This window comes from Sphingomonas kaistensis (assembly GCF_036884275.1).
Classification (GTDB): domain Bacteria; phylum Pseudomonadota; class Alphaproteobacteria; order Sphingomonadales; family Sphingomonadaceae; genus Sphingomicrobium; species Sphingomicrobium kaistense_A.
This window is the reverse complement of sequence record NZ_CP145607.1, coordinates 1,821,911-1,877,897: the sequence shown is the minus strand read 5'-3', so window position 1 is coordinate 1,877,897 and position 55,987 is coordinate 1,821,911. Positions and strand designations below refer to the sequence as shown.

The 55,987-nt window shown below is 66.0% G+C and carries 54 protein-coding genes, 1 tRNA gene and 1 pseudogene (2 of these 56 cut by a window edge); 23 read left to right on the top strand and 33 right to left on the bottom strand.

The genetic code is table 11. The features are described 5' to 3' along the window. Positions 1-324 carry the 5' portion of a DUF1465 family protein gene (locus V6R86_RS09105; RefSeq protein WP_338503926.1) on the bottom strand. 165 nt of this gene lie to the left of the window's left edge, so only the first 324 of its 489 coding nucleotides appear in the window; it begins with the start codon at positions 322-324; its stop codon lies off the left edge, out of view. 94 nt (positions 325-418) lie between these two features. Beyond that, positions 419-613: a YdcH family protein gene (locus V6R86_RS09100; RefSeq protein ID WP_338503924.1), complete on the bottom strand. Its 195-nt coding sequence runs from the start codon at positions 611-613 to the stop codon at positions 419-421. 156 nt (positions 614-769) lie between these two features. Here V6R86_RS09100 and V6R86_RS09095 point away from each other — a divergent pair, with 156 nt between their 5' ends. Next, entirely contained in the window at positions 770-934 is a 165-nt protein-coding gene (locus V6R86_RS09095) for a YdcH family protein (RefSeq protein ID WP_338503922.1), read from the top strand. 86 nt (positions 935-1,020) lie between these two features. Here V6R86_RS09095 and dksA read toward each other — a convergent pair whose 3' ends face one another. After that, on the bottom strand, positions 1,021-1,482 hold the full coding sequence (dksA, locus tag V6R86_RS09090; protein WP_338503920.1) for an RNA polymerase-binding protein DksA: 462 nt from the start codon (positions 1,480-1,482) through the stop codon (positions 1,021-1,023). Between the two features lie 303 nt (positions 1,483-1,785). Between dksA and surE the strand changes: the two genes are divergently transcribed. Genes surE through V6R86_RS09075 form a run of 3 tightly spaced genes read left to right on the top strand, consistent with a single transcriptional unit; the run spans position 1,786 to position 4,546 of the window. Continuing rightward, positions 1,786-2,556, top strand: a complete 771-nt coding sequence (surE, locus tag V6R86_RS09085) for a 5'/3'-nucleotidase SurE (protein WP_338503919.1) — start codon at positions 1,786-1,788, stop codon at positions 2,554-2,556. Further along, positions 2,553-2,891, top strand: a complete 339-nt coding sequence (locus V6R86_RS09080; protein ID WP_338503917.1) for a hypothetical protein — start codon at positions 2,553-2,555, stop codon at positions 2,889-2,891. Before surE ends, V6R86_RS09080 begins: the two co-directional genes overlap by 4 nt. After that, a complete protein-coding gene (locus tag V6R86_RS09075) occupies positions 2,888-4,546 on the top strand; it encodes an ABC transporter ATP-binding protein (protein ID WP_338503915.1) in 1,659 nt (552 codons plus the stop codon). The genes V6R86_RS09080 and V6R86_RS09075 overlap by 4 nt, the downstream gene beginning before the upstream one ends. On the opposite strand, the gene asnB is transcribed toward V6R86_RS09075, so the two are convergent. Beyond that, a complete protein-coding gene (asnB, locus tag V6R86_RS09070; RefSeq protein ID WP_338503913.1) occupies positions 4,543-6,513 on the bottom strand; it encodes an asparagine synthase (glutamine-hydrolyzing) in 1,971 nt (656 codons plus the stop codon). The two genes, V6R86_RS09075 and asnB, sit on opposite strands and share 4 nt — an antisense overlap. A gap of 104 nt (positions 6,514-6,617) precedes the next feature. Between asnB and V6R86_RS09065 the strand changes: the two genes are divergently transcribed. The 8 genes from V6R86_RS09065 (at position 6,618) to V6R86_RS09030 (ending at position 14,644) form a co-directional block, all read left to right on the top strand. Beyond that, positions 6,618-7,934: a UDP-glucose/GDP-mannose dehydrogenase family protein gene (locus tag V6R86_RS09065; protein WP_338503911.1), complete on the top strand. Its 1,317-nt coding sequence runs from the start codon at positions 6,618-6,620 to the stop codon at positions 7,932-7,934. 9 nt (positions 7,935-7,943) lie between these two features. Next, positions 7,944-8,939 carry an SDR family NAD(P)-dependent oxidoreductase gene (locus V6R86_RS09060; protein ID WP_338503909.1) on the top strand — a complete coding sequence of 332 codons (996 nt, stop codon included), beginning with the start codon at positions 7,944-7,946 and terminating at the stop codon, positions 8,937-8,939. Further along, on the top strand, positions 8,936-9,448 hold the full coding sequence (locus tag V6R86_RS09055) for an FdtA/QdtA family cupin domain-containing protein (protein WP_338505459.1): 513 nt from the start codon (positions 8,936-8,938) through the stop codon (positions 9,446-9,448). Before V6R86_RS09060 ends, V6R86_RS09055 begins: the two co-directional genes overlap by 4 nt. Beyond that, positions 9,445-10,548 (top strand): DegT/DnrJ/EryC1/StrS family aminotransferase, encoded by a 1,104-nt coding sequence (locus V6R86_RS09050; protein ID WP_338503907.1) that lies wholly within the window; start codon positions 9,445-9,447, stop codon positions 10,546-10,548. The genes V6R86_RS09055 and V6R86_RS09050 overlap by 4 nt, the downstream gene beginning before the upstream one ends. Next, a complete protein-coding gene (locus V6R86_RS09045; protein WP_338503905.1) occupies positions 10,545-11,012 on the top strand; it encodes an N-acetyltransferase in 468 nt (155 codons plus the stop codon). Before V6R86_RS09050 ends, V6R86_RS09045 begins: the two co-directional genes overlap by 4 nt. Next, the gene (locus V6R86_RS09040) at positions 11,009-12,484 is read left to right on the top strand and encodes an oligosaccharide flippase family protein (RefSeq protein ID WP_338503904.1); all 1,476 of its coding nucleotides are present in this window, start codon (positions 11,009-11,011) and stop codon (positions 12,482-12,484) included. The genes V6R86_RS09045 and V6R86_RS09040 overlap by 4 nt, the downstream gene beginning before the upstream one ends. A 17-nt stretch (positions 12,485-12,501) precedes the next feature. Continuing rightward, positions 12,502-13,485 (top strand): glycosyltransferase, encoded by a 984-nt coding sequence (locus V6R86_RS09035; protein ID WP_338503903.1) that lies wholly within the window; start codon positions 12,502-12,504, stop codon positions 13,483-13,485. A 157-nt stretch (positions 13,486-13,642) separates the two neighbouring features. Next, complete coding sequence (locus tag V6R86_RS09030) at positions 13,643-14,644, top strand: glycosyltransferase (protein ID WP_338503902.1); 1,002 nt, start codon at positions 13,643-13,645, stop codon at positions 14,642-14,644. Here V6R86_RS09030 and V6R86_RS09025 read toward each other — a convergent pair. Genes V6R86_RS09025 through V6R86_RS09015 form a run of 3 tightly spaced genes read right to left on the bottom strand, consistent with a single transcriptional unit; the run spans position 14,619 to position 17,691 of the window. Continuing rightward, positions 14,619-15,566: a glycosyltransferase family 2 protein gene (locus V6R86_RS09025; protein ID WP_338503901.1), complete on the bottom strand. Its 948-nt coding sequence runs from the start codon at positions 15,564-15,566 to the stop codon at positions 14,619-14,621. The two genes, V6R86_RS09030 and V6R86_RS09025, sit on opposite strands and share 26 nt — an antisense overlap. Before the next feature lie 24 nt (positions 15,567-15,590). Further along, complete coding sequence (locus tag V6R86_RS09020) at positions 15,591-16,643, bottom strand: glycosyltransferase (protein WP_338503898.1); 1,053 nt, start codon at positions 16,641-16,643, stop codon at positions 15,591-15,593. Between the two features lie 55 nt (positions 16,644-16,698). Beyond that, positions 16,699-17,691 carry a UDP-glucuronic acid decarboxylase family protein gene (locus V6R86_RS09015; protein ID WP_338503896.1) on the bottom strand — a complete coding sequence of 331 codons (993 nt, stop codon included), beginning with the start codon at positions 17,689-17,691 and terminating at the stop codon, positions 16,699-16,701. A gap of 58 nt (positions 17,692-17,749) precedes the next feature. Here V6R86_RS09015 and V6R86_RS09010 point away from each other — a divergent pair, with 58 nt between their 5' ends. Then, complete coding sequence (locus tag V6R86_RS09010) at positions 17,750-18,988, top strand: glycosyltransferase (protein WP_338503894.1); 1,239 nt, start codon at positions 17,750-17,752, stop codon at positions 18,986-18,988. Here the strand turns inward: V6R86_RS09010 and V6R86_RS09005 are convergent. Genes V6R86_RS09005 through rfbA form a run of 5 tightly spaced genes read right to left on the bottom strand, consistent with a single transcriptional unit; the run spans position 18,957 to position 23,367 of the window. After that, complete coding sequence (locus V6R86_RS09005) at positions 18,957-20,021, bottom strand: glycosyltransferase family 4 protein (protein WP_338503893.1); 1,065 nt, start codon at positions 20,019-20,021, stop codon at positions 18,957-18,959. The two genes, V6R86_RS09010 and V6R86_RS09005, sit on opposite strands and share 32 nt — an antisense overlap. Continuing rightward, complete coding sequence (gene rfbD, locus V6R86_RS09000) at positions 20,021-20,896, bottom strand: dTDP-4-dehydrorhamnose reductase (RefSeq protein ID WP_338503891.1); 876 nt, start codon at positions 20,894-20,896, stop codon at positions 20,021-20,023. The genes V6R86_RS09005 and rfbD overlap by 1 nt, the downstream gene beginning before the upstream one ends. Next, the gene (rfbB, locus tag V6R86_RS08995) at positions 20,896-21,948 is read right to left on the bottom strand and encodes a dTDP-glucose 4,6-dehydratase (protein ID WP_338503889.1); all 1,053 of its coding nucleotides are present in this window, start codon (positions 21,946-21,948) and stop codon (positions 20,896-20,898) included. Before rfbB ends, rfbD begins: the two co-directional genes overlap by 1 nt. Continuing rightward, positions 21,945-22,496, bottom strand: coding sequence for a dTDP-4-dehydrorhamnose 3,5-epimerase (gene rfbC / locus V6R86_RS08990; RefSeq protein WP_338503887.1), 552 nt, complete (start codon positions 22,494-22,496; stop codon positions 21,945-21,947). Before rfbC ends, rfbB begins: the two co-directional genes overlap by 4 nt. Further along, entirely contained in the window at positions 22,489-23,367 is an 879-nt protein-coding gene (gene rfbA / locus V6R86_RS08985; RefSeq protein WP_338503885.1) for a glucose-1-phosphate thymidylyltransferase RfbA, read from the bottom strand. Before rfbA ends, rfbC begins: the two co-directional genes overlap by 8 nt. 162 nt (positions 23,368-23,529) lie before the next feature. Here rfbA and V6R86_RS08980 point away from each other — a divergent pair. Continuing rightward, a pseudogene (locus V6R86_RS08980) lies at positions 23,530-24,588 on the top strand (EpsG family protein). 4 nt (positions 24,589-24,592) lie between these two features. On the opposite strand, the gene glmS reads toward V6R86_RS08980, so the two are convergent. From glmS to phaR, 5 genes are all read right to left on the bottom strand, one after another. After that, the gene (glmS, locus tag V6R86_RS08975; RefSeq protein WP_338503882.1) at positions 24,593-26,416 is read right to left on the bottom strand and encodes a glutamine--fructose-6-phosphate transaminase (isomerizing); all 1,824 of its coding nucleotides are present in this window, start codon (positions 26,414-26,416) and stop codon (positions 24,593-24,595) included. A gap of 5 nt (positions 26,417-26,421) precedes the next feature. Then, on the bottom strand, positions 26,422-27,774 hold the full coding sequence (glmU, locus tag V6R86_RS08970) for a bifunctional UDP-N-acetylglucosamine diphosphorylase/glucosamine-1-phosphate N-acetyltransferase GlmU (RefSeq protein WP_338503879.1): 1,353 nt from the start codon (positions 27,772-27,774) through the stop codon (positions 26,422-26,424). Between the two features lie 82 nt (positions 27,775-27,856). Then, positions 27,857-28,618, bottom strand: coding sequence for a hypothetical protein (locus V6R86_RS08965; protein WP_338503877.1), 762 nt, complete (start codon positions 28,616-28,618; stop codon positions 27,857-27,859). 310 nt (positions 28,619-28,928) lie between these two features. Beyond that, on the bottom strand, positions 28,929-29,357 hold the full coding sequence (locus tag V6R86_RS08960; RefSeq protein WP_338503875.1) for a hypothetical protein: 429 nt from the start codon (positions 29,355-29,357) through the stop codon (positions 28,929-28,931). Positions 29,358-29,362: 5 nt separating this feature from the next. Next, positions 29,363-29,899, bottom strand: coding sequence for a polyhydroxyalkanoate synthesis repressor PhaR (gene phaR / locus V6R86_RS08955; RefSeq protein WP_338503873.1), 537 nt, complete (start codon positions 29,897-29,899; stop codon positions 29,363-29,365). Between the two features lie 79 nt (positions 29,900-29,978). On the opposite strand from phaR, the gene V6R86_RS08950 reads away from it, so the two are divergent. From V6R86_RS08950 to V6R86_RS08935, 4 genes are all read left to right on the top strand, one after another. Next, positions 29,979-30,947, top strand: a complete 969-nt coding sequence (locus V6R86_RS08950; RefSeq protein WP_338503871.1) for an alpha/beta fold hydrolase — start codon at positions 29,979-29,981, stop codon at positions 30,945-30,947. A 13-nt stretch (positions 30,948-30,960) separates the two neighbouring features. Then, positions 30,961-31,037 (top strand) — tRNA-Arg (locus V6R86_RS08945). A 107-nt stretch (positions 31,038-31,144) separates the two neighbouring features. Next, positions 31,145-31,612, top strand: a complete 468-nt coding sequence (locus V6R86_RS08940; RefSeq protein WP_338503869.1) for a PaaI family thioesterase — start codon at positions 31,145-31,147, stop codon at positions 31,610-31,612. Between the two features lie 101 nt (positions 31,613-31,713). Continuing rightward, the gene (locus V6R86_RS08935; protein WP_338503867.1) at positions 31,714-34,083 is read left to right on the top strand and encodes a TonB-dependent receptor; all 2,370 of its coding nucleotides are present in this window, start codon (positions 31,714-31,716) and stop codon (positions 34,081-34,083) included. A 78-nt stretch (positions 34,084-34,161) separates the two neighbouring features. Here the strand turns inward: V6R86_RS08935 and V6R86_RS08930 are convergent, their stop codons facing one another. The 6 genes from V6R86_RS08930 to V6R86_RS08905 are packed head-to-tail and all read right to left on the bottom strand — an operon-like array spanning position 34,162 to position 39,029. Then, the gene (locus tag V6R86_RS08930) at positions 34,162-34,692 is read right to left on the bottom strand and encodes a nuclear transport factor 2 family protein (protein WP_338503865.1); all 531 of its coding nucleotides are present in this window, start codon (positions 34,690-34,692) and stop codon (positions 34,162-34,164) included. Then, on the bottom strand, positions 34,692-35,438 hold the full coding sequence (locus tag V6R86_RS08925; RefSeq protein ID WP_338503863.1) for an SDR family oxidoreductase: 747 nt from the start codon (positions 35,436-35,438) through the stop codon (positions 34,692-34,694). The genes V6R86_RS08930 and V6R86_RS08925 overlap by 1 nt, the downstream gene beginning before the upstream one ends. Then, on the bottom strand, positions 35,435-36,313 hold the full coding sequence (locus V6R86_RS08920) for an SDR family oxidoreductase (RefSeq protein WP_338503861.1): 879 nt from the start codon (positions 36,311-36,313) through the stop codon (positions 35,435-35,437). Before V6R86_RS08920 ends, V6R86_RS08925 begins: the two co-directional genes overlap by 4 nt. A 37-nt stretch (positions 36,314-36,350) precedes the next feature. Further along, entirely contained in the window at positions 36,351-37,289 is a 939-nt protein-coding gene (locus tag V6R86_RS08915; protein WP_338503858.1) for a helix-turn-helix domain-containing protein, read from the bottom strand. Positions 37,290-37,310: 21 nt separating this feature from the next. Beyond that, the gene (locus V6R86_RS08910; RefSeq protein WP_338503856.1) at positions 37,311-38,627 is read right to left on the bottom strand and encodes an MFS transporter; all 1,317 of its coding nucleotides are present in this window, start codon (positions 38,625-38,627) and stop codon (positions 37,311-37,313) included. Positions 38,628-38,642: 15 nt separating this feature from the next. After that, positions 38,643-39,029, bottom strand: coding sequence for an SgcJ/EcaC family oxidoreductase (locus V6R86_RS08905; protein WP_338503854.1), 387 nt, complete (start codon positions 39,027-39,029; stop codon positions 38,643-38,645). Positions 39,030-39,267: 238 nt separating this feature from the next. Between V6R86_RS08905 and V6R86_RS08900 the strand changes: the two genes are divergently transcribed. Beyond that, the gene (locus V6R86_RS08900) at positions 39,268-40,770 is read left to right on the top strand and encodes a carotenoid oxygenase family protein (RefSeq protein WP_338503853.1); all 1,503 of its coding nucleotides are present in this window, start codon (positions 39,268-39,270) and stop codon (positions 40,768-40,770) included. A gap of 7 nt (positions 40,771-40,777) precedes the next feature. Here the strand turns inward: V6R86_RS08900 and V6R86_RS08895 are convergent, their stop codons facing one another. Further along, positions 40,778-42,451: a class I adenylate-forming enzyme family protein gene (locus V6R86_RS08895; RefSeq protein WP_338503851.1), complete on the bottom strand. Its 1,674-nt coding sequence runs from the start codon at positions 42,449-42,451 to the stop codon at positions 40,778-40,780. Positions 42,452-42,575: 124 nt separating this feature from the next. On the opposite strand from V6R86_RS08895, the gene V6R86_RS08890 reads away from it, so the two are divergent. Genes V6R86_RS08890 through V6R86_RS08875 form a run of 4 tightly spaced genes read left to right on the top strand, consistent with a single transcriptional unit; the run spans position 42,576 to position 46,070 of the window. Continuing rightward, positions 42,576-43,616, top strand: a complete 1,041-nt coding sequence (locus tag V6R86_RS08890; RefSeq protein ID WP_338503849.1) for a hypothetical protein — start codon at positions 42,576-42,578, stop codon at positions 43,614-43,616. After that, positions 43,613-44,758 (top strand): acetyl-CoA C-acyltransferase, encoded by a 1,146-nt coding sequence (locus V6R86_RS08885; protein WP_338503846.1) that lies wholly within the window; start codon positions 43,613-43,615, stop codon positions 44,756-44,758. Before V6R86_RS08890 ends, V6R86_RS08885 begins: the two co-directional genes overlap by 4 nt. Beyond that, positions 44,755-45,687 carry a nitronate monooxygenase gene (locus tag V6R86_RS08880; RefSeq protein ID WP_338503844.1) on the top strand — a complete coding sequence of 311 codons (933 nt, stop codon included), beginning with the start codon at positions 44,755-44,757 and terminating at the stop codon, positions 45,685-45,687. The genes V6R86_RS08885 and V6R86_RS08880 overlap by 4 nt, the downstream gene beginning before the upstream one ends. Continuing rightward, the gene (locus tag V6R86_RS08875; RefSeq protein ID WP_338503842.1) at positions 45,684-46,070 is read left to right on the top strand and encodes a nuclear transport factor 2 family protein; all 387 of its coding nucleotides are present in this window, start codon (positions 45,684-45,686) and stop codon (positions 46,068-46,070) included. The genes V6R86_RS08880 and V6R86_RS08875 overlap by 4 nt, the downstream gene beginning before the upstream one ends. Here the strand turns inward: V6R86_RS08875 and V6R86_RS08870 are convergent. The 9 genes from V6R86_RS08870 to V6R86_RS08830 all read right to left on the bottom strand — a co-directional run. Beyond that, positions 46,067-46,864: a DUF1295 domain-containing protein gene (locus tag V6R86_RS08870; protein WP_338503840.1), complete on the bottom strand. Its 798-nt coding sequence runs from the start codon at positions 46,862-46,864 to the stop codon at positions 46,067-46,069. The genes V6R86_RS08875 and V6R86_RS08870 overlap by 4 nt on opposite strands. A 26-nt stretch (positions 46,865-46,890) precedes the next feature. Next, positions 46,891-48,708, bottom strand: coding sequence for an AMP-binding protein (locus V6R86_RS08865; protein ID WP_338503839.1), 1,818 nt, complete (start codon positions 48,706-48,708; stop codon positions 46,891-46,893). Beyond that, the gene (locus V6R86_RS08860; RefSeq protein WP_338503838.1) at positions 48,705-49,130 is read right to left on the bottom strand and encodes a nuclear transport factor 2 family protein; all 426 of its coding nucleotides are present in this window, start codon (positions 49,128-49,130) and stop codon (positions 48,705-48,707) included. Before V6R86_RS08860 ends, V6R86_RS08865 begins: the two co-directional genes overlap by 4 nt. An 80-nt stretch (positions 49,131-49,210) precedes the next feature. Continuing rightward, positions 49,211-50,437 carry an acetyl-CoA acetyltransferase gene (locus V6R86_RS08855; protein ID WP_338503836.1) on the bottom strand — a complete coding sequence of 409 codons (1,227 nt, stop codon included), beginning with the start codon at positions 50,435-50,437 and terminating at the stop codon, positions 49,211-49,213. Between the two features lie 159 nt (positions 50,438-50,596). After that, positions 50,597-51,466, bottom strand: coding sequence for a transglutaminase family protein (locus V6R86_RS08850; RefSeq protein ID WP_338503834.1), 870 nt, complete (start codon positions 51,464-51,466; stop codon positions 50,597-50,599). After that, positions 51,466-52,407, bottom strand: a complete 942-nt coding sequence (locus V6R86_RS08845) for an alpha-E domain-containing protein (protein ID WP_338503831.1) — start codon at positions 52,405-52,407, stop codon at positions 51,466-51,468. Before V6R86_RS08845 ends, V6R86_RS08850 begins: the two co-directional genes overlap by 1 nt. Beyond that, the gene (locus tag V6R86_RS08840) at positions 52,385-53,866 is read right to left on the bottom strand and encodes a circularly permuted type 2 ATP-grasp protein (protein ID WP_338503829.1); all 1,482 of its coding nucleotides are present in this window, start codon (positions 53,864-53,866) and stop codon (positions 52,385-52,387) included. The genes V6R86_RS08845 and V6R86_RS08840 overlap by 23 nt, the downstream gene beginning before the upstream one ends. A gap of 2 nt (positions 53,867-53,868) precedes the next feature. After that, positions 53,869-55,863, bottom strand: coding sequence for a M3 family metallopeptidase (locus V6R86_RS08835; protein ID WP_338503827.1), 1,995 nt, complete (start codon positions 55,861-55,863; stop codon positions 53,869-53,871). Continuing rightward, a protein-coding gene (locus V6R86_RS08830; protein WP_338503825.1) for a transglutaminase family protein crosses the window boundary here: on the bottom strand, positions 55,856-55,987 show its 3' end. Its footprint extends 684 nt past the window's final position; the window shows 132 of its 816 coding nt (coding positions 685-816); its start codon lies beyond the right edge, outside the window — the gene reads right to left on this strand; its stop codon occupies positions 55,856-55,858. The genes V6R86_RS08835 and V6R86_RS08830 overlap by 8 nt, the downstream gene beginning before the upstream one ends.

Below are 55,987 nucleotides of genomic sequence, written 5' to 3'. Positions count from 1 at the left end.
CTCCAGCACCTGCGGGTCGCTCGCGCCGGCATGGCCGAGGCGGCGCTCCGGCCGGCGGCCGCAGGTTTCGCTGAGCTCGCCGGTCTCCACCGCGCGCTGGGTCAGCAGCCAGGCGATGATGTGCATCAACCGGGTGGTCACCTTGAGCGATTCGCAGGCGAAGCCGACCCGTACGAAGGGGTCGAGCGCGTCGCGATCCGCGCGACTGGCGGTGTCGAAATAGGTCCGCGCCTCGTCGGCCAGCAGCATCGCCTCGGTGTACAGGCTTTCCACCAGGCGCGGCGTGATGCGGCTGCCTGCTGTTGCGGCTTCGGAGTTGGACACGTCTTTCATAGGCGGCTCACCATAAGCGCAGGGGCTCGGGAGAGGAAAGCCGCAGCGGCGTTCCGGCTCCCGCGCGTCCCGATGCGGGACGATCTCACGCGATGATGTCCGGGACGCAGTCGTCGAGTAGCGCCTGGATTTCGTCCTTGAGCCGAAGCTTGCGCTTCTTCATGCGCGCCACGGCCAGCATATCGTCGCCCGCCGCGATCCGCGCCGCGATCTCGGCGTCGAGGATGCGGTGTTCGGTGCGAAGCGCCTGCAATCGCTCGGTGGGCTGGTCGTCGTTCATTCCGAACCGTTACCGCAAAGCTGCGAAGAAGGAGTAAGCGCCAGCGCGCCAAAACGCAGGCTTCGCGCGGCGGGTGGCGCAAATTGCGCGGGACAAACGGGCCGATTCATGGTTTTCTCTTGTGGCTGTCACACCAATGAAAGGGAATGACGCACGATGGAAAAGGCTCACGTCGAGGCACTCGAATCAAAGCATGCCGCAATCCAGTCACAGATTGACGCGGAAGAGCGGCGACCCAACCCCGACGACATCCTTCTTCACCAACTCAAGAAAGAGAAGCTCCGCCTCAAGGACGAAATGCTCGGCCTGACGGTGCATTGAGCTGACAAACCGCCTCCCTGTCGCTCGCGCGGCGGGGAGGTGCCAGTCGGAACCGCGACTTCCCTTCTGCAGGGTAGCGCCGCCGATCAATCGTCGCGGCTGACTTTTTCGATCCGCTCGTGACGCTCCTGCGATTCGAGCGTCATGGTCGCGATTGGGCGCGCTTCCAGCCGACCAAGGCTGATCGGTTCGCCGGTGACTTCGCAATAGCCATATTCGCCCGCGTAGAGGCGGCGGATGGCGGCGTCGATCTTGGCGATCAGCTTGCGCTGGCGGTCGCGGGTGCGAAGCTCGATTCCCCAATCGGTTTCGCTGGAAGCCCGGTCGGCAAGGTCGGGTTCGCGCAGCGTGTCGACCTGGAGCTGAGCCATGGTCGCCCGGCTTTCCTCAACGATCGCTTCCTTCCAGGCGCGCAGCTTGGCGAGAAAATAAGCCCGCTGGGTCGACCCCATGAATTCTTCCTCGTCGCTTGGGCGATAGCCGTCGGGGAGGATGATGCGGTCAAACGGTTCCGGTGTGTCGTACACGTCACTCAAAGCGGTAGCCATTTTCCCCTCCCCAAACGGGTCGGAGACCGGCGGCATGGTCACCATGGCGCGCCGGTACCAACCCAAAGCACACCCGCCGCTTGCCCCTGCTCAGACGCAGGACCGCAAGGAGCGATCACAAGGCATTTCCGGAGCTTAGCTCCATCAACAAGCCCACTTCGAGCTCTGCCGCGCCTCTACTTAAAGCCAAGGTCGTGAACAAGCGCTGAAACAGCTTTCGCTCACCATGTTGCCAAAATAACGCAACCTTCGGGTCGCCGGTGGAGGTTGCACCGCAGCATTGGCTTCGCGCATAGCGAGGCCATGCGCATTCTCCTTACCAACGATGACGGGGTGAACGCCTCGGGCCTGAAGCTGCTCGAGGAGGTCGCCAGCGCCTTTACCGACGACCTGTGGATCGTCGCACCGGCCGAGGAGCAGTCAGGCACCGGCCATTCGCTGACCCTGACCCGCCCGGTCCGCCTTCGCCGGCTTGGCGAGCGGCGCTTTGCGGTGGCGGGAACGCCGACCGATTCGGTGCTGATGGCGCTGTTCCACCTGATGCCCGACGAGCGACCGGACGTGATCATCTCCGGGATCAATCGCGGCGCCAATCTGGCCGAGGACGTGACCTACAGCGGCACGGTCTCGGCCGCGATGGAAGGGGCGCTGGCCGGGGTGCGCTCGATCGCGCTGAGCCAGGTCTATGCCCGCGAAGGCATGGGCGACACCGTGCCCTTCGCCGCCGCGCAGCATTGGGCGCCGCGCGTGCTCGAGCAATTGCTGCAAATCCCGCACGCGCCCGGCACATTGGTCAACGTCAACTTCCCGGCGCTGGCACCCGAAGAGGTCAAGGGCATCAAGGTCGTCCGCCAGGGGATCCGCGATTACGGCCGCACCCGCATCGTCCAGCGGACCGACCCGCGCGGCTATCCTTATTACTGGTTCGGGCTCGGCCCTTCGATCGAGACGCCCGGCCACCAGACCGACCTCGAGGCGATCGCCGACGGGCATGTGTCGGTCACCCCGCTCCACCTCGACCTGACGCACGACGCATCGCTGCAGGCGCTGGCGGATCGCTTCGCCAACCGATGAGCTTCGACCCCGCGGTCTGGTTCGAGATCAAGGAGTTCGTGCGGCACGCTACGGGCTGGCCGATGGACACGCTGCATGTGATGGGCGGCGTGGTCCTTCAGCTGATAGTCGCCGCGCTGCTGCGCACCTCGCTGGCGAGCAAATGGCCGTGGCTGATCGTGCTCGGGCTGGAGCTTGCCAACGAAGCCTATGACCTGTGGCTGGAGCGCTGGCCTTCCCTGGCGATGCAGCTTGGCGAGGGGGCGCGGGATCTTCTCGGCACCATGCTCTTGCCCACTCTCCTCTGGTGGATTGCCAGCCGCCACCCGCGACTCCTCGGCGGTCGGCGGCGGTGAGCCCGCTCCGGTCGTTGCGATCGGTGCTCGGCGCGCTGTCGGCCGGCGGACGGCGGCGGCTGGCGCTGCTTGCCGCGCTTACCGTCATCGGCGGATTGTTCGAGTTCGCGCTGCTTGCCAGCCTGGTCGCTTTGCTTCGCCAGTGGCTCGGCGGGACGGCGGGCGCGGCGGAGACAGGTTCCATCCTGCTGTTCGTCGGCGCGGTGCTGGCGACGGGTGTGATCCGCTTCGCCCTGCTGGTGCTGACCCAGCGGCTGGCCCTCGACACAGGGCACCGGCTGATCGTCGCGGTGCAACGTCGGGTGCTTGCGCGCGACTGGCCGACCCATGTCGCCGCCCACACCAGCGGTCCGCTCGCCGCGATCGAGTTTGCCGAGCAATGGCTTTACGGAGTGTTGCTTCCGCTGCTGCAGGCCGGCGCCGCGGCGGTCCTCGCGCTCGGCATTCTGGCTGCTCTCCTGTGGTACGACGCCCCCATCGCGCTCGCCGCCGCGGGTTTGCTCGTAGCCCTGTTCGCCGGCGCCAATCTCCTCGTGCGCACAAGCATGAGGCGGTCGGGGGCCGCGTTTGGCGACGGCTATGAGGAGCGGATCGCGGCGGTGCAGCACAACGTCGGCGCGATGCGCGAACTGATCCTTGCCGGCGCGCGCGCCGCCGCCGCCAAGCGTTTCACCCGGATCGATCGCGAGTTCGCCGACGCCCGCACCCGGATGCTTATCGCGCAAGGCGTGCCGCGTATCCTGGTCGAGAGCGTCGGACTTGCCGCGTTGGCGCTTGCCGCCTGGTGGCTGGCGCAGCGCGGCGGGGGGCTGATCGCGGCACTCCCCTCGCTCGCCGCCCTGGGGCTCGGGGCGCAGCGCTTGCTTCCGCTTCTTCAGACGATCAATCACAGCCTCAACGCCCTGACCTCGACCGGGGCGATCCAGCAACGGATGGCGGCAATGCTGGCCGAGCCCGATCTCGATCTCTCACCGCCACCGCCGCCCCTGCCCTTCACCGCGACCCTCGCGCTTCAAGACGTCGATTTCATCTATCCGGGACGCAACGAGCCGGCGCTTGCGGGCATCGACCTCTTCCTTCGCCGCGGCGAGCGGATCGCGCTGGTCGGGCCCAACGGCAGTGGCAAGAGCACGCTTGCCGATCTGGTCATGGGGCTGCTTCTCCCCTCGCGCGGTGAGGTGCTGGTTGACGGCCGGGCGTTGCAGCCTGCCGACGTGCCTTCGTGGCAGCGCAATGTCGCGCATGTGCCGCAGGCGCCGTTCGTCGCCGATGCCACTCTCATCGCCAACATCGCCTTCATGGACCCCGCGCCCGACCGCGGGCGGGTCGATGAAGCGGTGCGGCTCGCCGGGCTGGACGATCTTGTCGCCGCGCTGCCGCGGGGCCTCGAAACCCGCGTCGGCGATCGCGGGCAATTGCTGTCGGGCGGCCAGCGCCAGCGGCTCGCGCTGGCCCGGGCGCTCTACGCCCCGGCGCCGCTGCTAGTGCTGGACGAAGCAACCAGTGCGCTCGATCCCGCATCCGAAGCGCATGTGCTTCGCGCGCTCGACGAATTGCAACAGCGCGGCACCACCATCCTCGTCATCGCGCACCGCGAGACGATGCTCGCCGGCTGCGACCGGGTGCTGCGGCTGGAGCGCGGGCGGCTGGTCTAGGCGGCGTCGGACAGGCCGGTCGAGCCTTGCGCGTCCAGCCAGCTTTCGAACATCAGGATCGACCACAAGGCAACCGTGCTGTCGCGGTGGCCGGCCTGATGTTCGGCATAGCGGCCGCGGATCGCAGCGACATCGAACAGGCCGTCGCGGCGAAGGCGTTCTTCCGACAAAAGGTCGTCCGCCCAGCTTTTGAGCGGTCCGCGCAGCCATTCGCCAACAGGAATGCCGAAGCCCGCCTTGGGCCGGTCGGTCAGTTCGCGCGGCACATGGCGGTCGAGGATCTTGCGGATGATGAGCTTGCCGCGGCCGTCGGCGATCTTCATCCCGATCGAGATCCGCGCCGCCACCGCCGCCAGCCGATGGTCAAGGAACGGCACGCGGGTCTCGAGGCTGACCGCCATCGACGCGCGATCGACCTTGCACAGGATGTCGTCGGGGAGATAGCCGAGCGCATCGCCGACCATCATTCGCTCGGCCGGGCTGGCGCCTGCGAGCGAAAACGGCACGTCCGGCACGGGCGCGGCGCCTAGCACCGGGCTGCGCTCGAACGCCCATTCGTCGATAAAGGCGCGGTAGATGTCGTCGGGGCCTTGCGCGTGGGTCGCGACGCGCAAGCCCTTGGCGATGCGCGCGGCGCCGCTGCCGCGCGGGCCGTTGCGGACGAGCAGCTCGAACCACCGCTGCGGCAGGCTGCCGAGTGGTTTGCCGAGGGCTCGAAGGCCCGCCGGAATGGGCTGCAAGCGCTTCCACATCGCCGGGCCGATGACGTGGCGGTTGTAGCCGCCGAACAATTCATCGCCGCCGTCGCCGGTCAGCGCCACGGTCACGCCGGCCTTGGCAAAGCGGCTGACCAAATAGGTCGGAATCTGCGAGCTGTCGGCGAACGGCTCGTCGTACATGGAGGGGAGGAGCGGCAGCACTTCCATCGCCTCGTGCGGCGTCACGTAAAGTTCGTGATGCTCGGTGCCGAGATGCGCGGCGACCGCCTTGGCATGGGGCGCTTCGTCGAAGCCCGCTTCGGTGAAGCCGATCGAATAGGTGCGGACGGGGCGGCCCGACACCTGCTGGTAAAGCGCGACCACGGTGGAGCTGTCGAACCCACCCGACAGAAAGGCGCCCACCGGCACGTCGGCCACCGCCTGATCGGCGATCGCCTGGCGCAAGGCGGCTTCGGCGGCGTCGAGCGCGTCGGATTCGCTGGCGATCGGATCGGCGAGGCCCGCCGCGACGACCGCTGGATAATCGTAATAACGGGTCAAGCGCAGCCCCTGCCCTGCTTCGCCCACGCGTGGCGGTTCGGTCCGGGTAGCAGCGGCGGGGGTCACTTCGAGGATGCAGCCCGGCAGCAGCTTGAAGATGCCGCGATAGATGGAGAGCGGCGCCGGAATGTAGGACCGGGCGCACAGGCCCGCGACCGCTTCCCGGTCGATCTCGCCGACGAAGCCCGGCAGGATTCGCAGCGATTTCAGCTCGGACGCGAAGGCAAGATCCTTGCCGATCCACCCGTAATATAACGGCTTCTCGCCGAACCGGTCGCGCACGAGGCTGAGTGTCCGGGTTTCCCGGTCCCACACGGCAATCGCGAACATCCCCGCCGCGCGTTCCAGCGTCGCGGTCAGGCCCCAATGCGCGATACCCTCGGCCAGCGTTTCGGTATCGCTATGCCCGCGCCAGCCGCCATCCGGCGTCGCGCTCGCGGCATCGAGCTCTGCACGCAGGTCGCGGTGGTTATAGACCTCGCCATTGTAGCTCAGCACATAGCGGCCGTTGGACGAGACCATCGGCTGCGCGCCCTGGGGGCTTAGGTCCACGATCGCCAGGCGGCGATGCGCAAGGCCGATGCCTGCCTCGCGGTCGGCCCACACGCCGCCCGCGTCGGGCCCGCGATGCCTGATCGGACCGGCCATCGCCTCAAGCAGCCGTTCGTCACCCGCCGAGGGGCCCAGCAATCCCGCGATACCGCACATGGCCACAGCCTCTACCCGCCGCTGTCGTGGCAGGGAAGCGGGCTGGCCAGCGGCGTTCGCCCCCGCTAGTGCCCGGCAAAACAGGGAAGAGAATAAGGAATACGATGCGCATCTGCATGATCGGCACCGGCTATGTGGGCCTGGTTTCTGGAGCCTGCTTCGCGGATTTCGGCCATGACGTGACCTGCGTCGACAAGATGCCCGAAAAGATCGAAGGCCTGCTCGCGGGCAAGATGCCGATCTGGGAGCCGGGGCTCGAGGCGTTGGTCAAGCACAACGCCGAGCATGGCCGCCTCAAGTTCACCACCGATCTTGCCGAGGGGATCCGCGACGCCGACGCGGTATTCATCGCGGTCGGCACTCCCGCCCGCCGTGGCGACGGTCATGCGGACCTCAGCTTCGTCTATGCCGCGGCCAAGGAGATTGCCGGCGCGCTGACCCGCAAGGCGGTGGTGGTGACCAAGTCAACCGTCCCGGTCGGCACCGGGGATGAGATCACCCGCATCTTGCTGGAAAACGGCGCGCCCGAAGGTACCAGCGTCGCGTCCAACCCCGAGTTCTTGCGCGAAGGCGCCGCCATCCGCGACTTCAAGATTCCCGACCGGATCGTGGTCGGCGCCGAAGACGAGTTCGCCCGCGAGGTATTGCGCGAGGTCTATCGCCCGCTGTTCCTGAACAAAGCTCCAATCCTGTTCACCGGCCGCCGCACGGCCGAACTGATCAAATATGCCGCCAACGCCTTTCTCGCGACCAAGATCAGCTTCATCAACGAGATCGCGGACCTCTGCGAAGCGGTCGGCGCCGACGTGCAGGAAGTCAGCCGCGGGATCGGCCTCGACAATCGCATCGGGCCCAAGTTCCTGCACGCCGGACCCGGTTATGGCGGAAGCTGCTTCCCCAAGGACACGCTGGCGCTTCTTCAGACCGCCGAAAAGGAGGGTGTGGGCATGCGCATCGTCAATTCGGTCGTCGAGGTGAACGATGCCCGCAAGGCTGCGATGGCCGACCGCGTGCGCGAGGCGATCGGCGGCGAGCTCACGGGCAAGAAGGTCGGGGTGCTGGGTCTGACCTTCAAGCCCAACACCGACGACATGCGCGACGCGCCGAGCCTCGCCCTGATCAAGCGGCTGCAGGAAGGCGGCGCGGAAGTGATCGCGTTCGATCCCGTCGGCCGCGAGCAGGCCGAACCGATGCTGCCGGGCGTCACCTTCGCTGAGGACGCCTACAAAGTCGCGGCCGGGGCCGACGCTTTGGTGCTGGTCACCGAATGGGACGAATTCCGCGCGCTCGACCTGCGCCGTCTCGCCGGCACCATGCGTTCCAAGCATCTTATCGACCTGCGCAACGTCTACGACCGCGCGGACGTCGAGCGGGCCGGCCTCTCCTACCGCGGCATCGGGCGCGGCGAGCGGCAGGGCTGATCGACCGGCATGGCGGTTCTCGTCACGGGCGCGGCGGGCTTTATCGGGATGCATGTCGCCCGCGCCCTGCTCGCCCGCGGCGAGCGCGTGATCGGGATCGACAATCTCAACGATTATTACGACCCGGCGCTGAAGCAGGCCCGGCTGGCCGAGCTTGACCGGCGGGGCGGCGATTTCACCTTTCACCAGCTCGATTTCGCCGATGCCGAGGCGCTGGAAGCGGCACTCGCCGGCGCGGAGATCGACCGCATCGTGCATCTCGGGGCGCAGGCCGGGGTCCGCTACAGCCTCGAAGCGCCGGCGACCTACATCCGCTCCAACCTCGTCGGCCATGCCAACATCCTCGAACTGGCGCGGCAGCGCGAGGTCGGCCATCTCGTCTATGCCAGCTCCTCCTCGGTCTATGGCGGCGGGACGACCCTGCCGATGTCGGTCGACCAGCGCGCCGACCGGCCCCTGTCGCTTTATGCCGCGACCAAGAAATCGGACGAGCTGCTCAGCGAAAGCTACGCCCACCTGTTCGCCCTGCCGCAGACGGGCCTGCGCTTCTTCACCGTCTATGGTCCGTGGGGGCGGCCCGACATGGCGATGTGGCTATTCACCGACGCGATCCTCGCCGGGCGTCCGATCAAGCTGTTCAATCACGGCCGGATGCGGCGCGATTTTACCTTCATCGACGACATCGTCGACGGCCTGATCCGCACCCTCGACCGCCCGCCCGCCGCCGACGGCAGCGCGAAGCCCGGCGGAAGCCACAGCGCTCACGCCATCTACAATATCGGCAACAGTCGCTCGGAAGAACTCGGCCGCCTCGTCTCGCTGATCGAGCAGGCGACCGGCCGCACTGCCATCGTCGATTATGCCGAGATGCAGCCCGGCGACATGACCGACACCTTCGCCGACACCAGCGCCATCGCTGGCGATACGGGATTCCTAGCCCGGACCAGCCTCGACGAAGGCGTGCCGCGCTTCGTAGAGTGGTTCCGCCACTATCATAATCGCTGAAACCCTCTCCATTTTGGAGAGGGATTGCCACCTCCCCCCCGGTCTCTAGAAGCGGCGGCAGAGTCCTTCCGGAGTGCCGCTTTACCCTGCCAACCCTTCCTGCCGGCTGCCGGATCATCGACTTCGCCCTGCGCGGGGACGAGCGCGGTGGGCTGGTCGCGCTGGAAGAGGGCAAGGACGTGCCCTTCGACATCCGCCGCGCTTATTATATTTTCGGCACGCTGGAAGGTGTCAGCCGCGGCTTTCATGCGCATCGCCACTTGCAGCAGATCATCATGGCGGTGAGCGGGTCGTGCGAGATCCTGCTCGACGACGGCACGCAGCAAGTCCGCGTGACCCTCGACCGTCCCGACCGCGGACTAACTCTGCCGCCGATGGTCTGGCACGAGATGCACGACTTTTCGCCCGGCTGCGTACTGCTGGTGCTGGCCGACGACCATTACGACGAAGCCGATTATATTCGTAACCACGACGATTTTCTGGCGCTGGTCGAAGGCGCGGCGGGGTGAGCGTGCCCTTTCTCGATCTCGGCGCCGCCTACCACGCGCTGCAAACGGATATCGACGCGGCGGTCGCGCGGACGCTTGGGTCCGGCTGGTACATCGGCGGCCCGGAGGTCGCGTCCTTCGAACAGGCGTTCGCAGCCTCGGTCGATGCGGCGCATTGTGTCGGGGTCGCCAATGGCCTCGATGCGCTGCACCTTGCCTTGCGCGCGCTGGGGATCGGTCCCGGCGACGAGGTGATTACCGCCAGCAACAGCTATATCGCGACCCTGCTCGCAATCAGCATGGTGGGGGCGACCCCGGTGCTGGTCGAACCCCACGAGCGCACGCACAACCTCGATCCGGCCAAGATCGAGGCGGCGATCACGATCCGTACCCGCGCGCTTCTTCCCACGCATCTCTACGGCCAGCCCGCCGACCTCAATCCCATGCTGGAGATTGCCGAGCGGCACGGTCTGAAGCTGATCGAAGACGCGGCGCAGGCGCATGGCGCGCGCTACAAGGAACGCCCGGTCGGCGCGTACGGCCATGTCGTGTGCTGGAGTTTTTACCCGAGCAAGAACCTCGGCGCGCTGGGCGACGCTGGAGCGGTGACGACCAACGATGCCGAGCTTGCCGACCGCATCCGCACGCTCGGCAATTACGGCAGTCACCGGCGCTATGTGAACGAGGTGCGCGGGGTGAACAGCCGCCTCGATCCGGTTCAGGCCGCGGTGCTTGGCGTCAAGCTGAAGCATCTTGCCGAGTGGAACGAGCGCCGGCGAGTGACCGCGAATTTCTATCTCGACGCCTTGGTTGAGACGAACCTCGTCCTGCCCGAGGTGCCCGCATGGGCCGACCCTTGCTGGCACCTTTTCGTAGTTCGCAGCCCCGAGCGCGACCGGCTGCAGGCGCAATTGGCCGAAGCGGGCATTCAGACCCTCATCCACTATCCCATCCCGCCGCACCGCCAGCAGGCCTATGCCGACCTCGGCTACGGCGAAGGCGCCTTCCCCATCGCCGAACGGCTGGCGGACGAGGTGCTGAGCCTGCCGATCGGTCCGCACCTCGCGCGAGAGCAGGCCGAGCTGGTGGTCGAGGCCGTCCGCCGGGCCGCCGCAACGTGATCGATCCCGCCGCCCAGATCCATCCGCGCGCCGAGGTCCAGCCCGATGCCAAGATCGGCGCCCGCACCCGCGTGTGGCAATTCGCCATCGTCCTGAGCGGCGCGCGGATCGGCGCGGATTGCAATCTCAACGCCCACACCCTGGTCGAAGGCGGCGCGGTGATCGGCGACCGGGTGACGCTGAAGTGCGGGGTTTATGTCTGGGACGGGATCACGCTCGAGGACGATGTGTTCTGCGGCGCCAACGCCACGTTCACCAACGACAAGCAGCCCCGCTCGCGCCAGCATCCGGCCGACTATGCCCGTACCGTGATCGAACGCGGGGCGTCGATCGGGGCGGGAGCGGTCATCCTCCCCGGGCTTCGTATCGGCGCGGGTGCGATGATCGGAGCAGGCGCCGTCGTTACCCGCGATGTCCCGCCGGGCGAGACATGGGTCGGTAATCCGGCGAGACGGCTGGCGTGAGCGCGGGCGCGGCGCCGACCAGCGAACAATCCTCCTATCGCCGCATCCTGACGTCGACCTCTATCGTCGGCGGCGCCACCGTCGGAACCATCCTTATCGGCATCGTTCGGGTGAAGCTTCTCGCCCTGATGGTCGGCCCCGCCGGTATCGGGCTGATGGGCATTCTCGCCAATGTCAGCGGTCTCGTTTCGGCGGTGCTTGGCCTTGGACTTTCGGCGGCCGCGGTGCGCGAAATCGCCGCGGCGCCGTCACCGCGGCAACAGGCCACGGTCCGCCATGCGCTGTGGCTCGCCACCATTCCCCTCGCGTTCCTTGGCGCAGCGGGGCTGTGGTTCTTCCGGGACGCCGCGACGCGGCTGGCCGCCGACGATCCCTCGCTGGCCTTTCTGGTCGGTCTGTCGGGATTGGCGGTCGCCTTCTCCATCCTCGGCGCCGCCCAGCAAGGGGTTCTGCAGGGGCTGCAGCGGATTAAGGCGCTGAGTATGGTCAAGGTCGGCGGCGCGCTGCTAGCGACGCTGATCGCCCTTCCCGCCGTCTACTCCCTCGGGCAAACGGGCATCCTGATCGCGGTCGTCGCGGTGCCCTTGGCGACCTGGCTTGTCGCCATCGCGGTCGCTCCCAGGGAATTGCCGCGTGCCCCAGCGACTTCGCGGACTGGCATCGGCCGCGAATGGAAGGCGCTTCTTCGGCTCGGGGTACCGCTTACCATTACCTCCGTCGCTCAGTTGCTCTCGCTTGCCGCGGTGCGTGCGGTGGTGGCGCGCGACGGCGGCACCGAAGCGGCGGGCCTGTTCCAGGCGGTGATCGCAATCACCTCGATGAACATCACCCTGGTGCTGGGCGCGATGGCCGCGGACTATTTTCCGCGCATCAGCGCCGCCGCAATGGATAGCGCCGAGCGGTCCCGGATCGTCAATCAGCAGCTACATTCGGCCTTGCTGCTCGCCGCGCCGCTGATCGTCGGCATGATCGGAGCGGCGCCTCTGGTGCTTTCGCTCCTTTATTCCCAGGCTTTTCAGGGCGCCGAATGGATGCTCCGGTGGCAGCTCCTCGGCGATCTCCTCAAGATCGCCGGATGGGCGCTCGGCTTTGTACTGCTGACCAGCGACAATCGCCGCGCCTTCATGGCGGTCGAGTTCCTCTACACCGCCGTGCTCGTCGCCTCGTCGTTCCTGCTGGTTCCGACCTTCGGACTGACCGGCGCCGGCATGGCCTACGCCCTTTCCTATTTGGTCTATGCCGGTGTGCTTCTGATCGTCTGCGCCCGCGGATTTTCGGTTTCTATCGACGCCGGCAACAGAAAGCTGCTGCTGGCGCTCGTCGGGGCGGGCGCCGCCCTCATGGTCCTTGCGAGCTGGAATTTCTGGGTCGCAGCCCTTGCCGCGATCCTTGCCGCGGGCGTGCTTGCCCTCGTCGCCGTGCGAAGCCTGAGCGCGCGCGCCGGGATCAGGATACGGCTGCCGGGTCGATGACCCCGACGCGTCCGTTGGTGAGCTTTGTCATTCTCGCTTACAATCAAGAAGATCTGATCGCCGAATCCTTTGCGGGGGCGATCTCCCAGACTTATTCGCCCATGGAGATCATCCTCAGCGACGATTGTTCGCCGGATGACACGTTCGCCCGTATGCAGGATCTCGCCGCCAATTATCGAGGTCCGCACCGCGTCAGGTTGAATCGGAATGCAGAAAATCTGCACATCGGCGGGCACGTTCAGAAGGTCGCCGGTCTATCCAACGGGGATCTGATCGTCGTCAACGCCGGGGACGACATTTCCGAACCCGACCGCGTGGAAGGCCTCGTCGCTGCCTGGCTGTCGGAGGACAGGAAGCCTGATCTTCTGCACAGCGACGTGTCCAAGATCGCAATGGACGGGACGCCTTTGGGAATGATCGCAAAACCCGCTCCCCTGATGCGATCGTCTGTCCGGCCGGCCGCACTTGCCATGGCAGGGGAAAGCGTGATCGGCGCCAGCCAGGCATGGACCAAGCGCCTGTTCGACAGTTTTCCGGCCCTAAGCAGCGAGATCACGTCGGAAGACCTGGTGCTTCCCTTTCGCGCCGCGCTGCTGGGCGGCAATCATTATGTCGCCAAGCCCTTCGTCAGGCATCGCGTCGGCGGCATCTCCGCGGACTTTCTGTCGGACAGTGCGCACAACGCCCTCTGGGGTAGTGGCCTGAAAGTCAGGCGCTGGTTCTGCAGTAGCTTGGAGCAGATGTTGCGGGACATCGACGCACGGCCGGACCTCGATCGCGACGGCACTCTTCGAACCACCCTGACAGCACAGCTCGCGCGGCATCAGGCGCCCTTGGATCTCGCAAAGGTATCATGGCCAGCGAGGTGGGCCGTTGCCGGCAGGCTCCTGCGCAATGCGGAGATAAGCAGGGCCGATCGCTTGCGATATTCCTTCATGTATCTCGCGCCCACCCTGTGGAGCCTGCAGCTGGGGGTGAAGCGGCGGTTGGGCCGGTTGTAGGCGCAACAACGAGCATTCTTTGCAGGCCGCACTCGATCGCGAAGGGCGCTTTTCCCTCTTTTCTTGTTCCAATCGTCCCTTCATATAAAAGGTGCTCGGTCGGCACGAATTTCGAGGTTGCGACCCGCCTGCCATGAGCGTTCCAGAGGCCCCCCTGGTGACTCTTGTCTTGCTTGCCTTCAAGCAGGAAGATTACGTCGAAGCGGCCGTGCATGCGGCTTTCGCACAGACCTATCAGCCACTCGAAATCATCCTCAGCGACGACTGCTCGCCGGACGGGACCTTTGCCCGGATGCAGGAACTCGTCGCCACTTACCGCGGTCCGCACCGGGTCAGGCTGAACCGCAACGAGTCAAACCTTCACATCGGCGCGCACATCCAAAAGGTTGCCGAGCTATCGTCGGGCGAATTGATTGTGGTGAATGCGGGCGATGACCTGTCCGAGCCCCATCGCGTCGAGCGCTTGGTTGCGGCATGGTTGGCAGGGTCACCCCGACCCGACCTTCTCCACAGCGACGCGCGCAGCCTTTCGCCCGACGGAGTTGTGGGCGAGGTGATGAAGCCGTCTGCATTGCTGCGCACCAACTCCACTCCGCTGCAATTGGCAGCGGGCGGCGAAGGCGTGATGGGTGCGACCCAAGCCTGGTCGCGCCGCTTGTTCGAGCGATTTCCGCCGCTTGGCCGTGACATTCATTGCGAGGATCGCATCCTGCCCTTCCGGGCCGCGCTGGGCGGGGGGATCGCCTATGTCGCGGAGCCGCTGGTGCGGTATCGTACGGGCGGTATCTCGGCCGACTTCCTTTCCAACGGTGCGCGCGAAGCCCTGTGGGGCAGCGGGCTGAAGGTACAGCGCTGGCTGCGCGACGGTTTTGCGCAGATGCAGCGCGACCTGGACGCCCGGCCCGACCTCACCGTAAATCCTGCCTTGCGCGATCTCCTGGCCCGGCAGGAAGCGCGCCATGCCGCGCCGCTGGCGCTTGCCAGCATTTCCTACGGCAAACGATTTCGGTGCGCGGCGAGGGTGCTCCGGAATCGCGAGCTTCCTGGCGGGATCGGCTTCGCCCCACGCTTATGTATCTCGCGCCGCCCTTGTGGAGCCTGCAACTCGAAGCCAAGCGGCGGCTCGGCCGACTCTAGCGACGGCGAACCAGGCGCTTGATCCTCTCGGCGACGCGCTCCGTACGGTACGCACCGATGCCGGTGCCGAGTACCCGCAGCAACAACGGGTCCGACCTTCCGGCGCGGCGATCGATGGCTTTGGCCATGGCGAACAAGTGGTTTGCGGCCTGTCGCGAGCGGGCGCGCGCCGCGTCCCGCCCCGCGATCCAGATCAGGGTCGCCAAGGCCTCGCGCGCCCGCTCGTCGAAGTCGGGAAGCCTGGCCGCCAGCTCGCTGATTGCGGACCATAAGGTGATCGCTCGATGTCCGAATCGCTCATTCGCGATGCCCGACAGCCGCGGCGCATCGTGCAGCCGCACCCTGATGGTTGGAATGTCGCTCGCCACATAGCGGAAGCCCGCGGCATACACGCGAAGCGAGAACTCATGGTCCTCGCCGAGCCGGAGATCGCGGCGAAGCCCGCCGAGATCACGAAACATCGGCGCGGGAAGCAGCGTCAGGCCCAGCGGCATGGTTCCTGACAACAACGCCGCCAGATCGAATGCATCGCCATTTCGGGCAGAGCTGAACCCGTAGGTCGTACCTGCGCAGGGACGGCCGCTACCGTCGATCGTGGTCGCGTGTCCGAACGGGATGTTGCCGGGTCCCAGTCGACGCGCTTCGCCGAGCAGCATCGACACCGCATCCGGTTCGATCAGATCGTCGGAGTCGGCGAAGAACAGATATTCACCGCGTGCTGCGTTCGCCGCCAGATTACGCGCGGCGCTCGGACCTTGGTTCTGCTGCCGCAGCACACTGATCCGGTCGCCATAGCGCGCCAGCAAAGCGGGCGTATCGTCGGTGGACCCGTCGTCGACCACGATCACCTCATTGTCGCCGCCCTGCGCCAGCGCGCTGTCGATCGCTTCGCCAAGCAGGGGGGCGCGATTGAAGGTGGGGATGATGATGCTGACGTCGGTCACGGAAGCGGGCTTAACCCCCTGCCCTCAGCCGGCAAGCAGTTCTTCGTAGCGCTGGAGAGCGGCCGGCCCGCTGATCGCAAGGGCGCGAGCCCGTTGTCGCTCGGGGTTCGGCGGCTCGATTAGTTCGTCGAGCATGGCCCGGCAGAGCGCGTTCGCGTCGCCGACGGGAACCAAGCGGCCGAAGCGTCCACCCTCGAGCAATTCCGCCGGCCCGGCTTCGCAATCGGTGCTGACGATGCGCAGTCCCGCATGCAGCGCTTCGACGAGGACCAGCGACATGCCTTCGTAATCCGACGACAGGACGAACAGATCGGCGTCGGCGTAGAATGGCCAGGGATCGAGCTGGAAGCCGGGCAACACCACTTGATCGCGAAGCCCGAGGCGATCGCGCAGCGCCTCGAGCTTTACCCGCAACGCGCCGTCGCCGAGGATGATCAGGCGGGCGTCCGGATACTGCCTCGCTACTAGCGCGAAAGCTTGGATCAGAAGCTCGTGATTCTTTTCGGCTTTGAACGATCCCGCCGAAATGATGCGCGGCGATGCGCCTGACCACGCCTGCCGCGTCTCGGCCGTCGATGCGACCGCGTCGGGCAGAGCGACCGGATTGTAGATCGCCTCGACCGCATGTGGCGGCAGACCGGCAAGCTTGGCCACGTCGGCGGCGGCACCCTTCGATGCCGCGACCCGGTGTTCGGCGCGCGGATAGAGCAGGCTCATGCTCAGCCGCAGTGCGAGGCGATTGCGGGTCCCGGCATAATGATCGGAGAGGAATGTGTGATCGCTCAAGACCAGCTTTGTCGTCGAGCGGGCCAGGAACTTCGCCGCAACGGCGATAACGGTGCAGGGCCACATGATCGCTTGCAACGACCACGGGCGCTCGGCCTTGAGATAGCGCATCAGCCCGACCCCGCTGACGGCCAGCCGCGAAGAGCGCAGCTCGACGAGCTTGACCCCGGCAGGTACCAGCGGAAGCAACACCCCGCCGCCGAACGCCAGTACCAGATGCACCTCGTGGCCGGCGGCGACGAGATGCCGCATGATCTCGAGTTGCACCCGCTCCGCGCCGCCTCCGTCCATGCCCGGCAGGAAGAAGGCGATCTTTCGCCGCGGCCTGGAACGAGCCTCAGGGCTCTCAGACAAAGCGGCGGAAATATTCAATCGTGCGCGCGAGACCCTGCTCCAGCGGCACGGTCGGTTCCCAGCCCAGCTTCTCGCGGGCAAGGCTGATGTTGGGCTGGCGCTGCTTGGGATCGTCGGCGGGCAGCGGCAGGCGGATGATTTCCGAGCTGCTGCCGGTTCGCCGGATCGCCATTTCAGCAAGTTCGAGGATGGTGAATTCGTTGGGATTGCCGATGTTGATCGGCCCGGTGACCTCGGCCGGCGAATCCATCAGCTTGACGAAGCCGTTGATGAGGTCGTCGACATAGCAGAAGCTGCGGGTCTGGCTGCCGTCGCCGTAGATGGTGATCGGCTCGTTGCGCAGCGCCTGCATGATGAAGTTCGAGACCACGCGCCCGTCGGCCGGGTGCATGTGCGGGCCGTAGGTGTTGAAGATGCGGACGACCTTGATCTCCATCCCGTGCTGGCGATGATAATCGAAGAACAGGGTTTCGGCGCAGCGCTTGCCCTCGTCGTAGCAGCTGCGCGGGCCGATCGGATTGACGTTGCCCCAATAATCTTCCTGCTGCGGATGGACGTGGGGGTCGCCGTAGACCTCGCTGGTCGAGGCCTGGAAGATCCGCGCGCCGAGGCGCTTGGCCAGCCCCAGCATGTTGATCGCGCCGATCACGCTGGTCTTGGTCGTCTGCACCGGATCGTGCTGATAATGAATCGGCGAGGCTGGGCAGGCGAGATTGTAGATCTCGTCGACTTCGACGAACAGCGGGAAGGTGATGTCGTGCCGCAGGAACTCGAAATGCGGATTGCCCGCGACTTCCCGCAGATTGTCCTTGGTCCCGGTGAACAGATTGTCGACGCACAGCACTTCGTGGCCGTCGTCGAGCAATCGCTTGATCAAGTGGGAACCCAGAAAACCGGCGCCGCCGGTAACCATCACACGCTTGCGGGAAGAATAATTGCGGGGCACGGCGGCTTTCGGAAAATTGGAGTGAACTGCTGCGATCATTGCCCCACCGGGGGTGGGCTGTCCAGCGACGTGGTTTGTCTCTAATCGGGCCACTGTCATGGCCGCCGTTCTTTATCTCTCTTATGATGGCCTGACCGATCCGCTGGGGCCGAGCCAGGTGCTCGCCTACCTGGTCGAGCTGGCCAGGGCGGGGCACCGCATTAGTCTCGTCACCTTCGAGAAGCCCGAGCGGTCGGCGGCGGAGCGCGAGGCGCTGGCCGCGCAATGCTTGGCGGCGGGGATCGACTGGCATCCGCAGACCTACACCAAGACGCCGCCGATCCTGTCGACGATGAAGGATCTGCGGGTGATGACGCGGGTCGCCGAGCGGCTAAACGCGCGCCAGTGGTTCGACATCGTCCATTGCCGAAGCTACCTGCCCGCGCTGGTCGGCGCACGGCTGAAGCGGAAGAGCGGCACGAGATTCCTGTTCGACATGCGCGGTTTTTGGGCCGACGAGCGGGTCGAGGGCGGGCTGTGGGACCTCGCCAAGCCGATCTATCGGGCGATCTACGGCTGGTTCAAGAAACAGGAAAAGCGCCTCCTTGCTGAAGCCGATCACGTCGTCGTGCTGACTGAGGCCGGGCGCGACATCCTGCGCGGCGAGTGGCAGGTGCCGGCGTCGGTTCCCGTCACGGTCATCCCGTGCTGCGCCGACTTCGCAGCGTTTCCGGCGGTGACGCCGGATGCGCGGGCCGCAGCGCGACGGTCGCTCGAAATTCCCGGGAACGCCACGGTCGCCGCCTATCTGGGGTCGATCGGCACCTGGTACATGCTCGGCGAGATGCTCGACTTCTTCGCGGTGCAGCGCGCGCGCGATCCCGCCGCGGTGCTGCTGTTCGTCACGCGCGACGCGCCCGAGCCAATCCTCGCGCCGGCAGCCGAGCGCGGCATCCCCGCTTCCGCGCTGCGTATCCAAAGCGGCACCCGGGCCGAGGTCCCGCGCCTGCTGGCCGCCGCCGACTATGGCCTGTTCTTCATTCGCCCGACCTTTTCCAAGCAGGCGAGTTCACCGGTGAAACTTGGCGAGCTCCTGGCGATGGAGCTGCCGATCGTGACCAATGCCGGCGTGGGGGACGTCGACCGCATTCTTGAGGAAACCGGAGCGGGCGTGTCGATCGACGCCCTCGACCGGTCCGGTTACGAGCGCGCGCTGGACGAGTTGGCGACCTTGCGACCGGATATGACCCGCTGGCGCGAAGGCCGTGCGCGCTGGTTCGATCTTGGCGAAGGCGTCCGGCGCTACGACGCCATTTACGACGAGCTCAGCGCCTTGCGACCTCGCGGAAGAGGCTGACCAGCCGCGGCGCCTGCGAGGCGAGGGAATAGTCGGTCACCGCGCGTTTGCGGCCTTGCTCACCGAATTGCCGCCGGAGCGCAGGATCGGCGATCAGGCGGCGCAGGCCCGTCTCCCATTGCTGGTCGCTCGATGCGAGGAAGCCGTTCCGCCCGTCCTCCACGATGCTGTTGTTGACGCCCACTGGCGAAGCCATGACGGGCAATCCGCAGGCCATATACTGGATGAGCTTGAACCCGCTCTTGCCGCGCTCGAACGGTCGGTCGAGCAGCGGCATGATGCCGATCGACATTGATCGGACGGCGGCGATTTCGCTGTCCTCGCTCCATTCGACGAGATCGAGGCCCTCGAATCGGTCCGCTTCGGCCGCCGTGCCGGCCCCGACGGCACGGACACGGGCGCCCGTCTCGCGGTGCAATCGCTTCAGCAGGGGGAGCAACGGGCGCATGTTTGGCCAGGTGGTGGGACTGCCGATCCAGCCGATGATCGGTCGCTCCGCCAACGAGACAGAGGGTCGCCATTGCTCGGTATCGACCACCGTCGGCACGACGAGCGTCCGTTCACAGAAGCGCGCGGCATGCTCGCGGAGCATTTCGTTGCCGCAGGTAACCGCCGTGGCCCCTTTCAGGAGGCGATCGAATTTCTCGCCCAGTAGGCCGCGCACCGTTGCTTTGCGATGCCCCTGGTAGGCGAGATGAAAGGCGTCGTCCCAGTCGTAGATGACCGGCGCCCCCTTCGGCATGGCGGCCTGTTCGAATGCTGCCGGAAGATAGGGAAACAACTCCCCGTAGATCCACAGGAGATCGGGCTTGCGCGCCGTGGCGAGCGTCGCGAGGCGGCGAGCGTAGGCTGCGGCGACCCCGCTCCCGGTCCCGCTGCGCCCGTCGACCAGCCGCTTCATGTGGCCGTGCCCAAGCAGCGGGTGCCATTCGACTTCGATGCCCGCCTTTTCGAGTTCAGGAAGGAACTGAAGCAGTCGGTAGCGTGTGCTGGCGGCGTCGCGATCGTATCGGGTGAACGCCAGAACCCGCATCAGCCTTCGTCCAGCAGCCTCTTCACCACGGGCGCGAGGCTGGTCTTCCACTCGGGCAGGGCGAGCCCGAAGGTCTCGTTCAGTTTGGCCCCGTCGAGCACCGACCACGCGGGACGCTTTGCCGGGGTCGGGAAGTCGCTGGTCGGGATCGGCCGGATACGAGTCTGCGCGCCGCTCATCCGCATGATCTCGGCGGCGAATTCGGCCCAGCTCGCCTGCCCGCTGCCAGCCGCATGATAGGTTTCGCCCCAACCCGTCCGGTCACCGCCTGCGCGGCGGGAAGCGAGCGCGAGGAGCACGTCGGCAAGATCGAGCGCATTCGTGGGCGATCCCATCTGGTCGGCGACGACCGCAATCTCGTCGCGGCCGCGCGCCAGGCGCAGCATGGTCTTCACGAAGTTCGCGCCGAAGGGCGAATAAACCCAGGCGGTGCGCAGGATCAGGTGGTCGCCCTGCCCTTCCCCCACCGCCGCCTCGCCCTCGGCTTTGGTCCGGCCATAGGCGCCGAGCGGGGCGATGGGTTCGTCCTCGCGCATCGGCGCATCGCCGGTGCCGCCGAACACATAGTCGGTGGAGACGTGAATCAGCGGTGCGCCGATCGCTGCGGCGGCCTCGGCGATCTCGCCCGCCGCTTGCGCATTAATGCGCCGCGCCAGCTCGGGCTCCTGCTCGGCCTTGTCGACCGCGGTATAAGCGGCGGCGCTGATCACCAAGTCGGGACGCGTTTCGCGAATGACCGCGGCGGCCGATCCCGGAACGGCGAGATCGCATTCGGGCCGGGCAGCGAAGTGCAGCGAAAGGTCCGGGTAATCGCACGCCCCCTCGGCAAGACTTCGCGCAAGCTGGCCGTCACGCCCGGTGACGAGGATCTTCATCACGCTTTGCCGAGCCGCTCGCCGGCATAACGCTCGCGCAGCGGGCCCCACCACCATTCGTTGGCGAGATACCAGTCGACGGTGCGGGCAAGACCCTGTTCGAAATCGACCGACGGCGTCCAGCCAAGCTCGCGCTCGATCCGCGAGCAGTCGATGGCGTAGCGGCGATCGTGGCCCGGACGGTCGGTGACGAAGGTGATGAGTTCGCGCCGCTTGCGGCCGTCGGCCAGCGGGCGACGCTCGTCCAGCACGTCGCAGATCGCTTCGACGACCTGCAGATTGGTACGCTCGGCCTTCCCTCCGACATTGTAGCTTTCGCCGACCACGCCGGTGCGGAAGATGGTTTCCAGCGCGGCGGCATGATCCTCGACGAACAGCCAGTCACGGACATTCTCGCCCTTGCCGTAGACCGGCAGCGGCTTGCCCTCGAGCGCATTCAGGATGACCAGCGGGATCAGCTTTTCAGGGAAGTGATACGGCCCATAATTGTTGGAGCAGTTCGACAGCACCACCGGCAGGCCGTAGGTGTGATGCCAGGCGCGGACAAGGTGGTCGGACGCCGCCTTGCTTGCGCTATACGGCGACGACGGCGCGTAAGGCGTTTCCTCGGTGAAGAACCCGCTGTCGAACGGCAGATCGCCGAACACTTCGTCGGTCGAGATGTGGTGGAACCGGAAGGCGTCTTTCACGTCGCCTTCGAGGCTGCGCCAATAGTCAAGTGCGGCCTGAAGCAGCTTGTAGGTGCCGACGACATTGGTCTCGATGAACACGCCAGGCCCGTCGATCGAGCGATCGACATGGCTTTCCGCCGCCAGGTGCATGATGCCGCTGACCTGTTCTTCGCGCAGCAAGGCGCCGATCAGCGCTTGATCGCCGATATCGCCTTCGACGAAGCGGTGGTTTTCCGACCCTTCGACTTCCTTGAGGCTGGTCAGCGAGCCCGAATAGGTCAGCTTGTCGAGGGTGATGACGCGCTGGCCGGAGGCGACCAGCCGGCGCACCACGGCACTACCGATGAAGCCGGCACCGCCGGTGACGAGAATGGCACTCATGAAAAGACTTCGGCCTCTGCAAGATGGGGGGCGTTCTGATCCTTGGTCGACAACAGCCATTGGTCGCGGGGTAGCGGCCAGTCGATGCCGATGGCGGGATCGTCGGGATTGATGCCGCGGTCGTGGGCGGGGCTGTAGGGCGCGTCCACCTTGTACTGCACCTCGCTCCCGTCTTCGAGGGCGAGAAAGCCATGGGCGAAACCCGCCGGGACCAGCAGTTGATTCCAGCTGTCCGCCGACAGGGTGACGCCGATCCATTTTCCGAAGGTCGGGCTTGACCGGCGAATATCGACTGCGACATCGAACACGCTGCCGCGCGTCACGCGCACGAGCTTGGTCTGAGCGATGGGTTCGAGCTGATAATGAAGGCCGCGCAGCACGCCCTTGGCCGAACGGCTGTGATTGTCCTGCACGAAGCTGTAATCGAGCCCGGCTTCTTTAAAGCTGCGCTCGCTCCACACTTCGGAGAAAAATCCGCGATCATCGCCGATCTTTCGCGGCAGCAGTTCAAGGACGCCCGGCAACCCGGTTTCCCTCACCTCAAGCATCGGCGAGCTCCTGCACCCGGCGGCGAAGGTAGGTGGCGTACGGCGTCTTGCCGAGTTGTTCAGCACGTTTCAACACGGCGGCGCCGTCGAGCCAGCCCTGCTCGAGCGCGATTTCCTCGGGGCACATCACCTTCACCCCTTGGCGATGCTCGATGGTCCGGACAAAGCTGCTCGCATCAAGGAGGCTTTCGTGCGTGCCGGTGTCGAGCCAGGCATAGCCCCGGCCGAGCCGGGTGACGTACAGATCACCGTCCGCGAGATAAGCGCGATTGACGTCGGTGATCTCGAGCTCGCCGCGCGGGCTGGGCGCGAGATTGGCGGCGATGTCGACCACGCGATTGTCGTAGAAGTACAGGCCGGTCACCGCGAAATGCGATTTCGGATTGGCGGGCTTTTCCTCGATATCGGTGACCCGGCCATCGGAATCGAAGGTGGCGACACCATAGCGCTCGGGATCGTCGACCGAATAAGCGAACACCGTCGCACCCGTCTCGCGCGCCGCGGCCTCGCGGGCGAGATCACCAAGACCGGCGCCGTAGAAGATGTTGTCACCCAGCACGAGCGCGACCTTGTCGTCGCCGATGAATTCGCGCCCGATGATAAAGGCTTCGGCAAGACCATTGGGCTCGGGCTGCACGGCATAGCTCAAACGAATGCCGAATTCGCTTCCGTCGCCGAGCAGTCGCTGGAAGAGCGGCAGATCGTGAGGCGTCGAGATCAGCAGGATGTCGCGGATCCCCGCCAGCATCAGCATGCCGAGCGGATAATATACCATCGGCTTGTCGTAGACCGGAAGCATCTGCTTCGACGCGGCCAAAGTCGCCGGATAGAGGCGGGTCCCGCTCCCACCGGCCAGAATAATCCCCTTCACTGCTTCTCCCCGCTTCGCTACGCCGCGCCCCATGAGGCTTCGACCGTCCGATAGCAGAGACTTTTGCCAAAGCGAGCGTAAAGTCCGGCGGCAGGTCTCGCAAAGCGGTGGCCGCCCGTGATCCCCTACTGGTCTCTTTGGGCGTTCTTCTTTCTCGGCGTGATGTTGTCGCAGCGTCACAGTGCGCCGGAATGGCAAACGCCCCAAGACCGTCACCAATATCCAGGGGCGCTTTCCGCCACGGATGGCCCCGGCTTGTCGATCATCGCGGTGATCGGCCTTATCGGCATGACGCTGATGATCGGGCTTCGCTACGACGTCGGCGGCGACTGGGAAACCTATGAATTCATGTTCAAGCGCGCCGGTTTCCGGACGCTGGACCAGACCTTGCTGCGAGGCGACCCCGGCTACGAATTCCTGAACTGGCTGGGCCAGCAGGTCGGGGCGGACGTGTGGCTGGTCAACCTCGTCTGCGGGGCGATCACCGTCTGAGGTCTTGCTGCGCTGGTCCGCAGAGAGCCCAATCCATGGCTCTCGCTGCTGTTGGCGGTTCCGTATCTGATCGTCGTTGTCGCGATGGGCTATACTCGGCAAGCCGCGGCGCTGGGGTTTCTGATGCTGGGGCTCGCCACCCTGCTGCGCACCGACAGCCTGCCGCGCTTCATCTTCTGGGTCGGGATGGCCGCGCTTTTCCACAAAAGCGTGGTGGTGTGTCTGCCGATGGTCGCCTTTCTTGGAAACCGCCGCAGGATCGTCGATATCGCCCTGCTCGCCACCGCCGGCGTCGGGCTTTACACATTGTTGCTGCAGGACAGCGTCGAGGCATTGGTCAAGAATTACATCGGCGCCCGCTACAGCTCGTCGGGCGCGGCGATCCGCATTTCCATGTCGCTGCTGCCGGGGATCATCTTCCTCATTTATCGCAAGCGCTTCGGGTTCAGCGAAAGCGAGGAGAAGCTTTGGCGCAACTTCTCGTTGGTAGCGATCGCCAGCACGGTCGCCCTCGTCGTCTCGCCTTCATCGACAGCGGTCGACCGGGTGGCGCTTTACCTGCTGCCGATCCAGGTCGTCGTCCTGGCGCGCATTCCGGGCACGCTGCTGCAGCGCGGTTTGGGAACGTTCCTGGTCGCCGCCTACAGCGCCGCGGTGCTATTCACCTGGCTGACGTTCGGTACCTATAGCGACCACTGGATCCCCTATCGCACTTGGCTCGACGCTTAGGCGATCATTCCACTGTCACGCTCTTGGCGAGATTGCGGGGCTGGTCGACGTCGGTGCCCTTCCACACCGCCACATGATAGGCGAGCAATTGCACCGGCACGGCATAGACGAGCGGCGCGATCAGTTCGTGAACCGACGGCATTTCGATCGTCGCCACACAGCCCTCGCCCGCCGCAGCAATGCCCTCGGCATCGCTGATCAGGATGATCTTGCCGCCCCGGGCGCTCACTTCCTGCATGTTGCTGACGGTCTTGTCGAAGAGGGGTCCCGACGGAGCCAGCACGATCACCGGAACGGCATCGTCGATCAGCGCTATCGGCCCATGCTTCATCTCGCCCGCGGCATAGCCTTCCGCGTGAATATAGCTGATTTCCTTCAGTTTCAGCGCGCCTTCGAGTGCCATCGGGTAATCAGGGCCACGGCCGAGATAGAGCACGTCGCGGGCCGGCGCGATCAGCGGCGCCATTGCCTTGATGTCGTCATCATGCTCGATCGCGCGCGCCATGGCCTCGGGCGCTTCGGTGAGATGAGAGACGATTTCGCGCTCCTCGTCCGCCGTGATCCGGCCGCGAGCGCGGGCGAGATTGACCGCCAGCGCGGCGAGCACGGCAAGCTGGCAGGTGAAGGCCTTGGTCGAGGCGACGCCGATCTCGGGGCCGGCGCGGGTCGGCAGGAGCAGATCCGCTTCGCGCGCCATCGAACTGGTCGGCACGTTCACGACCACCGCGATCTTCTGCCCTTCAGCCCGCGCATGGCGAAGCGCGGCGAGCGTATCGGCGGTTTCGCCCGATTGGCTGATGAAGAGGGCAAGGCCGCCCTTTTCGAGCACCGGGTCGCGGTAGCGAAACTCGCTTGCGACATCGATGTCGACCGGTACGCGGGCGAAGCGCTCGATCCAGTATTTGCCGACCATCCCGGCGTAATAGCTGGTGCCGCAGGCGACCATCGTTACCCGGTCGACCTGGCTCAGGTCGAAGTCGGCGGTGGGGATGGCGACTTCGCCGTCGAACGCACGGACATAGCTTTGCAGGGTCTGCGCGACGACCAGCGGCTGCTCGAAAATCTCCTTGCGCATGAAGTGCGCGTGATTGCCCTTGGAGATGGTCTCGGCATTGGCTTCGCTGGTCACGATCTGGCGTTCGACAGCCTGATTGTCGCGATCGAAGATGCGGACCTCCTCGTTGCGGACGACGACCCAGTCGCCTTCTTCGAGATAGGCGATGCGGCGGGTCCACGGCGCCAGCGCGATGGCGTCGGACCCGAGATAATTCTCGCCCTCGCCATAGCCGACGGTCAGCGGCGCGCCCATCCGGGCGCCGATCACGAGACCGTCGTGGTCACGGAATAGAAAGGCCATGGCGAAAGCGCCGTGCAGTCGCGGCAGGACGACGGAGACCGCTTCTTCGGGACTGCGACCAGCCTCGACCTCGCGCGCAACGAGATGAGCGACCACCTCGCTGTCGGTTTCGCTCAGCAGCGTGCGGCCTCCGGCGACCAGTTCGGCGCGGAGCGGCTTGAAGTTCTCAATGATGCCATTGTGAACCAGCGCCACCGGCCCGGCGATGTGCGGGTGGGCATTGGCCTCGGTCGGGCGCCCGTGCGTCGCCCAGCGGGTGTGCGCGATGCCCGTGATGCCGGGAAGCGGACTGTCCGCCAGCCGCGCACCCAGATTGTCGAGCTTGCCCTCGGCCCGCCGGCGGTCGAAGCCGCCTTCGACCAACGTGCAGATGCCCGCGCTGTCATAGCCGCGATATTCGAGGCGACGGAGGCCCTCGAACAACCGCTGGGCAACCGGTTCCTGACCGACAATGGCGACAATTCCGCACATGACGCTTACTTGCCCTTCTTGGCCGACTGGCGTTCGCGAAAGCGCGCCGCCCAACCGGTGAGTTGCTTCTGTTCGGCACGGGTGACGCCGAGCGCATCGCCGTCCACATCGCGGGTGACGACCGAGCCTGCCCCGACGATCGCGCGCGCTCCGACGGTCACCGGCGCGACCAGCGAAGAGTTGGAACCGATAAAGGCGCCTTCGCCGATCCGCGTCGGATACTTGAAAAAGCCATCGTAGTTGCAGGTGATGGTGCCGGCCCCGATGTTGGCGCCCGCGCCGACTTCGGCATCGCCGATATAGCTCAGGTGATTGGCCTTGGCCTTCGCGCCCAGCCGCGCCTTCTTGATCTCGACGAAATTGCCGACCTTGGACTTTTCGCCGAGCTCCGCGCCGGGGCGCAGGCGAGCGTAGGGACCAACCTCGGCGCCGGGCCCGACCAGCGCGCCTTCGAGATGCGAAAAGGCGCGGATGATCGCGCCATCGGCGACGGTCACGCCCGGACCGAAGAACACGCTCGGTTCGATCAGCACGTCGCGCCCGAGCCTGGTGTCGGCGCTGAACCAGACGGTGTCGGGATCGAGCAACGTCGCCCCCTCCACCATCGCCTGAGTTCGGCGGCGCCCCTGCCACTCGCGCTCGACCTGCGCGAGTTCGGTGCGGCTGTTGATCCCCGCGGTCTGCCACGCATCGCATTCGACCGCGACACTGTGACGCCCTTCAGCATTGGCGATCATCACGATATCGGGGAGATAATATTCGCCGGCGGCATTATCGTTGCCGACTTGCGACAGCCAGCGGAACAGGTTGGTCGCGGCAACCGCCATCATCCCGCTGTTGCAAAGCCGAACCGCGCGCTCCTCTTCGGTCGCATCCTTATATTCGACCATCTTGGCGATCGTATCGCCGTCGCCGAGAATGACCCGACCATAAGCCGCGGGATCGGCGGGCGAGGAAGCGAGCACAACCACCCCCGGCGCGTCCTCGGCCTCGAGCCGCGAACGCATGCGCTGCAGCGTCTCGACATCGACGCACGGCGTATCGCCGTACAGCACCAGCACGGTGCCTTCGAAGCCGGCCAGCGCATCGGCGGCCTGTGCGACCGCATGGCCGGTACCCTTCTGCTCGGCCTGTACCGCCAGCGTCAGTCCGTGTCCTTCGAGCGCGCTTTCAAGCTGCTCGCGGCCCTTGCCGACCACCACCACCCGCCGCTCGGCATCAAGCGTATCGACGGTATCGAGAAGGTGCATCAGCATTGGCTTGCCGGCGAGCGTGTGAAGGACCTTGTGCAGGTCCGAGCGCATCCGGGTGCCCTGCCCGGCAGCGAGAATGACAACGGCAAGCGGCTTCATGATCACGGCCTGTGGCAGAGGACGCGTCAAAGAGAAAGAGCCCCCGTCCAGCGGACGAAGGCCCTTTTTGTCGCTTGCTGCGGGAAGCTTAGCTGTCGCTGCCGCCCTCGCCCCCGCCATTCGAGCCGCCACCCGTGGGCTTGCGGGTCGAACCGCGCCGGGCCGTACCCGTGCTCCGCGCGGTGGTCGAACGCGTGCGTGCAGCGGTGCCGCTGCGGCTGGCGGCAGCGCGCTTGGGCGCGGTCGCAGCGCTCTTGGCGGCACCAGCGGCACCTTCGGCCTTCTTGCGGGTGCTGGTCGAAGCGCCGCTACTGCTGCGCGACGAAGTGGAGCGGCCCGTGCCGGTCGCCTTTTCCTTGGCCGCCGAGGCGCGCTGGCTGGCGCTGCGTTTGGCAGTGCTTGCACCGGATTTGGCCGACGACCTGCGGCTGCTGCCCGACGAAGATGACGACGAGTCCGAACCGCCCAGCACCTTTTGCGCGGCGTCGGCGACGGCTTCGGCGATCAGCGAGCCAAGCTTTCCGACGCTGTTCGCCATCGAGGTAGCCGCATTGGTCGCGCTATCGGCCGCGTCCAGCCCGGCGTCGCGGATCTTGCGGCGGACCGTAGGGCTCGCGCTGATCGCGGCAGCCGCGGCGGCGAGGCCCGCGGCAAGCATTTCCTTGCTCATCGCCGCCTTGGCGAGCTTGTCGAGCGTTTCGTTGAGATTGCCGTCGTGGCCATCCTTGGCGTCGTTGCCGCTATCGCTGGAACCGGCTCCGCCGCCGGCCGCGCCGAGCTTGTCTTCCTGACTGGTGAAGCTGCTGCTGCCGCCCTGATTGTTCGATTTCGAGGTCTTGGACCTGGCCACGAGATAATCTCCCCGTTGGATGCGTTGCCGACAAGACGATGCAGCGCCGCAACGGTTCCCGCGAATACGCCGTTCCAGACGCGTAAAAGGGACCGTCGTCCCGTAAGACAACGGCCCCTTCGACATGGTCAGCGGCCGGAGAGCTCCAGCCCGGGAGACCATCGGGCAGGCTGATTAGGCCTGCATCTCCCGAACGAACTTCACCGTGCCCCTTGCTGAACCATGAGACATCGGATCACCTCCTTTCGCTGTGTTGTTGGCACCCGCAGAATGCGCGAAAGTATGGATCGTTCAAGCCTTGAAATGATCGTCAGCTTCGGCAATCCTCGACCGCTCGTGCCGGCTCCGGGGCCGAACGCAGGACCAGCGGCATGACGCCGGTCGCATCCACCCACAACCGCCCGCGGCTGAAGGCGATTGCGTCGAGCAAGGGATCGCTTGCCAGCAGCATGTTGCCGGGCGGAAGCTGACGCTCGCTGCTGGTCGTCGCGATGCGAATCCGTTGCGTGGGCGCCGCACCGGTGCGTGAAAAGGTGATTCGCCGAGTCGCGCGGGTGCATCGGATCACCAGCTGCACCCCGCGCGAATCGGAAAACATCGCTTCGCTGGCGTCGGAAGCGTTGCGCCAGCTCCATACCCCGGCGGTGGTCGCGCGGGTCCGCCAGTCGGCCGGCGGCGGTTGAAGCGCGGGCGCGGCGGCGGTCTGCAGCGCGGCAAGCGTCAATGCAAAAAGGCTCACCCGGTTCAGCTCCCCAGCTTGTCGACCTTGGCCCGAAGCGCGTCGAGCTCGGCCTTGAGCGCCGCGACGTCGTCCTTGGGCTGAGCCGGCTCCGCCGCCCGCGCGGGCGCCGCCGCTGCACCGGTGAACGCCTTCGCGCCTTTCTCGAACAAGGCCATCTGCCGCTTCGCCATGTCGGCAAACAGGTTGGTTCCGAATGCGTCCTTGAAGGCGGCCTGGTTCTTGGAAAAGCTCTGCATCGCGGCGTCGAGATATCCCGGCACCATCGTCTGCATCGAGTTGCCGTACAGCGCGATCAGCTGGCGCAGGAAGCTCGCCGGAAGCATGGTCGCCCCGCCGCGGGCTTCTTCCTCGACGATGATCTGGGTCAGCGCCTGATGGGTAATGTCCTCCCCGGTCTTGGCATCGACCACGACAAAATCGCGCCCCTCGCGGATCATCTGCGCCAGGCGATCCAGCGTGACATAGGTCGAGCTTTCGGTGTCGTAGAGTCGCCGGTTGGCGTATTTCTTGATCGTGACCTTGTGGGGCGAAGCATTCATGGGCAGTCCTTGCGGCGACGTGGCCCACGACCTAGCACCGCCGCATACTGCGCCGCAACAAATGCGCGGGCCACGGCCTTTGCCGTTATTCCTCGAATTGCTGCGCGACGCGGCCATCGATGACCCGGCATTGGGCCGCGCGGCGCTCGACGGACTGCGCCGCTACCAGTTCGCGCCGCCCCCGCCATCACGGCGCGAGCGACCGGTCGTGCAGGAAGTGGCCGGCGTCACCCTGCGCGATTGCGGAGGGTCCGGGCCGACGGTGATCCTGGTCCCTTCGCTGATCAATCCGCCGACCATCCTTGATCTCGACCCCGATTGCTCGCTCGCCGATGCGCTCGCGGCGCGGCACCGGGTCCTGCTGCTCGATTGGGGACTGGCCGCGGCGCGCCAGGAGCTCAGCCTCGACGGCCATGTCGATGAGCGGCTCGTACCGTTGGTCGAAGCCGCCGGTCCCGCGATTCTGGCGGGCTATTGTCTGGGCGGTACGCTCGCACTTGCGGCGGCAGCGCGAACCTCGGCCGTGCGGGTGGTCGCGACCCTTGCCTCGCCTTATGATTTCGGCGCCTACGAAGGAAGCGCCAGGAAAGCGCTGCTGGCCCTTTGGCGGGCAAGCGAGACGGCGGCGGGCCGCCTCGGCTTTCTGCCGATGGAAGTGCTTCAGGCCGCCTTCTGGCAGATCGACCCGGCGCGGATCGTTGCCAAATTCGCCCACTTCGCCACCGCCGACCTCGGGTCGAGCCAGGCGCAGCGTTTCGTCGCTCTGGAAGATTGGGCCAATAGCGGCGAGCCCCTTCCCCTGCCGGCAGCGCGCCAACTGGTGGAAGACCTGTTCGGCAACGCGGGCATGATCGCCCCCCTGCCCGCCTGCCCGATGCTCCATGTCACCGCCACCGGCGATCGGATCGTTCCCGCGGCGACTGCTCCCACCGGCGAGCGGCTGTCCTCGCCTTCGGGCCATGTCGGCATGATCGTCGGCCGCGATGCCGCCACCTCCCTCCACGCCCCGCTGTTGAGATGGCTTGAAGGCGTCGCCCCGTCCCGCTAGGGCCGCTCCGCACGCACCCGTAGCTCAGCTGGATAGAGCGCTGCCCTCCGAAGGCAGAGGCCACAGGTTCGAATCCTGTCGGGTGCGCCATTTTCCAGTGCATCCTTGTTTCCCTTGTCGCTCGGCAAGAAGCTGGTCTTATGCTCGGCGCTTTGGCACGTCATCGCTCACGCTTCGCCACAGCATGGGGTTCGATTATGGATGATTTGCCGGAACCCGCGCCGTGGCCCAGCCGCTTTGTCAGCGACGGGGAATGGGCGGGCTGGACGCAGTTCACCGCCGATCCGTTCGAAGAACATGCCGGTCCGTTCTTCTACCGCCGCGAGAACGATGGCTCCATCCGCTGCGCGATGCGGGTCGAGTACAAGCATTTGAACGGCGGCCATTTCGTCCACGGCGGCGCGCTGATGACCTTTGCCGACTATTGCCTATTCGCACTCGCGCTCGATGCCCTCTCCGGCGGGCCGGCCGTGACCGCGACCTTCAATAGCGAATTCATCGCGTCGGTCGGGGCGGGGGCGCTGATCGAATGCACCGGCGAAGTCCTTCGCAGCACCCGACACCTGATCTTCGTGCGCGGGATCTTGCACAGCGGGGCTGAGCCGATCTTCGCGTTTTCGGGGACGCTCAAGCGAATTCGCCTGACCGCCGCCGATCGGCCCTGACGACCCAATCCGAACGCTCTTGCATTATCGAACTGACTGGACGATGCTGACAGCGTCGAACAGTCTGCTGTTGCACCTGGCGCGATACTGGAGGGGAGACCATGCGAACCGTTTATGCAACCTCGCTGATGGCATTGGCCGTCGCGCTCAGCCAACCTGCCGCGGCACAAACCGCCGGCACTGCCGCACAGCCTGCGGGCGATCCGGTCGAAGAAACGCAAACCGCCGCACCACCAGCGCCGGTGGCCGCGGAAGAACCGACCGGGCCGCAGGTTTCCGACATCATCGTCACTGCCCAGCGTCGCAGCACGCGGCTTCAGGACACGTCGGCCGCGATCAGCGCCTTTGGCGGTGCCGACCTTGAAGAAAGCCGGGTGCTGAGCTTCGAGGATCTGGCCGGCCAGGCGACATCCCTGTCGTTCACCGCGCTGTCGCCGCTCGACCAGGAGTTCAACGTCCGCGGGATCACCAACACGCGCCTCGATTCGCCGACCGCCGACCAGTCGATCGGAATCTTCGTCGACGACGTCTATGTCGGTCGCTCGGGCCTCTTCAATTTCGACCTTTACGACATCGATCGTGTCGAGGTGATCCGTGGGCCGCAGGGCGTGCTGCTCGGCCGCAACGTGGTCGGCGGCGCGGTCAGCATCTACAGCGCGGCGCCCAAGTCGGTCTTCGGCGGAAGCATGACCGCCGGCTACGGCAACTACAATGAGAAGCTGGTCAAGGGCCACCTGACCGGCCCACTCAGCGAGGGCCTCAACGGCCGTTTCGCCTTTCAGGTGCGCCAGCGCGACGGCTTCAATCAGGACATCGCGCACGACGTCGATCTCGACAATGTCGACAGCATTCAGATGCGCGGCCAGGTCGAATATCGCCCCGCCGGCAGCACCTTCGCGGCGCGCCTGATCGCCGACTACACCCGCGACAAGGCAAATGGCTTCCACTCGGTGGTGGTCGACGGTCCCGCCCCGGGCGCCGGCCCGTGGAGCACGGCCCGCGCCCGCGTCGCCGCCATTCGCGGCGGCCTGTCGGTCCGCGAAAGCCTGCCCGACTGGAACACCTACAAAGGCGATGCCTATCCCAGCCCGCAAGCCTTGAGCCGCAAGGCGTGGGGCCTGACGCTCAACCTGCAACAGGAGTTCGAGGGCTTTGCCACGCTGACCTCGATCACCGGCTATCGCCAGGGCAACGGCTTCAACCGCTACGACCAGACCGGCATCGGACCGAGCAATGCCTACGGCATTTCCATTCCCCTGCTGTTCCGTTCCCCGGTTCGGGAGCTGGAGCGGATCAAGCAGTTGAGCCAGGAAATCCGCCTGGTCTCGCCCAAGGTCACCGATCGAGGCTTCGACTGGATCGCCGGCGTCTACGCTCAACGCGACCGGATCCGTAAGAACGATACCATCAGCTTCGAAATCCTGACCCCACCGCTCCCGACGCTCAACGGCGAATCCGCGTGGGACAACCGCGGCCGCAACGAATCCTATGCGGTGTTCGGCCAGCTCGGCTATCGCTTCAGCCCGCAGCTCCGCGTCGTCGGCGGGCTTCGCTATTCGCACGACAAGAAGAGCGGCCGGGTCACGGGCCTGGCGGTCGAAACGGGTGACAAGTTCAACCCGAACGACATCATTCCCGCTTCGCCTTTGTCGTCCACCTATCGCGAGGGCGGCGGTTACACGACCGACTATTCGGACACGTGGAGCCAGCTGACCCCGCAAGCCACGGTCGAATTCAAGGCAAACCGCAACGTCCTGCTCTACGCAACCTTCTCGACCGGCTACAAAGGCGGCGGCTTCGAGGACGATCCCGCCAACGATGTCGCGGCGCGCACCAGCTACGATCCCGAAAAGGTCGAAAGCTACGAAGTCGGCGCCAAGCTCGACCTGTTCAATCGCCGCGCGCGGCTGAACATCGCCGCCTTCTCGATGCGCTACAAGAATCTGCAGGTCACCCAGACCTCGCAGGTCTGCCTGTGCAACATCACCGACAATGCCGCTGACGCGAAGATCAAGGGGATCGAAGCGGAAGCCACCGTTGCCCTGTTCCGTGGGCTGAGCCTCAACGGCGGCCTGACCTTGCTCGACACCAAATACATCAAGTTTACCGACTCGGTCGGCAACGTGAACGACGGCAAGTTCCTGCAGCGTACCCCGCGTTACCAGTTCAACGTCGGCGCCAATTACACGACCGACCTCGGCACTTGGCAGAACGGCTTCACGGCCAACATCAATTACAACCGCCAGGGCAAATTGAGCTGGAACCCCGAAGGCAGCGCCAACGAGCCCGGCTACGGCCTGCTCGACGCGCGCGTATCGGTCAGCCCCAATCCCGACCTCACCTTCTCGGTCTGGGGCCGCAATCTGACGGACAAGCTCTACCGCGTGAACGCCATTGCCTTCTTCGGCGACGAAGCTTCGCGCCTGGGTGCTCCGCGCACCTACGGAGCGGAGATCGCCGTCAAATTCTGAGCCTTCGTCAACTCAGGCAAAAAGGGCTCCGGTCACACCGACCGGAGCCCTTTTCTTTTGGCCGCAGGAGCGGGCGCGTCAGTCGCGCGTGTAGCTGAGATCATCGGGCGCCTTGGCCCCCATGGTCATGTTTTTGTGCGCCGTATCGAACAGCCCCATGCACCAGCCTTCGGACGAGGGCTGGTCGCGGTTCCAGTCGAAGATCGCGCGGCGGTGCGCGATCCGCCATTCGCCGTTCCGCCGCTCGAACTTGTCGAAGCTGCGCGCGCCGGTCAGCGTGTCGCACGGTTCGCCATCCTTGGGAAAGCGGGCAAAGGTCAGGATGTAGCTTTCGACCCAGGCGGTGTCGTCGCCGGCAAAGTCGATGTGCACGTTGCCGACGAAATGCTGCATCGTCGTGCCATTGGCTTTCATCCGCTGCGCCGCGCCTTTGAGATAGGGCACGGCCGGACCTTCATACGCGGGTCCGTGCACCTCGATCGCATCGTCCCAATAGCAGCTCAGCAGCAGCTCCTCGTCGCCGCGGTCGATGCCGCGCGCATAGCGCATCATCACGTCGTGAATGTCCTGCCGCGCCAGCATGGTCTCGACGGTGTTGATATGCGCCATCACTTCCTCCCGCGGCCGATCGAGGCGGCCATCGATGTCTTGAGCGTATGCGGATCGCGGGCCAGGAACGCGCGGACCGACACCGCATGAGGGTCGGTGTCATGCTCGTCGATATTGTGCGTGACGGCGGTGAGGCCGGCCTTGCCGATCGCGCGCGGCGAAGATTTCTCCTGCCAGGTGACGTGGCTCGCCATGCGGGTGTCGACCGAGCCGACGATCAGCGCGTGGACGGTAATGTTCATCGGCGCGAGCTCGGCACGCAGACAGTCGCTCGCCGCGCGCATCGCGAACTTGGACGGGCTGTAGCCGCCCATGTTGGGCACCGCGACGATCCCGCCCGCCGACAGCACATTCACCACCGCGCCGCCGCCGTTCTTTTCCATGATGGGCGCAAAGGCGCGGATCATCGCGACGGGGCCGAGGTAATTGGTCTCGATCTCCTGCCGCATCGCGCGATCGTCTTCGGCGTTGAGCAGGGTGACGTTGTTGAACGCGCCGGCATTGTTGATCAGCAAGGTGAGGTCGGTCGCGGTCTGCGCCGCGCTTGCGATCTCCTCCGGCTTGGTGACGTCGAGCTGGATTGGCACCAGTCGCGGATCGGCCTTGGCCGCTTCCTCGGCATCGGCCAGCTGCCGCGCGGCGACATAGACCTTCGCTGCGCCGGCTTCGAGCAATTCCTGGACGAATCCCCTGCCGATACCGCGATTGCCGCCTGTCACCAGCGCGACGCACCCTTCGATCTTCATGCCTTTTGCTCCTCCATTTGCGTCACGCGCGCGTAGAAATCGGCAAACGCCGCCTCCCCGCCGGCAAAACCCGTGCCTCGTTCGAACCCGGCCAAAGTGTCGGCCTGTTCGGGCAGCGTCGCGACCCGCGCGACCGGACCTTCGAGCGCGCGCGCAGGCCGGACATGGCCGGCGCCCGCCACCCAGATGTCGCCGGTCCGGTTCCACTTGGGACTGCACAAGGCAACCAGTGCGTCGGCTGCACCCTTCGGTGACAGCCGCTTGTCAGGCACACGGTCCGGCCGCGCCGTCATGTTGGTCGCCGCATAAGGCGCGATCACGTTGACACGGATCGCAGTGCGGCGAAGCTCGTCGGCGAGGCTCAGCGCCCAAGCATTCAAGGCCCCCTTGGATGCCGAATAGGCCGCGCGCCCGCGCACCCCGTGCAGCCCTCCGGTCGAGGACACGAAAACGATTCGCCCGGCCGGGCTGTCGCGAAGCGCCGGGAGAGCCGCCTCGACCAGCGCGACATTGGCGAAGAAATTGATCCGCATGACTTCGGCAAGGCCGGTGTCGCCCTCGCCTACCTTCGTCGCCGGCCCGCTGACGCCGGCGTTGAGGACCAAGGTGTCGAGCCTGCCGAAAGCCTCCAGCGCGGCCGCGACGATCGCTTCCGGCGCACCCTCCCGGTCGACCGCGCTGCCCTCGACAATAGCACTCCCGCCCGCCGCCTCGATTCGCTCGACCACCGCCACCGCGCTGTGCGGCCGATCGGCATGCACCCGATTATTCACGACGACCCGGTGACTGCCGCCTAGTGCCTTCGCAAAGGCGGCGCCGAGGCCATTTCCCGCTCCGGTGACGACGGCGACGCGGCCGCCCTGATCTTCAGCCATGCCCCATGGCTACCACGTCAGTATGATAATGAAAGTATTATCTGACGTCCGGCGCCTGCTCGATCACCTTGTAATCGACCTCGTCCGGTTTCAGCGGCTTGCGGCATTCCGAACAGACCACCTTGGGATCGAGCGGATTGCCGCAGACTTTATGCGTCAGCAGCAGCGGAGGGCCTTCGGGCGAGACATAATATTGGTCGCCCCAGCGCAGCAGCATCAGCAGCACCGGGAAATATTCGACGCCCTTGCGGGTGACTCGATATTCGTTGCGCCCGGGCGACGACGGATCGGGCCGCTGGCGGATCACCCCGACCGACTGCAGCCATTGCAATCGCTCGGTCAGGATGTTGGTCGCCATGGCGGTGTCCAGGCGGATATCCTCGAACCGGGTGATCCCGGTGAAGATCGAGCGCATGATCAGACTCGCCCAGCGGTCGCCCATCAGCTGCGCCGCCTGGTCGAGCAGCGAGGTCGCGCCCGCACTCGACCCGCGCTGCTGGCGGCGGCGGCTGTAAAGCGGCGCCATCAGGCCGACGCCCGGCCCTTCCTTCCATTCGACCTCGGTCGCGTCGATCGTCTCGCCGCAACTGCCGCAGGCGGGCTCGGGCGCGAACTGCTGGCCGCAGGTCTTGTGGGTCAGCACGACACTGATCTTGTTGCGCGTCTCGCCGCATTTCTGCTCCCAGCGGAGCATCATCAGCGAGGTCCAGTAAACGTCGCGCCCCTTCGGGGTCATCACATAAGCGTAGCGCGGCGGCCGCTCGCAATAGAGTTGCCGCTCCATCAGCCCCGCTGCGACCAGCCGCTTCAGCCGGTCCGACAGCAGCGCGTTCAACAGGCCGGTGCGGCTGCGCAGTTCGTCATATTTGCGCGCGCCGAGCCAGCTCGCTTCGAGGATCAGCAGAATCGGCGTATCGCCGACGACTTCGAGGGCGCGCCAAACGGAACAGGTTCGGATCAGGGTCGGGGCGTTCATTGCGCTCGGTCTATAGCCGCCTCACATCTCCGGGGTCGAGCGGGCGGCGTGCCGCGCGGCGACGAAAAAGAGTGCGGCGCCAATCGCATATCCGGCGGGCGCGACGATCGCCATCGCATAGCGGATGCCATCGCCGCCCGGGAACAAGGCGTCGCCCAGTGCTGCCGTGACGCTGGGCCCGAAGCCGATTCCGACGAGATTGATGATAAAGACGTAGAGTGCGGCGACGGTGGCGCGCATCCCGCTGGGCGAGAGTTGCTGGAGCACCGAGGGCGCGGCGCTTACCACCCCGGCCGCGGCCGAGAAGAAGGCGATGAACAGCGCCGCCATCAGCCACAGGGATTCGACCAAAGGAAAGGCCGCGGCAGCGAGCACTGCGATCGACACCGACCAGCCGCAGAAGCGCATCCGCGAGGCCGGCGTGCCGCCGCTCAGCCGGTCCATCAGCGCGCCGAAGCCGATCATGCCGATCAGCCCGCCCGCGATCAGCATCGCGCCCGACAGGAAGCCCGCATTGGCCAGCGCCAGCCGACCCCCGCGCACCAGCATCGCGGGCAGCCAGTTGACGGTGCCGAGCACCGACAGGTTGACCGCCGCCACGCCAAGAAACACTGACCAGAAGAACCCGGCATTGCGGCGAAGATGCTCGCGCACCTCACGCACGCTCGACGCCGGCGCGCGGGCGCCCATGGCATGACTGGGATCACGGATCAGCAGGAACAGCAGGCTGATGAGAAAGCCCGGAAGCCCCGCGACGATAAAGGCGAATTGCCACGGCCGCACCTCGCCGATCAGCGGCATCGAAACGCTGTCGGCGCCCGCCACCAGTGACACCACCGCCCCGCCGATCATGAACGCCAGCCCCGCCCCGATCGCCGACCCCAGACCGAACACGCCCATGGCAAGGCCGAGGCGGCGGCGATCGAAACTGTCGGAGATCATCGAATAGGCGGCCGGCGACAGCACCGCCTCGCCGACCCCGACGCCCATCCGCGCGACGAACAAGCCGGCGAAGCTGGTCGCAAAGCCGCATGCCACCGTCATCGCGCTCCACAGCGCGATCCCCGCCGATACCGCGCGCGGGCGGTGGACCCGGTCGATCAGCCGGCCGAGCGGAATGGCCGCCAGCGTGAAGAACAACGCGAAGGCCAGACCCTGCAGCAGGCTGACCTGCGTATCACTGATCCCGAGGTCGGCCTTGATGCTATCGACCAGCAGGCCGATGATCATCCGGTCGACGAAGCTGACAATATAGGCGACGAACAGGGCGGCGAGCAGCAACCAGGCGCCAAGCGAATTGCGCTGGGCGGTGGCGGCTGGCGGTTCGGGGCTGAGCATGGCTGGCCTTCCGCCCTAGAAGTCCTCGCCGACCCCCATCGCCTCCAGCAATTCCTTGCGGTCGTAATATTCGCGCCACTCGGCGACCTTGCCGTCGCGAATTTCGAGCACGCCGACCACCGGCACCTTGCCGCTGTGACCCTTGAAGGTGAAATTGTCGGTCCGTTCGAGGAAGACCGTGTTGCCCTTGACCGCAATGTTGCGCGGTTCGATCTTCATGTAGCTTGCATTGTCGACCAGGAATTTCATCCGCGGGCGGATGTTCTCGCGACCCTTGATCGGGTCGATCATCATCGAATGGAGTACGCCGTCCTCGGTGAACAGGTCGGCGATCTTGTCACCGTCGCGGTCGTCCCACGCCTTGATCATCTGCATCACGACTTGGACGGGATCCTGGCTCATGCGACTCTCCTTGGCTGGTTTTGCTGTGGGGGCGGCAGCGGCCGCCTGGGGCAGGCAACATGCCGCCAGCAACAGGAGGGAATTCCTCGCCAACGTCTGCATACAGCCTCCTAAATATTGTTATGAAAGTCAGACTGTCGCGCGATACAGGTTGCGTCAAGGAGCTTGTCGATAAACTTGCGCAATCGAACGGACTACCGTAATTCCCTCGCAGCCTCATTTGCCCGGAAGTGCGTCCATGAAAGTCGAAAAGCTCCCGCCCGTCGTCTCCTCGCTGCAGCCGAGCAATCACCCCTACCTCAACGGGGCCTGGACCCCGCTGCACGAGGAAGTGAACGCCACCGATCTTGAGGTGATCGAAGGCACCATCCCGACCGACATCGATGGCATCTATCTCCGCAACACCGAGAACCAGCTTCACCAGCCGCTTGGCCGCCACCATCCGTTCGACGGCGATGGCATGATCCACCAGATCAGCTTCGCGAACGGGACCGCCACCTACCGCAACCGCTTCATCCGCACCCGCTGCTTCGAAGCCGAACAAATCGCCGGCGGGTCGTTGTGGGGCGGGCTGATGGACGGCAATGCGGTGTCCAAGCGGCCGGGCTTCGGCGCCCACGGTGGGCTGAAGGACAGCGCATCGACCGACGTCATCGTTCACGCCGGAAAGGCGATCGCCACCTTCTACCAATGCGGCGAAGGCTACATCCTCGACCCCGAAACGCTCGACCAGTCGGGCGTCGCGTCTTGGGTCCCGCTGGACGGCGTCTCGGCCCATCCCAAGGTCGACGAGGAAACCGGCGAACTCCTCTTCTTCAATTACTCCAAATCCGCGCCCTACATGCATTACGGCGTGGTCGACGCGACCGGCAAACTCACGCACTACACGCCGGTGCCGCTGCCCGGCCCGCGCCTGCCGCACGACATGATCTTTTCGAAGAACTGGTCGATCCTCAACGACCTGCCGGTGTTCTGGGACCAGGAACTGATCGAGACCAGGGGGCTCCACGCAGTTCGCCTGCACGAAGGCATTCCCGCCCGCTTCGCCCTCATTCCGCGCCACGGCAGCGCCGACCAGATCCGCTGGTTCGAAGCCGCGCCGACTTACGTCCTCCATTTCCTCAACGCCTATGAAGAAGGCGACGAGGTGATCGTCGATGGCTACTTCCAGGAAAACCCGACGCCCAAGCCGCAGCCCGACGCGGGCGCGCACGGCCACCTGATGAGCTATCTCGACGGCCATGCGCTCAGCACCAAACTGCACCGCTGGCGCTTCAATCTCGCCGACGGCACCACCCACGAGGAACGGCTCGACGATCGCACGGTCGAATTCGGCATGATCAACCAGAAGTATGCCGGCAAGAAATACCGCTACGCCTATTCGACCGTCGCCAAGCCCGGCTGGTTCCTGTTCGAAGGCTTCGTCAAGCACGACCTCGAAACGGGCGAAGCGATCGAAATCAAGCTCGAACCCGGCCGCTACGCCTCGGAAGCGCCCTTCGCCCCGCGCATCGGCGCGGTGGACGAGGACGACGGCTATCTCGTCAGCTTCATCATCGACGAAAACCGCGGCACCAGCGAGTGCATCCTGATCGACGCCAAGCGCTTCGCCGACGGCCCGGTCTGCCGCATCGCGCTGCCGCACAAGATGTCGAGCGGGACCCACGCCCACTGGGTCGATCGAACAAGCCTGCGCAAGGCTCGCGCTGACGAGATCGCCCGGCTCCAGACCGCCGGCTGATTGTCATTTAAAGCTGCGCGAGCACCGCCTCGCGCAGCTCGGAGCGGACCACCTTGTTCATCGCGTTGCGCGGCAGGCGGTCGAGTGTCACCAGCCGCTCGGGCAATTTGAACACCGCCACCCCGCGCTCCTTGAGGAACGCGCTGACGTCGGCGATCGACAGCTCGGCTCCGTCTGCCGGAACGATCCCCACCGCGACCCGCTCGCCGAGATCCGCGTCGGGAATACCTACCGTCGCCGCTTCGCGACTACCCGGCAAACCAGCGAGCAGGTCGTCGAGCTCGGCCGGCGAGATGTTGACCCCGCCGCGCACGATGATCTCCTTGGACCGCCCGACGAAGCGGTAGAAGCGCTCGAGACTGCCCTCCCCCGCAATCTCGAACTGGTCGCCGGTGCGGAACCAGCCGTCCTGGTCGAAGGCGGCGGCGGTCAGTTCGGGCGCCTGCCAATAGCCGCCGAACAATGTCGCGCCTTTCAGCCGCAACTCGCCGGGCCGCCCCGGCTCGTCGATTTCCTCGCCGGAGTCGAGGTCGACCAAGCGGGTCCGCAGCGCCTCGTGGTTGAGCCCGCTCCAGCCGTGCCCCTCGACCCCGAAACGCGGAAAGTAGCGCGAGCGGTCGGTGGTATCGGGCACGTCGACCGCGCTCGAATAAAGCGAGGCCCCTTCGTTCGACCCGAAGATGTTGCAGATCTCGATGCCAAGCGCCTGCCAGCCCTCGATCAACCACGGCGACAGCGGCGCAGAGCCCGAACCGATCGCGCGCAGCGACGTGAGGTCGAACTTTTCCATCAGCGCCGGCTGCTTGAGCAACGCAGTCAGCACGGCCGGCGGAGCGATGGTGTAGGTGACCTTCTCCGCCTCGATCTGCTGAAGGAAGATGCCGAGGTCGAAGGGATGGTGCAGCACCAGCCGCGCGGGCAGCGTCAGCCACGGCATGACCAGCCCGCCGATCGACCCGATGTTCACCAATGGAAAAGGATTGAGCAACGTGTCGCCAGGCACCATCCCGGTCCCCTGCGCCACCACATGCGCGTTCAGGATCCAGTGATTGTGATCGCGCGGGACGCCCTTGGGCCGCGATTCCGTCCCCGACGTCCAGCAGATGGTCAGCACCTCGCCGCCGACGGTCGGATTTGCGGCGACATAGGCCTCCACCGTCGCCGGGTCGGCCTCGTCCATTTCCGCGCGGAGGTCGCCATAGCCATCGCCGAACAACGCGACGTCGAGCCCCAATTCCCGCCCCTGTGCGGCATGATCGAAACCGGCGAAGCTGGGCACAGTCACGAACAAACGCGGTTTCGTCTGGGCCGAAATGAACGCAAGCTCGTGCACACGATATTGCATCACCACGGGCGACACGATCAGCCCCAGCCGCGCGCAGGCGAGAAACAAGAGCACCGCATCGACCGTGTTGGGCAATTGCGCCAGAACGATTTCGTCCTTCCGCAAGCCTCGCGCAAGCAATGCCGCTGCAAGCCGCTCGACACGGTCGGCGACCTCGTTCCAACTCAGCCGCTCCGGCGCCCGTCCGTCCAGCGCCTCACGATTGAGGGGATCGACCAGCGCAATCGGGTCACCCCCCTGCCCGACCGCCGAATGCAAGGCAGCGACGACATTGTCTCCGGTCCACCAGCCCTTGTCCTCAAAGGCTCGGATACGCTCTGGGGGAGTGAGAAACATTGGTCCTCCACTTAGCCGGCCCAGTCGTCGCAAAGTGACCGCTTCCGACTTTCATAAATATACTGACACCGGCAGGCAAGTTGGCTACGCCAGACGCACTGACAGTCGGGGCAAGACGAAACACGTGGCCAGAATTGTGCAATGGGCAACGGGGTCGATGGGGCGGACATCGATCCGCCGGATCCTGGATGATCCCCGCCATCAACTCGTCGGCGGCTTCGTCTACGGCGCTCGGAAGAACGGCAACGATCTTGGCGCCATCGCGCGGCGCGATCCCATCGGCGTCGCCGCCACGAACGACCGTCAGCAGATCCTCGACCTCGATGCCGACCTGGTCCTCCACATGCCGCGCATCACGCTTCCCTATGACGCGCTTGTCGACGACGTCGCCGCGCTGCTCAGGAGCGGCAAGAACATCATCTCGGTCGCGGGCTTTCACTTTCCGCAGGCGCATGGGGAAGACTATGTCCGCCGCCTGCACGACGCGGCGATCAAGGGTGGCGCGACCCTCGCCGGGGTCGGCGTGAACCCTGGGCTGATCGTTGAGCGGCTGGCGCTGGCCGCAACCGCGATGAGTCACGAGCTCGAGCGCTTGGCGGTATTCGAGACGGTCGACGCTTCGGCCATGACCTCGCCCGACTTCGTGTTCGGCCTGATGGGCTTCAACAGCGATCCCGCGGCCGCCGACATCCGCTCGGGGCCGCTCGCCGACCTTTACGGCCAGCTCTTCTCCGAGGTGCTGCATTTCGCCGCGGCTGAGCTCGGCACGAGCGTCCGCGAGATCCGTCCCGACCACCGACTCACCTTGGCGCCTAAGCCGCTGACCATCGCCTCCGGCCAGATCGAGGAAGGCCGCGTCGCTGCCACCGAATGGCGCTGGACGGCGCTGACCCAAGCGGGCCCCGAAATTCTGATGTCGATCCTGTGGACCGCCGACCCGTCGCTGCACGGCCCCGACAAGCTCGGCCACTGGAAGATCGAAATCACCGGCCGCCCGGCCATTACGATGACCCTCGACATCACCGAAGCCGATCCCGCCATGCCGCCCTCGCGCGCGCTGACCGATGCGGTCGTCGCGGTCGCAGTCCGCGCCATTCCCGACGTCATCGCCGCCCCGCCCGGCTTTTTCGCCTATCGCCCGCCCGCTGCGTGGAGCGCCGCATGACCGTCTTTATCCATGACGCCGTCCGCACCCCGCGCGGAAAGGCCCGGCCCGATGGCGGTCTTGCCGGCCAAACCCCGCACGGCCTCGTCGCCCATCTCGTCGAGGCGCTGGAACAGCGCGGCAGTGAGGCGCGGCGGGTCGATCACCTGACGCTCGGCTGCGTCGGCCAGGTCGGTGCGCAGGGCGGCCACCTCGGCATGGTCGCCAAGCTTGCCAGCCGGCTCCCCGACAGCACCGTCACGCACACGCTCAACAACTATTGCGCCTCGGGCCTGAGCGCGATCGGCCAGGCCGCCGCCTCCATCAAGGCGGGGCAGCTCGACCGCGCGCTCGCCGGCGGGGTCGAGATGATGAGTCACGTGCCCTTCATGGCCGACCGCGCGAGCTATTACGAAGCGACCGAGTTCGAACCGCGACTACGCTACATTCCGGTCGCCCTCGCCGCCGACCTGCTTGCGGAGAAGGAAGGTATCGATCGCGCCGCGCTGGACGCCGCCGCCCTGCGTTCCCAGACCCTTGCCACCGCTGCCGAAAGCAACGCGGCGTTTCAGCGGTCGCGGATTGCCATCGGCGAGTTTGCGCGCGACGAAGCCGTCCGCCCGACCACCAGCGAAAAACTCGCCGCTCTGCCCCCTGCCTTCGCCGCGATGGCCGGCGCTTATGCCGGGCCGCTGGAGGCGCAGGCGATCGACCACCGCCACACCGTCGCCCACGCCCCGCCGATGGCCGACGGCGCCGCGCTCGCCCTGGTCGGCAGGGACGGCAGCGGCGCGCGGGCGAAGATCCTCGGCTATGCCGAAGCCGGCGGCGATCCGCGCGACAGCCTGACCGCGGGCTTCGCCGCGCTGGACAAGGTGCTCGCCGCCACCAACCTCACGCTCGCCGACGTCGGCCGGATCGAGTTCATGGAAGCCTTCGCCGTCGTCATCGCCCGCTTCCTGCGCGAAGGCCGCATCGACGAGTCCCGGGTCAACGCCTCGGGCGGGCACCTCGCCAAGGGCCACCCGATGGGCGCGACCGGGGCGATCCTCCTTTCCACCCTGCTCGACGTGCTCGAGGCCGCCGACGAGACCATCGGAGTGGTCGTCGCGACCGGCGCGCAGGGTGTAGGCGCGGCGATGGTGGTGGAGCGGCTGGCATGACCCACCCCCTGCTCGCCCGCCTCCGCCTTCCCGTCGTCGCCGCGCCGATGTTCCTCGTCACCGGCCCGGAGATGGTGATCGCCGCCGCCCGCAATGGCATCGTTGGCGCCTTTCCGACGCCCAACTGCCGCACCGCCGATGAACTCGACCGCTGGATGGAAGAGATCGCCTCGGGCTGCGCCGACGCACCGGGCCTGTGGGCCGCCAACCTCGTCACTCATTCGACCAACCCGCGCCTCGCCGACGACCTCGCACTGGTCGCAAAGCATAAGCCGCCCATCGTTATCACCGCGCTCGGCAGCCCGGCCCCGGTGGTAGAAGCGGTGCATGCCTATGGCGGTATCGTCCTCGCCGACGTCGTCAGCGAGACGCTCGGACGCAAGGCGGCGGCGGCCGGCGCCGACGGGCTGGTCGCGGTCGCAGCAGGCGCCGGCGGCCATACTGGCAGCCTGTCACCCTTCAGCTTCCTCGCCGTGCTGCGCAGCTTTTTCGACGGCATCGTCTGCCTCGGCGGCGGGATCGCCGAGGGCGCGGCGGTGGCGGGCGCGGTCGCGGCGGGCGCCGACCTCGTCTACATGGGCACGCGCTTTCTCGCCGCCGAAGAGAGCCGCGCCAGCGAGGGCTACAAGGCCATGGTCATCGCATCGAGCGCGAGCGATCTTCTGGTCAGCCCCGCCGTCACCGGCACGGCCGCCTCCTGGCTCAAGCCTTCGCTGGCCCAAGCCGGTTACGACATCGACCATCTCGATAGTCCCGCTAAGCGCGATTATTCCGCCCCGACCGGCGCGCGCTGGCGCGACGTGTGGTCGGCTGGACAGGGACTCCACGCGGTGACGGCGATCGAGCCCGTCGCGACAATCGTCGATCAACTCGAGCGCGGCTGGAATGAGGGTCGCGCCCGCCTTCTCAACACAGGAACTCCCGCATGACCGAACAGGAAATCGAAGCCTTCGCCGCCGACTTCGTCGATGCCGTCCAGCAGGGCGACGCCGACCGCATGCGCGCCTGCTACGCGCCGGGCGGGGTCATCTGGCACAACACCGACGGCGTGGAACAGACGATCGACGACAATGTGAAGGTGCTGGAGTGGTTCATCCGCACCCTCCCCGACCGCCAATACACCGTCCTGCGCCGCGAGCCTTTGAAGGACGGTTTCGTCCAGCAGCACGTCCTGTCCGCGACCTTGCCCGACGGCACGCCGTGGAAGATGGATGCCTGCGTCGTGGTCAAGATGAAGGACGGCAAGATCACACGCCTCGACGAATATATCGACAGCGCGGCAGGCGCGAAGCTCAGGGCGTTCGGCCGCTAGGCGGCGGAACGCTTAGGCGGCCACGGCACGAAGCCCGAGGTCCGCGCCACGTAATCGGCATAGCCGGGCTTGGTCTTGGTCATCTTCCGCTCGACCGTCGGCGCGCCCGACCACTTTATCAGTGTCCAGGTCAGCAGCGCCGGGCCGATGAAGCTCCACACGCCCGGGCCGGTCTCCGCCGCGATCAGGTACATGCCCCACCAGGCACAGGCATCGCCGAAATAATTGGGATGGCGGGTGTAGCGCCACAGGCCGCTGGTCATCACCTGGCCCTGGTTGGCGGGATCGCGCTTGAAGCGCACCAGTTGCGCGTCGCCGATCGTCTCGAAGGCGATGCCGAACAAGCTGAGCGCCGCGCCGACCCATGCCAGCGTGCCGAGCGGCGGCTGCGTGGCGACCTGCCCCAGTTGGACCGGCAGGCAGACGATGAACAGCAAGGGCGCCTGCGTCGCGAACACCAGCAGCGCAGACGCCTTGGCGAAGCTCCACCCGCGCTGTGCTTCGGCTTTGCCGAGCAACGCGACATAACGCCGGTCGCCGCCATGATCGCGCCATCGCCACAGCATGTAGCTGCCGAGCCGGATGCCCCACAGGGCGCACAGCCCGAGTAAGAGCAATTTGCGCTCATGCAGCCCGTCGGCGAGGAAGTAGCTGCTGATCGCCATCACGACCATGCCGAACGCCCAGAAGCTGTCGACCGGGGTGACGTCCTTGCCTTTCAGGCACAGCGCCCACAGCACGACGAAACACAGCACCAGAATGACGGCATTCGCCACTAGCAACGACCAAACCATCTTCTATCCCCCGTAAAGAATGTGGCTCAGACCACCCCGACGCCGGGCCCCGGCGTGTCGGCATAAAGCTGCTCGACGAGGTCGCTGCGGTGATCGAGCACCGCGCGGCGGTTGATCGTGCCCTTGTCCGAAATCTCGTGCGCATCGACCGACGGCGGGCTGGTCATGATCGCCACCCGCCGGATCGTCGCCGACCCACCCTGCTGACCGGCGTTGAAGTCGCGCAGGCGCTGGACGAGCTGGTCCAGCAGGTCCGCCGGCGCGTCGGCCTTGGGCCACACCAGCAGGGTCAGGAACGGGCGATTGTCGTCCGCCAGCACGATCTCGGTGACCAGCGGCGACAGCGCCTTCAGCAGCGCTTCGCGCAGCTGCCCGCCATAGACCCAGGTGCCGTTGGTGAGCTTGAATTCCTCGGCCATCCGCCCGGCAAAGGCGAGGCCCTGTTCGGGATGCGCTTCGTCATGAAACACCGCCATGTCGCCGGTCCGGTAATAGCCGTCCTCGTCGAACACCGCGGCGGTCTTCTCCGGTTCGTCCAGATAGCCGCTCATCAGCATCGGGCCCTTGAGACGCACTTCGTAACGCGCGCCGTTGGGTACCAGCTTGATGTCGACGCCAGGGCCCGGAAGCCCGATCCCGACCTTGTCGGTTTCGAAATGGATCGCGCAGCAGCCCGACACCGTCTCGGTCATGCCATAGCCGGTAGTCATGTGGACGCGGTGCCCGGTGGCGGCGACCGCATGCTGCTGAAGGCGGTCGTAGACCGGCTGCGGCAGGCCTGCGCCGCCGTAGAGCATCAACCGCATCTTCGCGAAGAAGGTGTCGCGCAACTGCTGGTCGCGGTCCATCGCATCGACCAGCATCGCGTAGCCGAGCGGCACGTTGTTGAAGTAAGCGACGCTCTTGCTGCGCAGGTTGTCGATCGAGCGCTCGAACAGCCCGGGCGCCGGCTTGCCGCTGTCGATGTGCAGCGTGCCGCCCAGCATCAGCCCCGCGCGCAGCACCGACGCGCCCGCAGCATGGTGCCACGGCAGCCAGTCGAGCATCTCGTCATCCCACCCGGCGGCGCGGCCGATCAGGCCGATCCCCTGCGCGGTATTGGCGGCGAGTGCGTCGAGTGATTGCTCGACCACCTTGGGCAAACCGGTTGACCCGCTGGTCATCATGTAGGAGCCGGTGGCCGACGGATCGACCGCCGCGACGGCCTCGTCGACCGCAGGCGTCGGCTCGGTTGCAATCGCGTCGGCATAGGCAACGGCTGCGTTGCCGAATACCGACGGATCGGTCGAGATGATCTGGCAATCGGCTCCGATCTCCTTCAGCGCCTTGGCGTACGGCGCCTTTGGATCGAGGAAGATCGCCGCCGGCTTGACCTTGGCGAACACGTGCCGAAGCCGGGCGTGATCGCCGCCGGCGACGCCATAGGCCGGGCTTACCGGACACAGGATCCGCCCCGTGGCAAAGGCGGCAAAGGTCATGGTCGCGACCGCGACGCTGTTCTCGGCCATGATCACCAGCACGCCGCGCGGCGGCAGGTGGTCGATCATCCATTGCGCTGCTCCGCGCACGTCGCGGGCGAGATAGCGAAAGCTGGTCGCCTTCCATTCGCCGGCGGGCTCGCGCTCGGCCAGCGCCGGCGCGTCGCCCTTCGTCTCTGCCATCGCGAAAAAGGCGCGCGCCAGATTGCCGTCGATCGGCTGATAGGGGTGATTGGTGGTCAGCCGGATCGTGCCGTCGGCGTCGCGATTGAGGTCGAGATCGACCGGCAGGAACTCGGCATGGCGAAACGGCGCCGAACGCCAGTCGCTATCTGTGCCAACGCGCTCTTCCTCGGCCACCGTCATTGCGCCGGCCGCCCCACCAGCTCCCTGACCTGATCGCTCCAGCCGCCGCCGGCCTTTTGGGCTTCGATCACGCCCCGATCGACATAATCGCGCCAGCCGCTGATCTTGTCGCCGCGAAACTCGATCACCCCGGCATAAGGCGCGGCGATCACGATGCCGTCCTTGGTGTCATATTCGTCGACGCCCTCGACGAACAGGCGGTCGCCGACCTCGGCATGATGAAAGATCCGCCAACGGACCTCGCCGATGTTCTTGCCGAACTGGTCGATGAAGGCGCGCGCCGCATCCTTGCCCTTTGCCGCCGGGGCGATCGCGGCGGCGTAATGCCACACCACGTCGTCGGTCATCTGGCTCAGGACGAAGTCGACGTCCTTGCGCTTCCACCCATCGATGACGGCCTGGAACTGCTGCATTCGGGTCATGGCTGGTTTCCTCGCAAAGGCTGGAACGGAGACAAGGGGAAGGGCGGCAAGAAGGGCGAGCAGATGCCGCCGACCAATCATCAGGCAGCTGCCTGCTCGACGATGAAGCTGACGGTGGTGGTGGTCGATCCGCCGATATTCAGCGTCTGGACGCGTTTAGCGCCCTCGACCTGATAGTCGCCCGCCGTGCCCGTCACCTGCTTGTGCGCGTCTAGCAGCATCCTGACGCCCGTTGCGCCGACCGGATGGCCGAGGCCGATAAGGCCACCCGACGGATTGATCGGGCACGCGCCGCCCATCTCGATCACGCCTTCCTCGATGGCCTTCCAGCTTTCGCCGGGCGCGGTCAGGCCCAGATGGTCGATCGCCATATATTCGGTGGCGGTGAAGCAGTCGTGGGTCTCGACCGCCGAAATGTCCTTGAGCTTGACCCCCGCGCGGCGCCGGGCGTCCTCGATCGCGCGGCGGACCTGCGGGAAGACATAGGGCTGGCCGGCGCTCGCCTTGACCTTGTGGTCGTAGGCGATCGGCGCGCTGCGGTGGCCCCAGCCGCTGATACGCGACAGGCTCGACAACGGAATGCCGCGCTCCCGGGCATAGTGCCGCGCGCGTTCGTCGGACGCGAGGAAGATCACGGTCGCGCCGTCGGTCACCTGCCCGCAATCCATCTTGCGGGTCCGCCCTTCGACAATCGGATTGGCCTCGTCGTCGGCGGTGAAGCTCTTGTCGGTGAAGCCATATTTGCGGGTCTGCGCGTTGGGGTTGTGCTTGGCGTTGCCGAAGTTGATCTCGGCGATCCGCATCAGATGCTCGTATTTCAGCCCGTGACGGGTGTCATATTCCTCCGCCAGATCGGAAAACGCCCGCGGCCAAACGTAGGCGGCATCGCCGAACTCATAGCCCGTCCACGCCGCCGCGCCGAGATGCTCGGCCGCGGTCTTGCCCGGCACGTTGCGCATCTGCTCGATCCCGAGCACGCAGGCGAGGTCGTAGCGCCCGGCCTCGATCTCCGCCGTCGCCGCGAGGATCGCGACACTGCCGCTTGCACAGGCCGCCTCGTGCCGCGACGTCGGGAGGCCGTCGAGATCGGGATGCACCAATCCGAAAAAACCGCCGAGCAGCCCCTGCCCCGCGAACAGCTCACCGACAAAATTGCCGACGTGGCCCGTTTCGATATCCTTGGGCTCGAGGCCGGTCGCTTCCAGACCATGGTTCAACGCTTCGAAAAAGGCTCCGGCGATATCGAGCCCTTCGCGTGTCCAGTTGCGTCCGAAGTCGCTCTGCCAACCGCCAAGCACGTAAACCATTTGCGTCTGCCCCAATCGGAGTGGGTTTGATTACGCAAGTAAGCTATGCGCGCTGCGAGCAGATGACAAGCGGCGAATGCGCGCTGGTCCTTCGAGCGCGTCGAACGGTGCCCCCGGCGGGGGAAAGGACAAAGCCGTCGTCTCAGACGCGCATGGGCCTTAGCCCTGCGATTGCTGCTGCCAGGATTTGCCCATGCTCTGTCGTTGCGACTGGCGGCGCGCGGGCGATCTGGTGACCCGCACCTCGACACTCATCTCCTCGATGCCGCCGCCGCGCCGGACGCCGACGATCGGCGATACGTCGGCAAAATCGAGCCCGGACGCGACCCGCACATAATTGTCGTCGGCGCAGATGCCGTTGGTGGGATCGAAGGCGACCCAGCCGAGCCCCTCGACCCACGCCTCGGCCCAGGCGTGACTGGCCGGCTGGGCGTCCTCGTCGTAGCGCCGGTATAGATGGCCCGACACATAACGGGCAGGAATATCGATGGCGCGGGCTGCCGCGATGAAAATGTGGGTGTAGTCCTGGCAGACCCCGCGCCCTGCCGCGAAAGCCGACGCCGCATCGGTTGAGACCAGCGACGCTTCCGCGTCGAAGGTCATCCGTGCCCCCAGGCTGTTGCTGAGCGTATGGAGGCGGTCGAGGGTGGAGCGCGCCTTGCCCGCGACATCTTTCGCGTAGTCGCACAGCGCCTCGTCGGGCGCGGTGAGCGGAGTCGAACGCAGGAACACGCCTGCAGGCAGATCGATCGGCAGCCCCGACACCACGCCGGCCCGGTCGTCGGTCACCACCTGACCGGTCGCGGTGATGGTGAGACTGGTGACCGGCTCGTCGACATAAAGGTTGGTGATGCAATTGCCGTATCCGTCGCGGCTGTCGCGCAGCCGGGCGTCGCAATCGACGTCGATCCGCCAGTCGAGCACGGTCTGGTTGAGACAGCTGTGCGGCGTCAGGCGAAGAATCTGCATTGCGCCCACCAGCGGCTTGGTGAAGCGATATTGCGTGCGATGGCTGATCGACAGGCGCATCAGGGAAACCGGAACTGGTGCGAGATGGCAGTATCGAGGACGGCATTCTCGGCCGTATAATCACGCAGGAATTCGTGAAGGCCGCTTCGAAAAACCTCGTCGATATTGGTTTCGGCAAGTTTCGACTGACGTAGCCGCGCGAGGCGATCGGCCTCGCCCTGCCGCCCGGTCCGGCCGCCGATTTCGGCAAGGAGATCGACCACTTCGGTCGAGGAACCGGTGATCGACCGTGGCAATTCGCCCTTGAACAGCAAGAGGTCGGCGACCAGCCACGGCTTCAACGTATCGTGGTAGAATAGCCGGTAGGCGTTGCGGGCCGAAACCGTCTGCAGGATCGCGGTCCACTGATCGCGGTCGAGCACGCCGCCAACCTTTTGCTCCTTGGGGAGCAGCAGGTAATATTTGACGTCGAGCAGGCGCGCCGTGTTGTCCCCGCGCTCGATCGCCGAGCCGAGGCGCATGAACCAGAAGCCTTCGTGGCGAAGCATCCGCGCCAGCGCGCCTTCGAACCCGCGGCTGTTGGCCTTCAGCGTGTCGATCAGCGCGAGCGTGTTCTGGATCCCGCCCGGGCTGGTGCGGTCGCCGACATCGAGCCACGCGCGGTTGATCGCTTCCCACACCTCGGACGACAAGGCGTTGCGAGCAGAGCGGGCATTGTCGCGGGCGCGGGATAGGCAAGACCGGATCGAATTGGGATTGTCGAGGTCGAGCGCCAGCGTCTTGCAGACGTTGAAGGCGGACGCGCCGGGCGCCGCGGTATCGCCCGGCGCAGGGCCCAGGCCGACCACCGCGAGCGCGCTTTCCCACGTCGCACTGGTTGCAGCCGCGCCATAGGACAGCGACGACAGGCGCAAGGTCGCCTCGATCAGGCGGGTGGTGAACTCGGCGCGCTCCATGTAGCGCCCGATCCAATAAAGATTAGCCGCCGTACGGGAGAGCATGTTGCTCCTCCTCGTCGTCGCGAGGCGGCTTGGGGGCAGCGATGATCAGGCTGTCCTTCGTCCCGCCGCCTTGGCTAGAATTCACCACCAGCGATCCCGGCTCGAGCGCGACCCGGGTGAGGCCGCCCGGAACAATGGTGACGCGATCGGCGCCGCTCAGGATGAACGGGCGAAAATCGACGTGCCTAGGCACGATCCCGTCCTCGGCCAACGTCGGAACGGTCGACAGCGCAAGAGTCGGCTGGGCGATATAGCGATGCGGCTCGGCTTCCAGCGCGGCGCGGAACTCGGCGATCTCCGCTTTCGACGCCGTCGGGCCGACCAGCATGCCGTATCCGCCCGACCCGTCGACCAGCTTCACCACCAGCTTGTCGAGATTGTCGAGCGTATAGCGCAGCGCCTCGGGCTCCCGGCAGCGGAAGGTTTCGACGTTCGGAAGCAGCGCGTCGGAGCCCATGTAATAACGCACGATCTCCGGCATGAAGCTGTAGACCGCCTTGTCGTCGGCGATCCCCGTTCCCGGCGCGTTGACGATGGTGACGTTGCCTGCGCGATAGGCCGACATCAGGCCGGGGACGCCCAGCCCGCTGTCAGGATTGAAGACGAGCGGATCGAGGAACGCGTCGTCGATCCGGCGGTAGATGACGTCGACCCGCACCCGCCCTTCGATGGTGCGCATGAACACCATGTCGTCCGTGACTTCCAGATCGCGGCCCTCGACCAGCTCGATCCCCATGCTGTCGGCAAGGAAGCTGTGTTCGTAGAATGCGCTGTTGTAATGCCCCGGCGTCAGCAGCACACATACCGGCTCCAGCGATCCGCGCGGGGCGACCGAATAGAGCATGTCGCGTAGCAGATCGGGATAGGTGTCGATCGGCTGCACCGCCAACTGGGCGAACAATTCGGGGCACAGCCGCAGCATCGCCTCGCGGTTTTCCAGCATGTACGACACGCCCGACGGGGTGCGCGCATTATCCTCCAGCACGAAGAAATCGTCGGGGCCGGTGCGGACGATGTCGATGCCGCAGATATGGGTGTAGATGCCGTGCGGCGGTGCGGCGCCGTTCGCGGGAATGCAGAATTGCGGATTGCCGAGGATGATTTCCTCGGGGACCACCTTGTCCTTGAGAATATGCCGGGGGCCATAGATATCGGCGACAAACGCGTTCAGCGCGCGCACCCGCTGCTCGAGCCCGAGCGACAAGCGATCCCATTCGGCGGCGGTGAACAGCCGCGGAATGATGTCGAACGGAATGATCCGCTCCGCCGCCTTCTCGTCCCCATACACGTTGAACGTGATACCCAGGCTGCGAAACGCCGCCTCGGCCATCGCCTGCCGGCGTGCGAGTTCGCTGACCGGCGTGTTCCGGAGCCACTCGCCGAGCTGCTCGAACCCGGCGCGCGGGGTATCACCGGCCTTTTGTCCCCACAGCTCGTCAAAGGCCTTTCGTGCCGCCATCGTCAGGCCAGGCTCCGAGCGCGAAGCAGCGCGGCTTCGTCCGGCTCGCGCCCGCGAAACGCGACAAAGGATTCCATCGGATCGCGCGCATCGCCCTGGGCTAGCACTTCGCGCCGCAGTCGGTCGGCAAGCTCGGCATCGAACAAATTGCCCGTCGCGGTGAACGCCTCGAATACATCGGCGTCGAGCACTTCAGCCCACAGGTAGCTGTAGTAAGCGCTGGCATAGCCGCCGTCGAACACGTGGGTGAACACCGCCAGCCGGTGGCGCATTCCGATCGCGTCCGGCGTGCCAAGCGCGGCAAGGCTGTCGCGCTCGAAGGCAGCGATATCGGTCGGCGGCGGCTGCGTCTGGTGCAGTTTGAGATCGAGGATCGCCGAGGCCAGGAACTCGATCGTCGCAAAGCCTTGTCCGAAGGTGTCCGCACGGGCGACCGCATCGGCCAAATCGGCCGGGACGCCAAGATCGCGCAACGCTTCGGGCGATGCGACCCAATGCTCCATCAGCTTGCTTGGAAATTCGACGAAGTCCCGTGCGACGGCCGTCCCGGCAAGGCTCGGATAGGTGACGTCGGACAACAGGGCGTGCAGCGCATGGCCGAACTCGTGAAACAGCGTCCGCGCCTCGTCGAGCGACAGCAGCGCGTCTTCCTCAAGCTCGGCGCGGGTGAAGTTGGCGACAGTGTAGACGATCGGCCGCACCGGGGCATCGAGCTTTTCCTGCACCCGAAGGCTGCCCATCCACGCCCCGCCATGCTTCTGCGGCCGCGCGAGATAGTCGGTTAAGATCATGCCGACGGGCGTGCCGTCCGCCTTGTCGACCGACCAGGCGATGACGTCCGGATGATAGACCGACACGTCCGGCCGGCGGGTGAAGACCAGCCCGTAAAGCCGTTCGGCCGCGGCAAACGCGGCTCCCCGCACCTTGCCCAGCGACAGATGCGATCGGATCGCGGCTCCATCGAACGAGAAACGCTCGCGCCGCACGCGATCGGCGAAATAACGCCAGTCCCATGCGGCAAGGGTGAAGCCGCCGCCATCGCGCTCGACCATCGCTTGCAGCGCCGCCGCTTCGCGCTCGGCCTGCACCAGACCCGGCCGCCACACCCGGTCCATCAGGCCCGCGGCGGCCGCCGGGGTCTTGGCCATCGCGTCCTCGATCGCGAACGCGGCATAGGAGGAATAGCCCAACAGGCGCGCCTTTTCGTCGCGAAGCGCAACGATCTCGGCGATCACCGGATTATTGTCGAACGATCCCGACTGGCACCGCCCGGTAAAGGCGCGCCACACCCGTTCGCGCACCGACCGGTCGTCGGCATAGGTCAGCAGCCGCTCGTAGGTTCCGCGATCGACGACGAACAGCAGCTGACCGTCCAGCCCTCGCGCATGAGCGGCCCCGGCGGCGAGCGCGCGCACATCCTCGGGAATGCCGGCGGCTTCGGTCCCGGACAGGACGAGTTCGGTGGCGTTGGTCGCGTTCAGGACGTTCTGGCCGAAGGTCACGCCCAGTTCGGACAAGCGCTTGCTAATCTCGCCCAGCCGGCGCTTGGCGTCCGCGTCGAGCGCGGCGCCGCCCGACACGAAGCCCTTGTAGCTGTTGTCGACCAGCCGCGCCTGCTCCGGCGACAAGCTGTCGCGTGCCTTCCAAACCGCCGCGATGCGATCAAACAGGCGCTCGTTCTGGCTGACCTCGGTCCCCCACGCCGTCAGCCGTGCCGACACCTCGGCTTCAATGGCGTGAATGCCCGCATCGGCCTCAGCCGAGGCCAACATCCAGAAGATCCGCCGCACCCGCGCAAGCGCCGCGCCCGACCGCTCGAGCGCCGCAACCGTATTGTCGAAATCGGGCTCGGCCGGATTGTCCGTGATCGCGGCGATTTCCGCCCGGCTAAGCGCGATGCCGGCATCGATCGCGGGAAGAAACTGGTCTGCCCGAATGGCCGTGAAATCGGGCGTCCCCGACGGGCCGGTCCATTCCTCGAGCAGGAGATTAGTCAATGCTGTCGACCTCGTCGGTATGCACGTCGAACCCGGTCAGGATTGCCGAGCCGAAGGCGGTGGTCAACGCGCAGTCGGTGGCATCGCGACCGCGAGCCATCAGGATCCGCCCGATCCGCGGGAA

What these genes read in the sequence shown, in the direction of transcription:
- V6R86_RS08910 (WP_338503856.1), bottom strand. Translation starts at nt 38,627, where the DNA reads ATGCTCAGCCCCGAACCGCCAGCCGCCACCGCCCAGCGCAATTCGCTT.
- V6R86_RS08935 (WP_338503867.1), top strand. Translation starts at nt 31,714, where the DNA reads ATGCGAACCGTTTATGCAACCTCGCTGATGGCATTGGCCGTCGCGCTC.
- rfbB (WP_338503889.1), bottom strand. Translation starts at nt 21,948, where the DNA reads ATGAGTGCCATTCTCGTCACCGGCGGTGCCGGCTTCATCGGTAGTGCC.
- glmS (WP_338503882.1), bottom strand. Translation starts at nt 26,416, where the DNA reads ATGTGCGGAATTGTCGCCATTGTCGGTCAGGAACCGGTTGCCCAGCGG.
- V6R86_RS08940 (WP_338503869.1), top strand. Translation starts at nt 31,145, where the DNA reads ATGGATGATTTGCCGGAACCCGCGCCGTGGCCCAGCCGCTTTGTCAGC.
- V6R86_RS09005 (WP_338503893.1), bottom strand. Translation starts at nt 20,021, where the DNA reads ATGCGGGTTCTGGCGTTCACCCGATACGATCGCGACGCCGCCAGCACA.
- V6R86_RS08860 (WP_338503838.1), bottom strand. Translation starts at nt 49,130, where the DNA reads ATGACCCGAATGCAGCAGTTCCAGGCCGTCATCGATGGGTGGAAGCGC.
- V6R86_RS08880 (WP_338503844.1), top strand. Translation starts at nt 44,755, where the DNA reads ATGACCCACCCCCTGCTCGCCCGCCTCCGCCTTCCCGTCGTCGCCGCG.
- V6R86_RS09010 (WP_338503894.1), top strand. Translation starts at nt 17,750, where the DNA reads ATGGCCGCCGTTCTTTATCTCTCTTATGATGGCCTGACCGATCCGCTG.
- V6R86_RS09080 (WP_338503917.1), top strand. Translation starts at nt 2,553, where the DNA reads ATGAGCTTCGACCCCGCGGTCTGGTTCGAGATCAAGGAGTTCGTGCGG.
- V6R86_RS08895 (WP_338503851.1), bottom strand. Translation starts at nt 42,451, where the DNA reads ATGTTTCTCACTCCCCCAGAGCGTATCCGAGCCTTTGAGGACAAGGGC.
- V6R86_RS08920 (WP_338503861.1), bottom strand. Translation starts at nt 36,313, where the DNA reads ATGGCTGAAGATCAGGGCGGCCGCGTCGCCGTCGTCACCGGAGCGGGA.
- V6R86_RS08840 (WP_338503829.1), bottom strand. Translation starts at nt 53,866, where the DNA reads ATGGCGGCACGAAAGGCCTTTGACGAGCTGTGGGGACAAAAGGCCGGT.
- V6R86_RS08885 (WP_338503846.1), top strand. Translation starts at nt 43,613, where the DNA reads ATGACCGTCTTTATCCATGACGCCGTCCGCACCCCGCGCGGAAAGGCC.
- V6R86_RS08865 (WP_338503839.1), bottom strand. Translation starts at nt 48,708, where the DNA reads ATGACGGTGGCCGAGGAAGAGCGCGTTGGCACAGATAGCGACTGGCGT.
- V6R86_RS08905 (WP_338503854.1), bottom strand. Translation starts at nt 39,029, where the DNA reads ATGAGCCAGGATCCCGTCCAAGTCGTGATGCAGATGATCAAGGCGTGG.
- V6R86_RS08870 (WP_338503840.1), bottom strand. Translation starts at nt 46,864, where the DNA reads ATGGTTTGGTCGTTGCTAGTGGCGAATGCCGTCATTCTGGTGCTGTGT.
- V6R86_RS09065 (WP_338503911.1), top strand. Translation starts at nt 6,618, where the DNA reads ATGCGCATCTGCATGATCGGCACCGGCTATGTGGGCCTGGTTTCTGGA.
- asnB (WP_338503913.1), bottom strand. Translation starts at nt 6,513, where the DNA reads ATGTGCGGTATCGCGGGATTGCTGGGCCCCTCGGCGGGTGACGAACGG.
- V6R86_RS09095 (WP_338503922.1), top strand. Translation starts at nt 770, where the DNA reads ATGGAAAAGGCTCACGTCGAGGCACTCGAATCAAAGCATGCCGCAATC.
- V6R86_RS08915 (WP_338503858.1), bottom strand. Translation starts at nt 37,289, where the DNA reads ATGAACGCCCCGACCCTGATCCGAACCTGTTCCGTTTGGCGCGCCCTC.
- V6R86_RS08925 (WP_338503863.1), bottom strand. Translation starts at nt 35,438, where the DNA reads ATGAAGATCGAAGGGTGCGTCGCGCTGGTGACAGGCGGCAATCGCGGT.
- V6R86_RS08875 (WP_338503842.1), top strand. Translation starts at nt 45,684, where the DNA reads ATGACCGAACAGGAAATCGAAGCCTTCGCCGCCGACTTCGTCGATGCC.
- V6R86_RS08855 (WP_338503836.1), bottom strand. Translation starts at nt 50,437, where the DNA reads ATGGTTTACGTGCTTGGCGGTTGGCAGAGCGACTTCGGACGCAACTGG.
- rfbC (WP_338503887.1), bottom strand. Translation starts at nt 22,496, where the DNA reads ATGCTTGAGGTGAGGGAAACCGGGTTGCCGGGCGTCCTTGAACTGCTG.
- V6R86_RS08930 (WP_338503865.1), bottom strand. Translation starts at nt 34,692, where the DNA reads ATGGCGCATATCAACACCGTCGAGACCATGCTGGCGCGGCAGGACATT.
- rfbD (WP_338503891.1), bottom strand. Translation starts at nt 20,896, where the DNA reads ATGAAGATCCTCGTCACCGGGCGTGACGGCCAGCTTGCGCGAAGTCTT.
- V6R86_RS08850 (WP_338503834.1), bottom strand. Translation starts at nt 51,466, where the DNA reads ATGCGCCTGTCGATCAGCCATCGCACGCAATATCGCTTCACCAAGCCG.
- V6R86_RS09060 (WP_338503909.1), top strand. Translation starts at nt 7,944, where the DNA reads ATGGCGGTTCTCGTCACGGGCGCGGCGGGCTTTATCGGGATGCATGTC.
- phaR (WP_338503873.1), bottom strand. Translation starts at nt 29,899, where the DNA reads ATGAATGCTTCGCCCCACAAGGTCACGATCAAGAAATACGCCAACCGG.
- V6R86_RS09015 (WP_338503896.1), bottom strand. Translation starts at nt 17,691, where the DNA reads ATGATCGCAGCAGTTCACTCCAATTTTCCGAAAGCCGCCGTGCCCCGC.
- V6R86_RS09020 (WP_338503898.1), bottom strand. Translation starts at nt 16,643, where the DNA reads ATGGACGGAGGCGGCGCGGAGCGGGTGCAACTCGAGATCATGCGGCAT.
- V6R86_RS08845 (WP_338503831.1), bottom strand. Translation starts at nt 52,407, where the DNA reads ATGCTCTCCCGTACGGCGGCTAATCTTTATTGGATCGGGCGCTACATG.
- V6R86_RS09100 (WP_338503924.1), bottom strand. Translation starts at nt 613, where the DNA reads ATGAACGACGACCAGCCCACCGAGCGATTGCAGGCGCTTCGCACCGAA.
- V6R86_RS08900 (WP_338503853.1), top strand. Translation starts at nt 39,268, where the DNA reads ATGAAAGTCGAAAAGCTCCCGCCCGTCGTCTCCTCGCTGCAGCCGAGC.
- dksA (WP_338503920.1), bottom strand. Translation starts at nt 1,482, where the DNA reads ATGGCTACCGCTTTGAGTGACGTGTACGACACACCGGAACCGTTTGAC.
- surE (WP_338503919.1), top strand. Translation starts at nt 1,786, where the DNA reads ATGCGCATTCTCCTTACCAACGATGACGGGGTGAACGCCTCGGGCCTG.